Here is a 56,742-nt window from a genome sequence, read left to right as displayed (position 1 = left end):
CGCTGCCGGAACCGGTAGCTGCCACGCCGCTGTCGTCCACTGAAAAGAATTCCCTGCTGCGCTACGGCGTCGACGAGCCGTTGCTGTTCGTCGGTCACTACTGGCGCAGCGGCAAACCGGCGCCGATCCGCCCGAACCTGGCCTGCCTGGACTACAGCGCGGTGCTGTACGGCAAGTTGGTGGCTTACCGACTGGATCAGGAAACTCGCCTGGACCCGCGTAAATTTGTCTGGGTCGATGTCGAGCGCCCCGAGGTTATTACATGAGTACCGTGGCTGTATTACGCCTGCCGCTGGCAGTGGATTTGAGTGGTTTCGTCACGCTGCTGCAACGCATGCAAGTGCCCCATCGCGTCAGCGAAGAAGCCGGGGAGCAAGTGCTGTGGGTGCCCGACTCCATCAGCGAAGACGTGAAGGTCTTATACCAGCGCTTTCCGGCCGGTGACCCGGACCAGCAACTGGATATTCCGGCACAGGCGGCGACAGTCAAGCGTCCGGGGTTTGTCCAGCAGTTGCGCCACAGCCCGGTGACCGGACTTATCCTGCTGCTGAGCATCATCGTCGGCGCTGTCACGCTGCTGGGGGATAACCTGCAAGCCATGAGCTGGCTGACGTTCCTGCCGTTCAGTGTGTCGGGTGAGTACCTTCAATTCACGCCGCTGGCCGACAGCCTTGCATCGGGGCAGTGGTGGCGGTTGGTCACGCCGATGCTGATTCACTTTGGCATCCTGCACCTGGCCATGAACGGCATGTGGTACTGGGAACTGGGAAGGCGTATTGAGCTGCGCCAGGGCAGTATCAACCTGCTGGGCCTGACGCTGTTGTTCAGCCTGGTGTCGAACTACGCTCAATATTCTTTTGGTGGTCCTGGCCTGTTTGGCGGGTTGTCCGGGGTGCTGTACGGCTTGCTCGGGCATTGCTGGATCTATCAGTTGTTGTCGCCGAACCCGGCGTATCGCCTGCCTCGCGGGGTGTTGGTGATGATGCTGGTGTGGCTGGTGCTGTGCCTCTCGGGCCTGGTCTCGATGATCGGTTTCGGCGAAATCGCCAATGCGGCCCACGTGGGTGGCCTGGTGATGGGTTGCCTGACCGGTTTGTTGGGTGGCTTGTACAGCCGCCGCAAAATGTCTCCTATTTAGTTAAGGAAGAGTCTTATGTCCTCTTTTGTCGAAATGATCGAAAACATCACCCCGGACATCTACGAGAGCCTCAAGCTCGCCGTGGAAATCGGCAAGTGGTCCGATGGCCGCAAGCTCACCGCCGAGCAGCGTGAACTGTCGTTGCAGGCGGTGATCGCCTGGGAACTGCAGAACCTGCCGGAAGACCAGCGCACCGGCTACATGGGCCCGCAGGAATGCGCCTCGAAGTCGGCGCCGGTGCCGAACATCCTGTTCAAGTCGGATGCCATCCATTGATTGAGATTGGCCGTGGTGCAGTCAGCAAGATGTCGGCGCAGTTGGGTGAGCCGACCGTTCAATACGCGTTTCGCCTGGGCGACATCGAGGTGCCGGTCAACCCGTTGATCGGCACCACCGTGCGCCTGGAATTCCTCGGTGCGATTCATTGCACCCATTGCGGTCGCAAGACCAAGACCAGTTTCAGCCAGGGTTACTGCTACCCGTGCATGACCAAACTGGCCCAGTGCGACCTGTGCATCATGAGCCCCGAGCGCTGCCATTACGACGCAGGCACCTGCCGCGATCCGGCCTGGGGTGAAAAATTCTGCATGACCGACCACGTGGTCTACCTGGCGAATTCGTCGGGGATCAAGGTCGGCATTACCCGCGCCAGCCAGTTGCCTACCCGCTGGCTGGACCAGGGCGCCAGCCAGGCGCTGCCGATCATGCGGGTTGCCACGCGCCAGCAGTCGGGCTTCGTCGAAGACCTGTTCCGCAGCCAGGTGGCCGACAAGACCAACTGGCGCGCGCTGCTCAAGGGCGACGCCCAGACGGTAAACCTTGCGCAGGTCCGCGACGAACTGTTCGCCAGCTGCGCCGAGGGTTTGCTCGGTTTACAGGAACGCTTTGGCTTGCAGGCCATCCAACCGGTGACTGACATCGAACCGATCCAAATCCGCTACCCGATCGAGCAGTATCCGACCAAGATCGTCAGCTTCAACCTGGACAAGAACCCGATTGCCGAAGGCACGCTGATGGGGGTTAAGGGCCAATACCTGATCTTCGATACCGGCGTGATCAACATTCGTAAATACACGGCCTACCAGCTCGCCGTGCATCAGTAGAAGGACGACAGACATGCGCACCGAACAGCCGAAGATGATTTACCTGAAGGACTATCAGGCGCCGGACTACCTGATCGACGAGACGCACCTGACCTTCGAGTTGTTCGAGGACCATAGCCTGGTCCACGCGCAGCTGGTGATGCGCCGCAACCCCGAGCGCGGCGCCGGCCTGCCGCCGCTGGTGCTGGATGGACAGCAGCTGGAGCTGCTGTCGGTAAACCTGGCCGACCAGGAACTGACCGACGCCGACTACCAGTTGAGCGACAGCCACCTGACCGTGCACCCCACCAGCGCGACCTTCACCCTCGACACCACGGTGAAGATCCACCCGGAAACCAACACCGCCCTGGAAGGCCTGTACAAATCCGGCGGCATGTTCTGCACCCAGTGCGAGGCCGAAGGTTTCCGCAAGATCACTTATTACCTCGACCGCCCGGACGTGATGAGCGTGTTCACCACCACGGTGATCGCCGAGCAGCACAGCTATCCGGTGCTGCTGTCCAATGGCAACCCGATTGCTTCCGGCCCTGGCGAAGACGGCCGGCACTGGGCGACCTGGGAAGATCCGTTCAAGAAACCGGCTTACCTGTTCGCACTGGTGGCCGGTGATTTGTGGTGCGTCGAAGACACCTTCACCACCATGACCGAGCGCACCGTGGCGCTGCGCATCTATGTCGAGCCGGAAAACATCGACAAGTGCCAGCACGCCATGAACAGCCTGAAGAAGTCCATGCGCTGGGACGAAGAAGCCTATGGCCGCGAGTACGACCTCGACATCTTCATGATCGTCGCGGTCAACGACTTCAACATGGGCGCCATGGAGAACAAGGGCCTCAACATCTTCAACTCCAGCGCCGTGCTGGCCCGCGCCGAAACCGCCACCGACGCCGCGCACCAGCGTGTCGAGGCGATCGTCGCCCACGAATACTTCCACAACTGGTCGGGCAACCGCGTGACCTGCCGCGACTGGTTCCAGCTGTCGCTGAAGGAAGGCTTCACGGTGTTCCGTGATTCGCAGTTCTCTGCCGACATGAACTCGGCCACCGTCAAGCGTATCCAGGACGTAGCCTACCTGCGCACGCACCAGTTCGCCGAAGATGCTGGCCCGATGGCCCACGCGGTACGCCCGGACGGCTTTATCGAGATCTCCAACTTCTACACCCTGACCGTGTACGAAAAGGGCTCGGAAGTGGTTCGCATGATCCAGACCTTGCTCGGCGCCGAAGGCTTCCGCAAGGGCAGCGACCTGTACTTCGAACGCCACGACGGCCAGGCTGTGACCTGCGACGACTTTATCAAGGCCATGGAAGACGCCAATGGCGCCGACCTGACCCAGTTCAAGCGCTGGTACAGCCAAGCCGGTACACCACGCCTGGCGGTGAGCGAGTCCTACGACGCGGCGGCTAAAACCTACAGCCTGACCTTCCGTCAAAGCTGCCCGGAAACCCCGGACAAAGTCGAGAAACTGCCATTCGTGATTCCGGTTGAACTGGGCCTGCTGGACAGCACGGGCGCGGGTATCGCCTTGCGCCTGGCCGGTGAAGCCGCGGCGGGCGCCACGTCCCGGGTGATCTCGGTGACCGAAGCCGAGCAGACCTTTACCTTTGTCGACATTGCCGAACATCCGCTGCCGTCGCTGCTGCGTGGCTTCTCGGCGCCGGTGAAACTGAGCTTCCCGTACAACCGCGACCAATTGATGTTCCTGATGCAGCACGACAGCGATGGATTCAATCGCTGGGACGCCGGCCAGCAACTGTCGGTGCAGGTGTTGCAGGAGCTGATCGCCCAGCATCAGCAGGGCAAGGCACTGGTGCTGGATCAACGCCTGGTCACCGCACTGCGCAGCGTGTTGAGCGATGAAAGCCTGGACCAGGCGATGGTTGCGGAAATGCTGTCGCTGCCGAGCGAAGCCTACCTGACTGAAATCAGCGAAGTGGCGGATGTCGACGCCATCCACGCGGCCCGCGAGTTCGCCCGCAAGCAATTGGCCGATCACCTGTTCGAAGGTTTGTGGCTGCGCTACCAGGCCAACCGCGACCTGTCGAAGAAAACCCCGTACGTGGCCGAGGCGGAACACTTCGCCCGTCGCGCGTTGCAGAACATCGCGCTGTCTTACCTGATGCTCAGCGGCAAGCCGGAAGTGCTGGCGGCAACCCTTGAGCAGTTCGACGCGTGCGACAACATGACCGAGCGCCTGACGGCCTTGGCGGTGCTGGTCAACTCGCCGTTCGAAGAAGAGAAGGCCAAGGCCCTCGCGGTGTTCGCCGAGAACTTCAAGGACAACCCGCTGGTCATGGACCAGTGGTTCAGCGTGCAGGCGGGCAGTGGTTTGCCGGGCGCGCTGGAGCGGGTCAAGGCATTGATGCAGCACCCGGCGTTCAATATCAAGAACCCGAACAAGGTGCGGGCACTGGTGGGCGCGTTTGCCGGGCAGAACCTGATCAACTTCCACGCGGCGGACGGTTCGGGTTATCGGTTCCTGGCCGACCTGGTGATCCAGTTGAACGGCTTCAACCCGCAGATTGCTTCGCGGCAGTTGGCGCCGTTGACCCGCTGGCGCAAGTACGACAGCGCGCGACAGGCGCTGATGAAAGGCGAACTGGAGCGGATTCGCGCTTCGGGCGAGCTCTCCAGCGATGTGTTTGAGGTGGTGAGCAAGAGCCTCGCTTAACTGAGGCTGAGTACTGCATCTGTGGCGAGGGCGCTTGCTCCCGCTGGAGTGCGCAGCGCTCCCAAGATTTTGGGGCCGCTACGCAGCCCAGCGGGAGCAAGCTCCCTCGCCACAATGGGTCTTAGATAACCGGCGGCCAGCGCAGGTCTTGTGCATCATCGTCGGTATAACGTGGGAAGCGCTCCGCGATCATCTCGTGGGGCACGCCCAGCGGTATCGCGCTGGCAGCATCCAGACGGTCCACTTGCTCAGCCGAGAGTTGCACACTCAAAGCGCCCAGGGTGCCATCCAGCTGTTCGCGGGTACGCGGGCCCAGGATCGGAATCAGTGCGGTGGTGGAGCGACGGGCCTTTTCCCGCAGCCAGGCGATGGCGATGTGAGTCGGCGTGGCGTCCAGTTCACCGGCGACGGCCAGCAGGGTGTCGAGCACTGCCGTTTCCCGGGCACTTTTTTCCGCGTGAACCAGAATCCCCAGCTTGCTGGCGCGAGTATCCTCCTGGCTGTTGCGGTACTTTCCGGTAAGAAAACCACCCCCCAACGGTGACCACAACGTGGCGGCCAGACCCAGGGCTTCAGCCATGGGCAGCAGCTCACGGTCGGCTGTGCGTTCGGCCAGGCTATATTCGGTCTGGATCGCTACCAGCGGCGCAAAGCCGCGCACTTCGGCGAGCAGGTCGGCGCGGGCAATGCGCCAGGCAGGGAAGTTGGACAGCCCGGCGTAGTGGATCTTGCCGGCCCGCACCAGGTCATCAAACCCCCGCAGGATCTCTTCCATCGGCGTGACGTTGTCGCTGATATGCGCCCAGAACAGGTCGATGTGATCGGTGTTCAGGCGTTTCAGGCTTTCTTCGACGGCGCGCACCATGTTCTTGCGGTTATTGCCGAGCTTGAGGGTGCCTTCGTCCTGAGGCTGGGTGCGCAAGGTGTACTTGCTGGCGATCACCAGGCGGTCGCGTTCCGACGCAATAAACTCGCCGAGCAGCACTTCCGATTGGCCGAACTGGTAGCCGTTGGCGGTATCGAGGAAATTACCGCCGGCCTCAAGGTAGCCGTCGTAAATCCGCTTGGATTCTTCGCGCTCGGCGCCGTGGCCCCAGCCTGTACCGAAGTTGGCGGTGCCCAGGGCCAACTCCGAAACCCGCAGGCCGCTGCGACGGCCAAAGACTTTATTGCGCATACGAGAACTCCTGACGCTGTGGTTTGGTTTAAATGTTTTGCAACATCTATTTAATATGATGTGAGTCATATTTTTCGTCAAGCGGCTTTTTTTGCCGTTGAAGGGCAGGGCGCCTGCTCCTGACACTTTCTGACAGTGGCCTCTGCTAAGCTTCGCCACCTTCCTTTTTTCGAGCGTGATCAACGTGTCGCGTACCAGCCGTCTGCTGACCTTGTTGCAAGTCCTGCGGGGCAAGAAACGCCCGGTGACGGCCGCCGTGCTGGCGGCGGAACTGGAGATATCCGAACGCACGCTGTACCGCGACATCGCCGAGCTGACGGCGTTGGGCGCGCCGATCTATGGCGAGGCGGGCGTGGGTTATGTACTGCGTGCAGGCCTGTTCCTGCCGCCGCTGATGCTCAATGCCGACGAGACCGAAGCCATCGTGCTGGGCTTGCGGTATGTCGACCAGCGCGGTGATGACGTACTGAGCCAGGCGGCGGCGAATGCCCTGGCGAAGATTGCTGACGTGCTTGATCCTGCGGCCCAGGAAGCGTTGCGCAATCCCACTTTGTTGCCGGGCCCGCCAGGGTTCGGCTACCCGGAAAATCGCGTGCCGCTGAACGTGTTTCGCGAGGCCATTCGCGGCCAGGCCAAGCTGCACATCGATTACGCCGACGCCAGCCAGACCGCCAGCCAGCGCCTGATCTGGCCGCTGGCCCTGGGCTTTCTCAACGAAGTGCGGGTGATCGTTGCGTGGTGCGAATTGCGCGGGGCCTATCGCACCTTCCGCACCGACCGGGTGGCCGCTGCCAGCCTTCACGGCGAGCGTTATCCGGGGCGGCGCAGCGACTGGTTGCGGGCCTGGCGCAAGCTGATGGAACAGAACGAATCCGGGCCATTCACTCCTGACAAGAACTGACACAACGCTGCTTTAGCATGGCTCCATAAATCACTAACAAGGAGCTGTCACCATGTCCCAACCCACCCCCGAACTGGCCCCGGCGATTGCAACCTACATTGCCGCTGCGAATGCTGGCGACACATCCTTGGTCGCCGACTGTTTTGCCGAAGATGCCAACGTGTTCGACGAAGGCGAGCACCAGGTCGGTACCGCGGCCATTGCTCGCTGGATGGAAGACACCGGGCGCCGTTACCAGCCCAAGGTCCAGGTGCTGAATGTGCAGCATCGCACCGGCAAGGTGCTGGTCAGCAACCTGATCACCGGCAGTTTTCCCGGCAGCCCACTGGAGTTGCGTTACACCTTCCGCCTCAATGAGCAGGGCAAGATTTCCCGATTGGATATTTCCCTGTAGCCGTCATGGCATACTGCCGGGCATGACTTTCGACTCGCCACTCGCCGCCTACCAGCACGCTATCACCGAACAGGGTTTCGTCCCCGACGACGCCCAGCGTGAGGCGGTGCAAGCCCTGCAAGATTGCCATCAAGCCCTGCACCATGGGCATGGGCCTATCACCGGGGTGTACCTGTGGGGGCCGGTCGGCCGGGGCAAGACCTGGCTGATGGACCAGTTCTACCAAAGCCTGCGAGTGCCTGCCCGGCGCCAGCATTTCCATCACTTCATGGGCTGGGTGCACCAGCGCTCGTTCCAACTGACGGGCACCCACGACCCCTTGCAGGCCTTGGCCCGTGAACTGAGCCGGGAAGTGCGGGTGCTGTGTTTTGATGAGCTGTTCGTCAATGACATTGGTGACGCGATCATTCTTGGCCGGCTGTTCCAGGTGATGTTCGAGGAAGGCGTGGTGATGGTCTGCACCTCCAACCAGCCACCGGACCAGCTGTACGCCGATGGCTTCAATCGCGATCGTTTCCTGCCGGGAATCGAGGCCATCAAACAGCATATGCGGGTGGTGGCAGTGGATGGCGGGGAAGATCATCGCCTGCATCCGGGGACTGCGCTGCAACGTTATTGGATTGATCAGCCTGGGGCGTTGGCCGAGGTGTTTCGCCAGTTGAGCCCTGGGCAGGCGGTAAGCAGCGCGCCGGTTGCGGTCGGCAACCGCTCCATCGTGGCAGTACAGTCCAGTGAAACGGTGCTGTGGTGTCGTTATGCCGACCTGTGCGAACAGCCGTTGGCCGCCATGGATTTCATGCTGCTGTGTGATCGGTTCAAGGCGATTTTGCTCGGCGAGGTGCCGAATCTAAGCGCACAAAAGCGTCCGGGACGAATCGCTCGTGGCACCGAAGATGCTGCCGAACGGGTGGATGCCGGTGACCGGGAGCTGCCGGAACTGTCGGTGCATGACGACAGCGTCCGGCGTTTCATCGCCCTGGTGGACGAGTGCTACGACCGCAAAGTGCCGCTGTATATCGAGGCCAAAGTACCCCTGGAAAGCCTCTATACCGAGGGTTACCTGGAGTTTCCTTTTCGCCGCACCCTGAGCCGCTTGCAGGAGATGCAACTGGCTCGGTTTGGCGAGCCTGGCGCGCTTTCACGCGGGCAAATGTAGTTAATCTCCTTCATCTAATGCCTGCTCCATGCTTACAATCGATCCCTTTTACGGGGACCGAGTCCCTGTTGCACCGTTAACGAGGAAGGAAATGGACACCCCAGACATCCTGGTGCTGCAAGCCAGCTACACCAATCCGGTACACGCCGAGGCCATTGGCCTGGTGCTCAATCATTACGCCGAAGACCCCATGGGCGGTGGCCAAAGCCTGCCGGCCGACCGTTTGCAGCAACTGCCGGCGGAGTTGGCCAAGCGTGCCCATGCGTTCAGCGTGCTGGCATTTGTCGGCGGCACGCCGGCGGGTCTGGTGAACTGCTTTGAAGGGTTTTCCACCTTTGCTTGCCGTCCGCTGGTCAACGTGCACGACGTGGTGGTCATGGACAAATTCCGCGGCCTGGGTTTGAGCCAGAAGATGCTGCAAAAGGTCGAGGAAATTGCTCGACAGCGCGGCTGCTGCAAGATCACCCTCGAAGTGCTTGAAGGCAATGACGTGGCGCAGTCGGCGTATCGCAAGTTTGGTTTCGAAGACGCTGTATTTGATGCGGAGCATGGCCGCATGTTGTTTTGGAACAAGCCGCTTTAATTAATGTTTATTTAATTAAAGGCAAAAAAAGGCGCCAGCAAGTGGCGCCAAATAAACCTTGGCTATCAGAGCGGAATAGCACAGGGTATTACGGGTAAATCAGGTATTAGGTGTCGTGGTAGTTTGGTCGGCAGTGGCAGGTTTTGCAGTCTTGCCGTCAGCCATCGCTGTTTGCTGGGCGGCACCGTGAGTCTGTTCCTGAACGAAGGTGAAGTTGTTGTAGAACTCCTTCGAGCGCTCTGAACCGCCTTCTGCGAAGGCGGCTACGGAGGTCATGGTCATCAGGCCGGCAAGGATAACAGTCGAAATTTTCATGGCAGTGTCTCATTAAGTGTGTTGGGTTCCGCGCAGTGTGATCAGCGGCGGGATGGGGAGACTGTGGACCCATGATATTAAGTAAGGGTTAACCTCGCGCTGACCGGAAGTTAACGATTTCGTTAACTTCCACTCTTTCGCCGCGATGAATTCAGAGCTTCCAATCCAGTGCAAGGCTGATGGAGCGCGGGTCTCCCCAATACACGCCGTTATAAAAGCCGACACGTTCGTAATATTTTTTATCAAATAGGTTGTTGATATTAAGTGACGCCGACAAGTGGCTATCGAACTCATAGCGGGACATCAGATTGACCACGGTATAGGCCTGCTGAGTAATTCGGGTCTGCTCCCTGATCAACGTTCCACTGGAATCCCTACCCACGGGGCGATAGGCAACGTCGTAGAAATCACTCTGCCAATTCACCGCGCCGCCCACTGTCAGTGCGTGCCATTCGCCGGGCAGGCGATAGGCTGTGGACACGCGCAGCAGGTTCAGCGGCAGGTGGGTGTTATTGCGTTGCTTGTCGCCGTTCAATGAGTGGGTGTAGGTGTAGCCGGCGGTCAGGTTCCAGTCGGGGCGCACCTCTCCGGACACCTCCACTTCGAAGCCCTGCACGGTGTTGCCTTTGCCGCCGGACCCGTAGAACAGCTCGCCGGTGTCCGGATCCGGTGGCGTCGAACTGTCCAGTTCCGCGACGTTGTCCTGCTTGCTCCAGAAATACGCGGCCGCCAGGTTCAGGCGTTCTTCCAGCAGGCTGCCCTTGATGCCCACTTCGTAGTTGCTGCCCACCACCGGCTCCAGGTATTGCTTGCCGGCGTCACGCTGCTCTTGGGGGTTGAAGATATCGGTGTAGCTGGCGTAGACGGTGTACTCCGGGGTCAAGTCGTAGAGCAGGCCGGCGTAGGGCGTCCACATGTCGTTGTGGGTCTGGCTGGATTTTGTTGCACCGAGGTACTGGTCGGTGTCCTCGTGGTAGTTGTACGTGGTGCTCTCGATCTCCCAACTGCCATAACGACTGCCCAACACGGCATGCAGGCGGTCAGTCAGGCTCAGGCGGGTGGCCAGGTAGCCGGCCTTTTGGCGAGTGCTGCCTTGTTCGCCCTTGAGGCCGGTGTTGGCGTCGGGGAACTTGCCGATCCCGCCCATGTGTTTCCAGTCGTCGATGCTGGTGTAATTCTTCGGCACCGGACCGTCGCGCAGGTGTGGCGAAGAATCGCGCTGCTCGGACTCGCCATAACCCACCATCAATTCGTGCTCACGACCCAGCAGGGAATAGGACCCGGCCAGGTTCAAGTCCAGCACGTCCATTTTCGACGTGCCGAGCATGTGACTGGTCCAGGCCGTCATGCCGCTGCGGTCGGCATTGGGGAAGCCTGAGCCGCCGTAGTACACCTTGCCGTCCGTGGCGCTTTCGCGGTGGGTATAGGCAGCCTTCAAATGCCAGTCACCGGCCAGCCGATGGTCGAGGGTGGCAAAGGTGATTTCGTCTTTCAGCGGCCAGGAGCTCCACTTGGCCGCGATGTTGGCGGAGCGGGGCAGCTTGGCTTTGCTGCCGTCACTGTTCCAGTAGGGCAAGGTGCCCCACGCGGTGCCTTGCACGTGCTTGTTCTGATAGTCAAAGCCCACCGCCAGCACCGTGTCGTCGGTCAGGTCGCCTTCGAGGATGCCGTAGCCGACTTCCCGTTGCAGCGCGTAGTTGTCGCGGTAGGACTGGGTGTCACGGTAGGCGAGCATCGTGCGGCCCCGCAGGCGCCCATCAAACGCCAAGGGGCCGCCGACATCCAGGTAGCTGTAGTAATTGTCATCGGAGCCGCCACTGATGCCCGTCTTTGCCTGCCATTGGGCCGTCGGACGTTTGCGCACCATATTGACCGTGGCCGAAGGGTCGCCTGCACCAGTGGTCAAGCCGGTGGCGCCGCGTACCACTTCGATCCGGTCGTAGATGATGGTGTCGGCATCGGACTTCATGCGGCCGAAGGTGTTGAGCATGCCGTCAATCTGGAAGTTGGTGATGCCGTAACCGCGTGAGGAGTAGCCGACCCGGTCGGAGTCCAGATGTTGCACCACCACGCCGGTGGTCTGGCGCATCACCTCGGTCAGGGTGTTGAGGTTGAAGTCGTCCATCTGTTGGCGGGTGATCACCGAGACCGACTGCGGGGTTTCCTTGATGGACAGGTTCAACCGGGTGGCGGTGCTCATGGAGCCTGTGGTGTAGGCACCGGTGTGTTCGGTGTTGGCGCCAAGGCTGTCGGCGGTGATGCGGGTGCTGCCCAGTTCCAGGGCATTGCCCGGCGTGTGCGATTCCTTTTCAGGGTCGTTTTCAGCCAACAGGTCCGGGCTCAGCGCCACGCTGAAAAGGCCCAGGGTCAAGGTCATGGAACGGGTAATAGGCGCGAACATCGCGGCGAACTCCTTGTCGTCTATGAAAAATGCCATTGGCTCAAAGACGAAAGGAGGTGGGGAACTTTAGCGCTAAACGAGAATAATTATTATCTTTGTGCTGGAGGCCACGTCGGGTTTCACCGCATTGCGCAGGTGAAACCCAGACTGTTGGGCCTACTTGATAACCACTTCAGTCGAGTCGATTTTCTTCGGCTTGATCAGGCTGAAGTCAATCAAGGGCTTTTGCTGGCGTTCATAAGGATTACCAATCAGCAGCGGTCGCGGCTTGAAGCTGTCACTGACCAGGCTCTTGCTGTGGTCCAGTTCATCAAAACTCAACCCCGCCATGTCGGCCCAGGTATGGATCAACTGTGAGCTGCTGTAGGGCCGCTGCAAGTCGCCGCCAAAGCTCCAGTCGTGGCTTTCACGCCACTTGGGCGACGCATAGGCCATGAACGGAATGGTGTACATCGGCGCAGTCGGTTTGCCTTCGTTACGGCCCAGGGTGCTGTGGCCGGCCGAATCGAATACGTCTTCACCGTGGTCGGAGAGGTACAGCAGGAAGCCGTTCGGGTCAGTCTTGGCGTAGTCCTTGATCAGGCTCGACACCACGAAATCGTTGTACAGCACCGCGTTGTCGTAGCTGTTGTAGGTCGGCAATTGCGCGTCGCTGACCCCGGCAGGCACACCCTGGCGATCGGTGAACTTGTCAAAAGTCGGCGGGTAGCGGTACTGGTAACTCATGTGGGTGCCCAGCAGGTGCACCACGATGAATTTGCGCTCGGCGGTGTCGGACATCGCCTTGGCAAACGGTTCGAGTACGTCGCCGTCGTACTGGCGCGCGTTCTGGTTGCGGTTGTTGTTCAGGTACACCTGCTCGTCGGCCTGTTCGGAAAAGGTCGTGAGCATGGTGTTGCGCTTGGTCATGGTCTGCTGGTTGGTGATCCAGAAGGTCTTGTAGCCGGCCTGTTTCATCACGCTGACGATGGACGGGGTCTTGAGGTACAAGTCCGGGTTTTCTTCGTCGGCAAAGGTCAGCACCTGTTGCAGCGCTTCGATGGTGTACGGGCGCGGGGTGATGACATTGTCGAACACCGCCAGTTGATCCCGCAGCTTGTCCAGTTCCGGCGTGGTGTTACGCGGGTAGCCATACAGGCTCATGCGCTGGCGGTTGGTGGACTCGCCGATCACCAGCACCAGGGTCGACGGCTGGCCGGCCATGCTGTCCTTGAGGTTGGTCAGGGGCGGGATCTTGCTGGCGCTGGTCAGCATGCCTTGCATGTTGTCCAGTTGTTCGGTGTAGCGGCGGTAGGCGACGATCATCTGCCACGGCACGGCCGGTTCGATGCGGGTCTCGAAACGGTCGATGGCCAGTTCCATGGTCTCGCTCTTGGCGATCTGCTTGACCAGTGGGTAGCCGACGATGGCAATCACGATGGCGGCGGCCGCCAGCATGGCCTGGCCACGTGGCAGGTAAACCGGGCGTACACGGGTCCACAGGAAAACCGCCATGGCCGTGTGGGCAATGAACGCCAGCACGATCCACCAGGCAAAGTATTGGGTGGCGTACTCGCCGGCTTCAGAGATGTTCGACTCGAACATGATGAAGATGACGCTTTGGGAGAATTCCTGCTGGTAGATGAAGAAATAACCCAGGCTGGCCATGGAACAGGCCCACAGCACCACGCCAATCAACCCTGCCACCAGGCGCGCGCGACGCGGGAACAACAGCATCGGCGCCAGCCACAGGGCGCTCATGAAAAATGCCTGGCGGAAACCGCTGAAGCCGGAGGTGCCGGTCAGTTGGATCAGCAGTTGGGTAATGCCCGAGAAATACCAGAAGAACAGGAACATCCAGCCGAGGCCGGCCCAATCAAAACCTTTCGCAGACGTAGTGCTGCGTTTGAACATCGCCATCCAGCGCTCCAACCCGATAATTTTTCAGTGTTGACGCGCAGGGATGCACGCCAACAGAGGGCCTGCGCACGTGGCGCGGCCCGATTCGGCGGGAGTATCGGGATGAGGATGTGAAAACTTCGTGAGTTATTCCTGAACGGTTCGTTCAGCTCACGTTCAGCAAAGTGCGGGCTGGGTGCCGGACGGCTGATGGAGCTGACCCTGCAAGTGCGAACGCAGGCGCATGACTTCCTGTTGCAGTTGGTCGCGTTCGTCTTTCAACTGGCGCAATTCATCACGGCGAATGGTGACGTAGAGGGTCTGTGGCGGACGGGTCATGTGTGCAGTGCTCATTGCTTACCTCGCAAATAGCCGGTGTATCGCGGTGCCAGAGCGCTTGATTCGAGGCTCTCGGCAACAGTCGGCGCAATTCTGAATTCTTTTTTAAGCGAAGGGAACTTTTTTATTTTTGGCGGTCACTGTGACTTTTTTCCCACTGAAGGCTAAAGGATGGCCACTTTTTGTCATGAAACTATGCCAATCCGCTCTGGACTAACCCTCATTAGCCTCATTGCGCTATAAACTGTGTCACACATTTATTCGTAGTAAGGAGCATCAGCACATGCAACTGGGGATTATTGGACTAGGCCGCATGGGTGGCAACATTGCGCGGCGCCTGATGCTCAATGGGCATACCACCGTGGTTTACGACCGCAATGAAGCATTCGTAAAAGGTCTGGCAGGCGAGGGCGCCACGGGCGTTGCCGACCTGGCGGGCTTGGTGGCCGGGCTGCAAAAGCCTCGGGCGATCTGGGTGATGCTGCCGGCAGGCGACCCGACCGAAAACACCATTGAAGAATTGAGCCATCTGCTGGAAGACGGTGATGTGATCATCGACGGCGGCAACACCTTCTATAAGGATGACATCCGCCGGGCCAAGGCCCTGTCGGAAAAAGGCCTGCACTACGTCGACGTCGGCACCTCCGGCGGCGTCTGGGGCCTGGAGCGCGGCTACTGCATGATGATCGGCGGCGACGCCGAGACCGTTAAACTGCTGGACCCGATTTTCGAAAGCCTGGCGCCGGGCCTGGGGACCATTCCGCGCACCAAGGACCGTTCTGCTGCAGCTGACAGCCGTGCCGAGCGCGGCTATATCCACGCGGGGCCTGCCGGTTCCGGGCACTTCGTCAAGATGATCCACAACGGCATCGAGTACGGGATGATGCAGGCCTTCGCTGAAGGTTTCGACATCCTCAAGACCAAGAACTCGGAAAACCTGCCGGAAGACCAGCGCTTCGACCTTAATGTTGCCGACATCGCCGAAGTCTGGCGTCGTGGCAGTGTGGTGTCGTCCTGGCTGCTGGACCTGACCGCCGATGCCCTGGCCACCGATCCGAAGCTCGACGGTTATTCCGGCTCGGTTGCCGACAGTGGCGAAGGCCGCTGGACCATCGAAGCCGCCATGGAGCAATCGGTACCGGTACCGGTGCTGTCCAATTCGCTGTTCGCGCGCTTCCGCTCCCGCCAGCAAAGTACTTACGGCGACAAAATGCTTTCTGCCATGCGCTTCGGCTTTGGCGGCCATGTGGAGACGCCCAAAAAATGACCGCCAACGGCAAGAAACCCAAGGCCGAACCCGCTCCGCCCACCACCCTGTTTCTGTTTGGTGCCCACGGTGATCTGGTCAAGCGCCTGCTGATGCCGGCGCTGTACAACCTCAGTCGTGATGGACTGCTGGGTAACGGTTTGCGCATCGTGGGCGTTGATCACAACGCCATCAGCGACGCCGATTTTGCCAAGAAACTCGAGGATTTCATTCGCACCGAGGCCGCCAGCAAGGTCAAGGGCAAGGGTGATGACGCCCTGGACCCGCAATTGTGGGCTCAGTTGGCCAAGGGCATCAGCTACGTCGAGGGTGACTTTCTCGACGACGGCACCTACGCGGATATCGGCAAGAAGATCGCTGACAGTGGGACCGGCAATGCGGTGTTCTACCTGGCGACTGCGCCGCGTTTCTTCGCCGAAGTGGTGCAGCGCCTCGGCGCTGCCGGCCTGCTGGAAGAAACCCCGGAGGCGTTCCGCCGGGTGGTGATCGAAAAGCCTTTCGGCTCCGACCTGGCCACCGCCGAAGCGCTGAACGCCTGCCTGCTCAAAGTGATGAGCGAAAAGCAGATCTATCGCATCGACCATTACCTGGGCAAGGAAACCGTCCAGAACATCCTGATCAGCCGTTTTTCCAACGTGCTGTTCGAGGCGTTCTGGAACAACCACTACATTGACCACGTGCAAATCACCGCCGCCGAGACCGTCGGCGTGGAAACCCGTGGCAGCTTCTTCGAACACACCGGCACGTTGCGGGACATGGTGCCCAATCACCTGTTCCAACTGCTGGCGATGGTCGCCATGGAACCGCCAGCCGCCTTTGGCGCCGATGCGGTGCGGGGCGAGAAGGCCAAGGTGATCGGGGCCATACGGCCCTGGTCGCTGGAAGACGCACGGGCCAACTCGGTGCGCGGCCAGTACACCGCCGGTGAAGTCGCCGGCAAGCAACTGCCGGGTTACCGCGAAGAGGCCAACGTTGCGCCCGACAGCAGCACCGAGACGTTCGTCGCCCTCAAGGTGATGATCGACAACTGGCGCTGGGTGGGTGTGCCGTTTTACCTGCGCACCGGCAAGCGCATGAGCATCCGCGACACCGAGATCATCATCTGCTTCAAGCCGGCGCCATACGCGCAGTTCCGTGATACCGAGGTCGATGAACTCAAGCCGACGTACCTGAAGATCCAGATCCAGCCGAACGAAGGCATGTGGTTCGACCTGCTGGCGAAAAAGCCCGGGCCGACCCTGGACATGGCCAATGTGGAACTGGGTTTTGCCTACAAGGACTTCTTCGAAATGCAGCCGTCGACGGGTTACGAAACCCTGATCTACGACTGTATGACCGGCGACCAGACCTTGTTCCAGCGCGCCGACAACATCGAAAACGGCTGGCGTGCGGTGCAGCCTTTCCTCGATGCGTGGAAGCAGGACGACGGCATCCAGGCCTACAAGGCGGGTGAGGATGGTCCGGCGGCAGCCGATGCACTCTTGGCCCGCGATGGCCGTACCTGGCACAGCCTCGGATGAGTGACTTGCCGAGTCAACCCATCCGCTTTGTGTTGAGTGATATGGACGGCACGTTGCTGCATCCGGATCACAGCCTCAGCCAGCGCACCATTGATACGGTTCGCGCCTTGCGCGCGGCCGGGGTGTTTTTCAGCCTGGCCAGTGGGCGACCACCCAAGGCCATGCGTCAGCAGGTCGAAGCACTGGGCATCGATGTGCCCATTGCCGGCTTTAATGGCGGCACGCTGGTCAATCCCGACGGCAGTATTCTGGTGGCGCATCACTTGCCGGCAGAAGCGGCGCTGGTGGCGTTGGCCTTGTTTACGCCGCAGCCGGACGTGGAAGTCTGGCTGTTTGCCGACGGTGACTGGCTGCGCCGAGATCCTGGCGGGCCCATGGCGGTTCGCGAGGAACATGGCCTGGGTTATGGGGCAATCGTCGTGGAGAGTTTCGAGCCGTTCCTGGATCGGGTCGACAAGATTGTGGCGGCCAGTACCAATACCCAGTTGCTGATCGAGCTTGAGGCGCAGTTGCAGCCGAGAGTCGAGGGTTTGGCTCAGGTGTCCCGCTCGCAGCCGGTGTTCCTGGATGTGACCGCCATGAAAGCCAACAAGGGTGAAGCCTTGAAGACCCTGGCTGCGCACCTGGGTGTGCCACTGGAACAGACCGCCGCCATCGGCGATGGCGGCAATGACCCGGCGATGTTTCACGTGGCAGGGTGGTCGATTGCCATGGGCCAGGCCGAAGAAGTGGTCAAGCGCCAGGCCAGTGTCGTGACCGGCAGTAATGTCGACGATGGCGCGGCGGAAGCCATAGAGCGGTTTATTCTCTCGGCCGATTGATTGGCAACCCCACTAATAAGTAGTCGGCTATGCAAAGTTGCAACTTGCATAGCTGACTATCTACTCGTGTTAGTGCGGGTCAATATACCGCGCTGTCAAACGGCACACTTTCTGGTGCCGTCCCACGGGAGTTTCAGTTACTTGGGCATTGCCCAGGATCGCAACTGATAGCCATCTTTATCGAGTTCAGCGCGGGCCTGCAACAGCAAGTCTTCGAGCTGTGCCGGGTCGGAATAAGTGCTGGAAGACAGCTGCTTGCTACCGATACGGGTATTGGTGCGGTCGATGACGCTCAGGCTCAGGGCGCCGTTGCCGTCGTGCCAGGCCACACATTGAAAGGGCTGGAAAGCACGGCCTGCGATCAAAAGAGCTTCGTTGATGCGGAGCGGGGCGTTCATGGGGTCTTCTCTCTAAATGCCCATTCAAGTGAAGCCGTTGGTTGGGCGTGCCTAACGACTGGTTACTTGTACTGATGCACGATCACCGGGTACGGGTCACATGTTAGAAGAAGATTTTTTAACTTTCCCTGATTAAAGTCATGTAAGGGGCTATGTTGAAAGCCTCGTGAAAGTTACGCCGCGACATTTGACCGCACCCGACTGTTAGAAAAGGGCAGGTTTGTGCGCGCCTTATAACGAATGGGTACAAAGGTCGCGTCAAAATCTTGCTAGTGTTGCCATCAGGCTTTCCAAATAACTGTTTTTGAATAACTTTAACGATTTTGACGCCAAGGAATAGTCATGATTGTTGCACCTGCGCCGCGCCGTCTGCTTGTGGTCGATCCCTGTGATGACTGCCACGGGCTATTACCGGGTTTGCGCACCGCCGGGTGGGACGTGGACAGCTGTGCCCTAGAGTCGGTGGGTGAACGCTCTTGCGACGTGGGATTGTTGCGCCTGCAGCCGTTTCATCTGGAGCGGCCCGAAGCGGTCAAGGAACTGATCAGCCGTAGCGGCACCGAGTGGATCGCCGTGCTTAACCAGGAAGTGCTGCGCCTGCAAAATGTCGGCGATTTTGTCTGCGAATGGTTCTTCGACTTCCATACCTTGCCGTTCGATGTGTCCCGGGTGCAAGTCACCCTGGGCCGCGCCTTTGGCATGGCGCGCCTGCGAGGCAAGGGCAACAACGCGCCTGCCGGCCAGCCGGAGCATGAGTTGCTGGGCGACAGCCGCCCCATTCGTGAACTGCGCAAACTGCTGGCCAAACTGGCGCCGACGGAGTCCCCGGTATTGATTCGCGGCGACAGCGGCACCGGCAAGGAACTGGTGGCGCGCACCCTGCATCGCCAATCCCAGCGCCACGCCAAGCCGTTTGTGGCGATCAATTGCGGGGCGATCCCCGAGCACTTGATCCAGTCCGAACTGTTTGGCCATGAGAAGGGTGCCTTTACCGGTGCCCATCAGCGCAAGATCGGGCGGATCGAGGCGGCGCATGGCGGTACCCTGTTTCTCGATGAGATCGGCGACTTGCCCATGGAGCTGCAAGCCAACCTGCTGCGTTTTCTCCAGGAAAAACAGATCGAACGCGTCGGCGGCAGCCAACCGATTCCGGTGGACGTGCGCGTATTGGCGGCCACCCACGTCGACCTGGAAGCCGCCGTTGCAAAAGGCGCCTTCCGGGAAGACTTGTACTACCGGCTCAACGTCCTGCAAGTGGTGACCGCGCCGTTGCGCGAACGCCATGGTGACGTGGCGATGCTGGCCAACCATTTTTCACACTTCTACAGCCAGGAAACCGGCCGGCGTCCCCGCAGCTTCAGTGAAGACGCGCTGGTGGCCATGGGCGAGCACGGCTGGCCGGGCAATGTGCGGGAGTTGGCCAACCGCGTGCGGCGTGGCCTGGTACTGGCTGAGGGGCGGCAAATCGAAGCCGTTGATCTGGGACTGCAAAGCCAGCAGGCAATCGCGCTGCCGATGGCTACACTGGAGGATTACAAGCACCGTGCCGAACGCCAGGCGCTGTGCGATGTGCTCAACCGGCACAGCGACAACCTGAGTGTCGCGGCCCGTGTGCTGGGGGTTTCCCGGCCGACGTTCTACCGGTTGCTGCACAAACACCAGATCCGCTAGGGCGGGTAAACCGAAAAGCCCCGCAACGACCCTTATCGTTGCGGGGCTTTTCCTTGTCTGTAGGCGTGAGCTTGTTCGCGAAATTCGTTAACGATAACGCGGGGTTTAGGGTGCCCCGCGTCGCTCTCAGAGTTTTCGCGAGCAAGCTCGCTCCTACAGTGTTCTGTTTAGAAGTAGTACGGAAATTTCAGGCTGAAGGTAAAGTCCGGCGCATCATCCGTCATACCGATGGCCAGGTTCGGTACGATCGTCAGGTTGTTGGTTGCCGCAATCGTCATGCCGACGTTGAAGTAGCCGGCGTTGGCGTCGCTGGACACCACCGACTGCCAGTCGCCGCCGTCCGGCTTCAGCTTGCTCTTGCGCTGGATCAGGTCGGAGACCGAAAACGACATACTCATCTTCTCGTTGAGCGCAAAGGCCACGCCGACGCCGACCTGGAAACTGTCTCCCAGGCGTACTTTGCCGCCGACTTTTTCATTGACCGTGGAACTGATGTCGTCAAATGAGTCTTCGAAGTTGTGGGTGTAGGACAGCGACCCAAACAGCACCGCCGGGTCGAAAGTCTTGACCAGGGAAATCCCCGGCGTAATCGACCAGACGCCGTTGCCGGTCGGCAGGTTTTCCGGCACGTAAAGGTTGGTGTTGTTGGGTGAACGTACCAACTTGATACCAAACGGTTCCTTACCGGTAGGCGCCTTGACGCGCAGCGATACCACGGCATCCGGAAGGCTGGCCGTCTCGTCGAGGAATTTATAGGCCACGCCGAAGTTGACGTCGCCAATCGTCGGGTCACGACTGACCGACTCCTCTGACGTCGCCGTACCGGCACCGCCATTGGCGCCACCGGATTGATAAGTCGATTCACGATAAACCACCGGCACGTTCACATCGAATTGCCAGCGGTTGTCGAGGTTGTAGCGCCCCGTCAAGTCCAGCGTCCAGTTGTCGGCCTTGATCCGGTCCAGGTTGATATTGCCCAGGAAGATCGAGTCCAGCGCCAAAAAGCCGTTGAGGGTTAACTGACGGGCATCGTAACGAGCATAGGTAATACCGGTTTCAAAACTGAATTTTCCATCGCCGAAGAAACCGCTCGCCTCGTTATACAGGTTGCTCACACTCTGTGCCGGGGCCGAGTCGTCCTTGAGCGACTGCCCGTAGGATGCGCCACCACCTGCACCGCCCGATGCGGCAGCCGCACCGACGCCGGGGGTGTTTCCGGCCACCGTGGTGCCGCCTTTCTGGAAGTCTGCCGGGGATTTGGCCAGGCGTTTGGGAGGCGGGGCCGCCGGCTGTTCTTCAACCTGGCGTACTCGTTGTTCCAGCACCGCCAGTGCTTTTTGCTGCACTTCGTAGCGTTGCTTGAGTTCCAGCAGTTCCTTTTTCAATGTGTCGATGTCGGTGTCCGGCGCGGCATACAACATGGATGCGGGCAGGAGCGTACTCAAGCAAATTACGGCACGTAACGATAGCGATCGATGCATGAAATAAGCCGTCCCTTTCTAATGCGCAAGTGTCGAGGCACAGCGTAGTTCAATAACCAAGGGTGCGTAGGCCTTTGAGTTGGTCCAGGTTGCAGTTCAATGCACCATTGCTCAGGCCGTTGCTGCCCATGACCACGTTCAGTTGGGTCATGTTGTTAACAAAATTGCTGTTGCCCTGCAAAACCGTGCCCTGTAGCACATTGCCGCCGCCGATTTGCTGCACGCTATTACCTTGGTTGTGATTGGCTTGGATAGCCATTTGCAGGCCGCCATTGGCGGCTGAGACGCTGACGTTGCCAGCTCCACTGGTACCCGTGACTGTACCGCCGGCCACCAGCACTTGCCCTGACTGCACAAGGTTGGCCGGTGCCAGCCCATTTTCGTTGATGTTGATGCCGACGTTGTTGGTCGCCGTGTTGCCGTCGCCCGCAGCGCGCACGCTTTGCACCACACCCTGGCCGGTGCCCAGTCCGGCGCCGCCCGTCACGATGCCTGTGCCGGTAGTCTGACCGGTCCCGGTGCCCGTCCCGCCAGTGGTTTGTACATAGAATTGAGGGGTGATAGTGGACGAGTCGATCTGCATGGTGGCCTTGCCGGTGATGGAGTCGCCAACAGCGTTGGTCCAGGTGCTGCTCATCACGATGCCAAAGCTGATAATCCGCCCAGGCATCACATAGCGCCCACGCAGTTCCGCCAGTTCCGAATCCTTGACTTCAATCGGTTTAAATCCGGAGGAGGCATAAACAGGCATTGAGGCTACCAGGCACATGACCGTAAGCCAGCGGTAGGTGTTCATCTTTGGCTCCTGGAGCGTCCTGCTCCTTATTGCGCTTCTAGAAGAAGTCGCTCTGGATAAAACCGAAGTCCATCAGCTCTGCATCACCCACGGGCCTGAACTCATTCATTTTGTTTTTCGCCGTCAGGGGTGTGGGTGGGTCGAGCAGAATGTTGGTCTTGTCGTAGCCTTCACCGAGTACGGCGAAAACGATGCCGTTCCAGCCCTTGACGAAGTCGTCACGCGAGTAGCGTTTATGCCCCAGCACCGGGTCGCCGATATAGACCCAGTCCTTGTCGGCGCGCTGCATGACCACGAAGTGCTTGTAGCCGCGAATTTCCAGCAGTACCACGACGGGGATTTTCACGGTGACCAGGGTATCCGGCCCGATCTTGTAGCCCCGGGCACGCATGCCGATACTTTCGAGGTAGCGCTTCATGTCCAGCATGGAGAAGCCTTGGGTACGTACCAGGTCCTGGTCCGCGTTCACCAGCATGCCTTTGATGATGTGTGCTTCGTCGACGTCCAGCCAATAGGCCTGACGCAGGATGGTGGCGAGTGCCGCGGCACCGCAGCTGAAATCGGTCTTCTGTTCCACCAGGTTGGCGAAGCGCCGCTCACGAATGCTCTCGACCTTCTTGAATATCACGGCACCGCCGGGCATGGCGGAAATTGCCATTTGCCCTGCCCAGGTCGGGCCGGCGAGCATTAACAAGAGGGTGAGCGTCACGAGGCGCATGATCGTCTGACCTGTTGGACACTGGAAATAGAAAAGGGCCTTGTCGCCAAGGCCCCATTGCATCAGAAGCGTACGCCGTTGCCTGCTGCACATTGGGTGCAACCGCTGCCCAGTGTGAGGGTGTTGCTTTGTTGGTTGCCGGAACCTGCGGACACGTTGAGCCCGATGTTGCCGGAACCATAGTTGCCAGAGTTGTTCAGGCTGGCGTTGTTGCTGACATAGGTAGACTGGCCACCATAGCCATGGGTAGTCGCGGCTGCGTTGAGGAAGTGGTTGTCCAACGATTGTTGCTCGGTGTTGGACGCAGCGGCTACGTTGTTGCCGTCGGCAGTCACGATAGCCAGGTTGTTTTTCTGTTGGTTGCCTTGACCGGCTGCAACGTTGACACCGGTGTTACCCGAGCTGTTGTTGGCCGAGTTGTTCAGAGACGCGTTGTTTTGCGTGCCTTTGTTGTCGAACTTGTTGTTGCTGCTTTCTTGATAAATGTCGGCGACGGCAAATACCGAAGCAGCATCATCGGCACTGCTGGTGATCGCAGCAGCATTGTCCTGCTGGTTGCCCGAGCCCGAAGCGGCGTTGGCGCCCAGGTTGCCGGAATGGCCGTTAAGCGAGCCAGTGGCTGAGGCGTTGTTAGTGGTTTTGGTGTCGTCGAATTTGTTGTCTTTGCTGACTTGGGTATCAGTCACGACGGCAGCCACGGTGCCGGTAGCCACTGGGGTTGGGTGCCAGCCGCCACCGCTACCACCTGCTTGTGCAGCAACAGCCATGAGCGCAGTCAGAGCGAAAACCAGTGGTTTAAGAGCCATTGTAGGTTTCATGGTGTATCTCCTTGCTTCTAATTAGTTGGTTAAGTGTTGGTACGGTCTAACGAACAAACACTGATCAAGCTGTTACTTGATAGTGATAGCCAGGGTGTTAGCCACTCGGTTTCCCACCCCCGCACTCTGGTTCACCTGTACCACTCCTCGGCTGCCGGTGAAGGCCTGGTCGCTGGTAACGACCTGGCGGCTGCCAGTGGTGGGGGTGAGCCCGGAGTCTGTTAACAGCGTCGTGTTCTGCTGCGACAAAACGCTGTCATCGATGCTTTGCGGACCCGGATTGATACTGATCCGCACGGCATTGATCATCTGTGTATTGGCCCCGGCCGACTGGTTGACGCCCAGCACACCGTTGCCATTGCTGAAAGAGGAGCCCTGGATCGCCGCGTTGGCGTTCAGGGACGCATCGACCTTGCCATCGAGTTTCTGCACGAGTGAATCGTGGGCTTGCCCGCCGACGACGATGGCGCGACTGTTGATCTGCTGTTGCTGATTGCCGGCAGACTGGTTGACCGAGGCGACACCGCTGTATTGCTGGCCGCTGTTATTGATCGTTGCGTTGTTGTCGGCCATGGCCGATGCGCAACTCAGTGCGGCGATGATCAGCCAGGAGCGATTCATCACTGGCCCCCCATCATGCTGCCGATGTTGTTCAGCGGCGCCATGCCCCGCTGGATCGAACCATTGATCTGCCCAGCCATGCTGCTGCCACCACCGCCATGGCCAGCGGATGCGCCGGCCCCCAGGGTTGAGGTGCTCGCGCCCAGGCTGTTACTCAGGCCGGGCAGGTTGCCGCCGGGCATCATGGCGCGGGTAATACTGGAACCGCTGCTGACCCCGGCGATGTCGAGATCGCTGAGTTCGCCGGTCGTGGCGCTCAACACTTGTTTGGAGGGGTTGGCATTGACTGTGCTGGGGTTGCGATCCGGGGCAAAGGAGGAGCGGCCAGCCATGTGGCCCTGTACGGTGCGACCCACCACGATGGTGCCGTCACCCGCGAGCGCCGGAAGACTCACGCTGGTACTCAGTACACAGCTGATCAGCAGAAGGCTCAATGAGCCTGTATGAAGTGTCTTCACGACGGCGTTCCTTATTCTTGGCGCTGACCCTAAACAGCGCTGTCAGGAATAGAGCAGGAGCTGTGCCGCTTTTGATTTTATGAAGAGATTCAATGAGTTGGGGGCGATGAAATAGAAAGGTCGGCGGGATGTGTTTCAAGGGTGAGACAACAGGCCTGAATTCAACTCGCCTGGCAGCTGTCTCAGGAATGAAACACTGGCTGCCATAAACCTGGCAGCCCGCAGCCGGCTGTCAGCTCAGCCGGTGCAAGTGTTTCAAAAGTGGACAGTTCCAGGCAAAGATCAGCCGTGGAGGAGGGCAGGCGCCCTGTCTCCAGGGTCAGCCCTTGGGTGTTTTACGCGGGATCGAATTGAGTACGGGGTTGCCGTCCTGGTTCTGGGTCAGGTAGACCGGCAGGACCTTGGGCAGGGAGGGCACGAGGTTGGATACCTCGTTGATGTTGTAGATGCCACCAATGCGGATCGCGCCGGTGTCGGCGTCGGCCAGCATCACCGGTTTGCTCAGGTAGCGGTTGATCAGCGGCAACGCGTCGGCCAGGGCCAGGTTGTCGAGGATCAGCTTGCCGTCACGCCAGGCCAGGGCCGTGTCGCCCGGGGCAATCGGCTGGGCCAGGGGGCTGGCATCGCCATGGTTGTAGCTCGCCTGCATTCCGGGCGACAGGCGCAGGCCGCTGTGGGCGTCATCGCTGCTTACCAGCACCGAGCCTTGCAGCAGCATGACCCGCACATGGTCTTCGTATTTCCAGACGTTGAACTGAGTGCCGGTCACCCGAACCTGCCCGTCTCCGGCGTGAACAATGAAGGGGTGTTGCGGGTCATGGCTGACATTGAAAAACGCCTCGCCCTTTTTCAGGGTGACCCGGCGCTGGTCTTTGTAATGGCTGTAGACCAGCTCGGTGCCCAGGTTCAGTTCAACCTGGCTGCCGTCATCGAGGGTGACCTGGCGCAGGCTGTTTTCGGTTTCGTAATGCTTATAGGAACTGGGCAACCATCCGGCTTCCCAGCCGGTAAAGGCCGCGAGTGGCAAGGCCAACAGGCCTATCACCGCCGCTACTGCGTAGTTGCTTGAACGGCGGCGGGGCTGGAGTCGCACCCTGGCAGGGGCCGGTTCGCTGCGGGGCAGGTGATCGGCAACGTCCCAGATTTCCAGCATGGCCGCGTATTCGAAGGCATGCAGTGGATGCGCATCGTGCCACTGCTCGAAGGCCCGACGCTCGGCCGTCGTGCAATCGCTGGCATGCAGACGCATGCACCAGTGCGCAGCGGCATCGGTGATGGCGTCATATTCGGCTTCTGATAGGGACTTATCTGTCATTAACTCATCCTGATTTCCAACATTCTAACCTCCACAGCAGGACGGCGAGAACAACCATCATGGCGATTGCACATCAATTGGAACTAATTCTCGTCTGCAAGGCCCTAAAAATCAGGACAGCTAACATTCAATCCCTGTATGGAGTACGAAAATGCTTAAGAAAACCTTAGCCGCCATCGTTGCAACCTCGGCCCTGCTCAGTGCCGGTGCCGCCCTCGCGGACAAACCGGGTGCAGGCTGGATCACCATTGAAAAAGCCATCGAAACCGCCAAGACCAAGGCCGGCTACATCGAGATCTACAAGATCGAAGCCGATAACGATGGCTATTGGGAAGGTGAGGGGCGCAAGTCGGATGGCATCGTCTATGAGTTCCGTATCGATGGCGCATCCGGCAACGTGCTGCGTGACCAGAAAGACTGAATGAGCTGACTGGGTGCAGGCCTGTAGCCTGCACCCGTCGCTTACGGCGTGCCTTCGGCAATCGAGGGCACGGCGTCCAGTTGTCGTCCCAACGTTGTGATCAGCAAGGTCAATGAGTCAGCGTTATCCATCTGTGTGTTGAACCGCCGAGTCAGGTTGGTTTTGAAAATTCCCCGTGCATTGCTCAAGTCCACGCCACCGGTCGTGGCAAGAATCTGCTGCTTGATGTAGTCATCTTCCGGGTCGGTTCCCAGATCAGACCCGGTAGCCCCCCACGCGTCCGATGATTTGAACAATTGCCCGATTGGCGTACTGATCGAGTACGCATTCTCCTGCACGTTGCGCAGCCAGTCCCGAAGATTGCGACCAGCTTGGGTTTGTACTTCGATCAGGTCGGAAAAAGGCGATGTGGAGTTGAGGTAGGCGACGTCGGCGGTGTTGCTCACGATATGGGTCAATTCATGAATCAACGTAGTCGCGCGGGCATGGGCTCTTTGATCGAAGTGATTGATCAGGTGCCCTTCGAAATCGGCTGTGGGCGGGTTGAAGAAGTTTTCGGTGAGATAGATGCGACGATCCGGGTCACCGTCGATGGTAAACGCCCAATGCCGTTCGGGTTCGGCGATATGCGCGCCGGAGACGAAACGCCGGGAATTGAGCGAGTAGAGTGCCGGTTCCAGTGCCTCATCGAGGATGGCGGTCACCGTGTCCATGAGCTTTTGCGCGAGGACTGCCGGAAATTTGGCCGGGCCGGTGTCGGCGTCTATCGGGATGCCAAAGAAGCGGTTGATGAAGCGATGCACCCGGGTCACGGGCGGGTACTGATGGTCGAGCAGTTTCAGGTTCTGCTGGCAGTTGTGCAGGTAGAAGGTTGCCAGGTCCAGTGCCTCGACGATCGCCTGAGCCCTGAGGGGCGAAACACGCCGAATTTCGCTCAGGCCTCGAGCTTCGACATTCATCACCCGGTCCACCTCTGTTCTCACCTCCCGGCGCTCCATCATGGCACTCCAGCCAGGGCCATGGCGGCGAACCGATGCGCCCAGGTCCAGAGTCCATTTGCGCTCGGCATCCAGGCGCACATAGGGCCCTTTGGACCGTGCACTGAAAAGCCGCCAATGGCCATCAACCTGCTTGGCTCGATAGACCTTGCCTGTGCAAGGCAGGTAATGCCGATTGTCTGTCGTTGTGTAGACCCCCGAATTGCCAGCCGTCAGGCCCTCCAGGCTGATGTCGTTGGCTTCGTACGCTTGCAGGCGGGTTCGGGCCTGGGCGGTGATATCGATGTCTTGCCAGGCGCTGGCTGTTTGCATCGGCGCGGGCTGCGGCGCGGCGGTGCCTGGTGCCGGTGATTCATCCATCAATGTACGTATTGAGGCCATTTGCGCGACACCGCGGATGAAGCGTTGCAGCGCGTCGCGCCATCGATGTTGCTGCAAGTCTTCGGCAGAGGCCTTGAACAGTGTGTAGCTTTGCCAGATCACCAACGGCACCATCAGCTTGCCCGGTAGCAACCCCTGCGCCTGTTGCAGGCCATGGGTAAACAATGCCTTGAGGGTGTCCCAGGCTGACCGGCCATTGGCCTGGTTTTGCTGTTCAAACAGGCTCGAGATCAACTGAATGTTGTCGCGGTACAACTGCTTGAGCGCATGGCCCTTGATCGGATTGTCCGCCAGGATGATTTCCGAGGTTCCCCCAACCGTGCTGGCCCAAAGGTTTTTATACGTGGCTCGCTCAGCCTCTGGCAGGCGGCCGATCACCCAGTCCTGCAACGGGCCGGGCAGGTTGAGCCGGCGGATTAGAGCCGCCTCGTTTTCGAATTCCTGGAACGCCTGCTGCGTACCGTAAGGTGCATACATCACCAGGGGCGCCTTTTCGGCGGCGTTAATCAGGTAGACCCCAAGGGCCTTGATGGCGCGAGCGCCCGTCGTGGCGATCAACTCCAGGGGACGGACCGTCGAGGTTGCGCCGTTGACTGCTGCACGGACGATTGCATCCGGCATGTCGAGGACTTGTTCGACCAGGCTCAAGCCCGCGGGTGACAGCAGTTCCTGCAGGCTCAGCGCATGGGCGTTTTGCAGCAACTGCCAGGGCAGTTGCCGGATAAATCGCTGTTCCCGTGCTTCGGCACCTGGCTTGCCAGGCGTAAGCTTTTCGGCCAGGTAAGCCTGGTTGTCCTGCTTGAGGGGCAGGCGTGTGAGTATCTGGCGCACCACGGTGGGCGTCAGGCCGGCGGCCGTGGACTCGACATCGAACGCAGCGGCTTGCTGGCTGATGTGATTGAGGGCGTAGTCCACCAGGTTTTGCCGTTGGCCGGCCAACACCAACTTCGGGAGGATGTAGACGTCTTGCGCGCGCACGCCATAGGCCTGCAACAGCTCGCCGAGCTTGCTGCCAATGTACTGTGGCAACGACAGAAAATCGTCCAGGTAGTCTCTGTCGTCCGTGAGGCTGTGGCGGTATTGCTCAAGGATTTCGATGTGGCGACGCTGTTGGCTGACCGACGCCATCCCCAACCAGGCGGGCAGTGATTGTTGTGCCATGAAGGTCTGGGCGATTTGCGAGGCGTGGCTCAGGTCGTTGGCCGGCAAGGCCTTTTCCAGTTCCCCGAGACGCTTCAGCAAGGCGTCCCCCGATAGCGACAGGGTGAGGCAGTGGGCCCGTTGTGCCCTGTAATGATCAATCCAGGACTGCTGGCGGTGCTGGGCGACTGCGTCGTTGATCAGCATGAATTGACCGAGCGGGCAGGCCTGGTGCGGCTTGCAATAGCGCGGGTCGAGATTGGCCAGTAGCTGCGTACGAAGGTCCGGGGCGGCCAGGCGTCGTTTCAGCTCCGTCTGCAATTGGCTGACGTTGGCGAAACTCTCCAGGCCGCGCGCCGGCGTCCACAGCACGGCCCGGCCTGAGTGGGACGGGTCGAGGCCGCCGCGTTCGGTGAGCATCAGGCAATGAGCCAGGGGCACCCGTCGCGTGAGGCCCTCGGGTTCGACGGTCAACGCATAGGCATCCGGGATGAACCCACCCAGCCCCTGGCGCCGTCGGCGATCCGGGTGTTGAAGGTCAAACACCGTTTGCACGATCGACTCATCAAGGGCGTCCAGGCTGTTGTCCAGGCGCCTGAGTCTGGCTTCGCCCTGGATCGCCACCGCCATGGCATGGGCCATCGGCGCCTTGAGCTGTTCCAGGTATTCGCGGGGAATATCAGCAATGTTGTAGTTATGAAACTTGATCAGGGCGGCATCGAGAACCGCGTTGGCTTGGGATATGTCCAGGCCGGTCAGTGGTGTGGCGCGCCCGCTGCCCTGATTGGCGTAAAGGCCGTAGTGCAGCGTTTGCGGAATTGGCCCGCGCCCCTGTATCAGGCGCGCAAGAAAGTAACTGCGCAGGCTTTGGCTTTCCAGGGGCGCAGTGGCGTGGGGCGCATTTGCGCCGGCGGCGTATCGATTGACGTAGATCTTCCCGGGGTCCTGGCCCGTCAGGCCTCGGCGGTTGAACTCTAAGGTGAGTGCCTGATTGACGGTGTTGGCCAGTGTAGGCTGGGCGCGTACCTGGGCTGCCAGTGTGTCCCGGATGTTGGCCAACTGCTTGTGCAGCAGGGCGGCCCGGTCGCCGGCCAGTGACACGGGACGGGTCGGGTCGGCCAGCACCGAATGAGGCGTCCAGCGTCCGGCTGTATCCAGGCCCGGGAGATGGCTGTCGATCATGTACCGCACATCCAGTGCGTAGTCGAGCAAGGCCGAGGGTTCAATGTCGGCCCGGGCACGCCGGTACAGATCGAGGGCATAGCGAAGGTTCTGTTGCTGCTTGCCGATGATGGCTTCGAGCACCTGCTCAAACAGAGGGCCTGGGATGGGAGTGCCGGAAAACTGCGGCGTCTTGAACCCGACGAACAACCCCCGCTCCTCGAGAGACATCAGGTTGTAGAGGTCGTCTTCATACCCTGGCGCTTTGACCATGGCCTTGAGGGTGTCCATCAGGTCGTCGTAGGTTCCGAGCACTTGCAAACCCTTGTCGGGGGTGTAGAGAAAGGTCTGCGAGTTGCCGATCATCAAGGTGCTGGCCAGCTCGACAGCATTGGCCGGCTGCTCCCAGATCTTCACGTTCTCCACGTGCAGTGTCTGGCCGCCCAGAGGGGCCTGGGAAGAGTACAGCGCTGCCAATACCTGGCTTTGCTCCGGACTGATGATGGATTGCTGGCGCTTGAACAGCAGATCCAGGCGCGCATTGGCGGCCATGGCCCGGGCGAACCAGGCCCGACGCGAGACGCCCGGCGCGATCTCGGTGTTCCAGAACGTCTCCACTGCACTGTGCAGGAACGGGATCAGTTGGCCGGCCGCTTGCTTGATCGCGCTTTCCCAGCGCTGCGTGTCGCGGGCCTTGCGTTCAGGGTCCTTGGCGTCGTCAGACCGCGCGGGATGAAAAAACACCCGGGTTTGCCCGGCTGGCCAGGCTTGCTCACGGTAATACAACAGCACAGCGTCATTGAGTGGCAGCGAGTCGAGCCAGCGCGGCACCGTGTGCCCAGGGGGTTGTCTGGCGAAAAAACTGACATGGGCTTCGCTGGGGACAAGCCTGGGGAAGAGTGGGCGGCAGATGCTTTCAAGCAGGTTTGAAAGCAGGGCGCCCAATGGCGGCAATTGTTTCAACTCTGCCAGCAGCGCCTGGCGATTGACCTCCTGATAGCGCCTGAGGGTTTTTTCCTGTTCACCAAACACGTCATCGAGCATTGCCTCCGGTGTCAGCACCAGGCGGTCGTCGAGCATCTGCGATGCCTGTTGCTGCAAGGGCAGGAAGCACAGCAGTCGCGTGGCGTCGGCCGGGATTTTCAAGCGCTGGGTCAGCGCCGTGAGCACGTGGGCGGGGCTGTCGAATTTTTCCAGGCCGCCGTAGGGGGTGTAGAGCCAGGCGTGCGGGTAGGCGTTGGTGGAACTCATCATGAAACTGCCCGCCAGTTCGACGGTGTTGGCGGTACTTTTATTCAGCCAGATGCGCTGTGCAATCATTGGCGGCGACTGTTGGCGACGGCCTGCATCGCTGGCAAAAAACACCTTGCCGAGAAACTCGATATCCCTGCTGTCGATGTTCAACTGGCGCTCACGGTCCAGCGCCCTCCAGCCAATGCGCATGGCTTCGGGAAAAAAATAGGGAGCCTGGCTCATCATTGCGGTCCTTGGGAAAGTACGGCACTCGACGCTATCCAGTCCCGGTGGCCCCGGGGGCTAGATATGTCTGGCACTCCCTGTCGACAGCCATGGGGCAAACCCTGTCTAATCGACGAACCGATTCTTGTACGCTGTTGCCCATTCCAATAATTAAACGGGAGCTTCAGATGTCTGCATCGCCTTTGGATGTCGAGTCTTCATCAGAGCGACTCAGTTTTGCGCAATTGACCGACCTGCTGCGCCAGGTATTCGTGCGCCATGGCACCTCGGCCGACGTGGCCCAAGTGCTGGCCGAGAACTGCGCCAGCGCCGAGCGCGACGGCGCCCACAGCCACGGTGTATTCCGTATTCCAGGTTACGTCTCGACCTTGGCCAGCGGCTGGGTCAACGGCAAGGCGGTACCGGTGGTCGAGGATGTGGCCAGCGGGTTTGTACGGGTGGATGCCGGTAATGGTTTTGCCCAACCCGCGCTGCAAGCCGCCCGCCCGCTGCTGGTGGAAAAGGCCCGCAGTGCCGGGATTGCCCTGCTGGCGATCCATAACTCCCACCACTTCGCGGCACTTTGGCCGGATGTCGAGCCCTTCGCCGAAGAAGGCCTGGTGGCCCTGAGCGTGGTCAACAGCATGACCTGCGTGGTGCCCCACGGCGCCGACCGCCCACTGTTCGGCACCAACCCCATTGCCTTCGCCGCGCCTCGCGCCGATGGCCTGCCCATCGTGTTTGACCTGGCTACCAGCGCCATCGCCCATGGCGACGTGCAGATTGCTGCGCGCAAGGGCGAGCGCCTGCAACCCGGCATGGGCGTGGACAGCCTCGGCCAGCCGACCCAGGACCCCAAGGCGATCCTCGAAGGCGGCGCGCTGTTACCGTTTGGCGGGCACAAGGGTTCGGCCCTGTCGATGATGGTCGAGTTGCTGGCGGCAGCCCTCACGGGCGGTAACTTCTCGTTTGAGTTCAACTGGTCCGATCACCCCGGCGCCCGCACCCCATGGACCGGCCAGTTGCTGATCGTGATCGACCCGAGCAAGACCGCCGGGCAGAGCTTCGCCGAGCGCAGCCAGGAACTGGTGCGACAGATGCATGCGGCAGGGTTACGGCGTTTGCCGGGAGACCGACGCCATCGCACACGGGCGAAGTCGCAGGCAGGCGGAATTGAGATCGAAGCGGCAGAATTGAGCCGGTTGCGGGTGTTGGCACAGGCGTGAAGCGAGCTGCGCCCGGGGAGGGCGCAGCCGTTACATCAGATCAGTTGCGGCGGCCCAGCAACAGGCCGACCACCAGGCCAAACCCGGCGGAAATCGCCACGGTCTGCCATGGATGGCCACCGATATAGGTCTCGGTGGCATCCACTACCGGCTTGCTGCGCTCGCGCACATTGGACACCGAGTCCAGTGCCTGCTTGAGCTTGATAGCCACCTGTTCACGCAGGGTTTCACCTTCTTCCCCCACCAGTGACGCGCTGCTTTTGAGCAGCTTGTCCGATTCTTCGATCAGCGAGGTCAGTTCACTGAAGGCTTGATCCTTGATTTGGTCTTCGACGGCTTGGGCGGCAGATTTGCGGGCCATTGGGTTAACTCCTTGCGGGTGAATGTGGCAATGAATGCGCTTGATGAAGAATGGAGTGTTTGAAGCAGGCAAAAGTTGCAGTTTTTTTCCTACGGTCAGCTTAGGTGAAATCCAGGCCAGGAAATTTCGACCTACAGTGTAAGATGTCACCTATTTGTGCAGCAGGTAATTCAACATGAGCTTCAATCTGGCCAACAAGCCCCTTGCCGAGCGCGCCGCGCTGGAAGATGAAAAGTCCCGTCTCTACGACCTGTGGCAAAGCAACCTGGGCAAAGCCAAGGGCGAGGCCGCCCGACTGTTTGGCGAGCGCGCCAAGCGCAAGGGCAAATGGGCCGAATGGGTGCGTGCGGAGCTGGACGGCATGTCACCGCCGGAGTTCTCGAACATGGTGCGCAGTGAAGTCAATCGCCTGATGGCGGCGAAGTAAGCGCAAAGCAGGCGACGATCGCCTCGCGCACTTTCAGCAGCAACGGATCGAGTTGCACTTGGGTGCGCCAGCCCAGCTCCACCGGGTAACGCGGCAATGCCAGCGGGCAGGGCAGAACCTTCAGCCCGGTCATCTGCGCGATGGCCTGGGCCGCATGCCCGGGAATCGTGGCCACTGCCTGGCTGCCCTTGAGCAGAAACGGCAGCGCCGCGAAGTGTGTGGTTGAGGCGCCTACATGCCGGCTCAGCCCCTGCGCGGCCAGGCCCTCGTCGGTTATCCCGATAAACCCGCCGGATGACACCAACAGATGCTCACGCCTGACGAACTCGTCGAGGTCGATTACCTGTTGCCCCGGCTCCAGGCTGGCGGGGTCCACCAGGCACGCATAATGGCCTTCTCCCAACACCTGGCGGCTCAGCCGACGCTGGGCAAACCCGCCGGCAGTGATCGCCAGGTCCAGGCTGCGATCGAGCAGGGCGCCGGCAACAATCTGGCTGTGGGTCTGGCGGAAAATCAGCCGCAGCTTCGGCGCACGCTTGGCGATCTCTTCAATCAGCCGGCGACCGTAGGCGATCTCGAAATCATCCGACAACCCCAGCACCACCGAACGGCCCTGATACTGGCTGCCCTGGGGGTCGACCATCGCCAGGCTTTGGCGGCAACGATCCAGGGCTTCGCTGATCACTGGTTTCAACTGGTTGGCGCGCAAGGTCGGCGCCAGGCCTCGACCGGTGCGCACGAACAATTGGTCGCCATACACATCCCGCAGACGGCGCAATGCCGCACTGATCGCCGACTGCGTGACGCCAAGGCGCAGGGCGGCGCGGCTGGCGCTGGATTCGTCGTGCAGGGCCTCGAAGGTTTTCAGCAGGTTGAGATCGACGTTAGCGATATTCATCTGGCTCATATCAGTTAGCAGCGAAGTGGGCTTTATTCATGATTGCTGCTGGCCGGAGAATGGGCAACCCCCATTGATTCGGAGTGATCGTGATGCCTGTTTCTACCGTGGCTGCGCTGCAAATCGGTTCCTTGCCGGGTGGCAAGGCAGAGACCCTGGAACAGATCCTGTCCTATGAGGACGAAATCCTGCGCAGCGGTGCGCAACTGGTGGTGATGCCCGAAGCCTTGCTCGGGGGCTATCCCAAGGGTGAAGGCTTTGGTACCCAGTTGGGTTATCGCCTGCCTGAAGGGCGCGAGGCCTTTGCCCGTTATTTTGCCAATGCGATTGATGTGCCGGGTGTGGAGACCGAAGCGCTGGCGGGTTTGTCGGCGCGCACTGGGGCCAGCCTGGTGTTGGGCGTGATTGAGCGCAGTGGCAGCACGCTGTATTGCACGGTGCTGTATTTCGAGCCGGCGGGCGGGTTGGTCGCCAAGCATCGCAAATTGATGCCTACCGGCACTGAGCGGCTGATCTGGGGCAAGGGTGATGGCTCGACGTTGCCGGTGATTGATGCGGCGGTAGGGCGCATCGGTGGCGCCGTGTGCTGGGAGAACATGATGCCGTTGTTGCGCACGGCGATGTACGCCAAGGGCGTGGACGTGTGGTGTGCGCCGACGGTGGATGAGCGGGAAATGTGGCAGGTGAGCATGCGGCATATTGCGCACGAGGGGCGGTGTTTTGTGGTGAGTGCGTGTCAGGTGCAGGCGTCACCTCAGGCGTTGGGTGTGGAGGTTGCGAATTGGCCGGTGGATCGGCCTTTGATTGCGGGTGGCAGTGTGATTGTTGGGCCCATGGGGGACATTCTGGCCGGGCCATTGCTCGGTGGGGCGGGGTTGCTGGTGGCGCGGATTGATACGGATGATTTGGTGCGGGCGCGGTATGACTATGATGTGGTTGGGCATTATGCCCGGCCGGATATTTTCGAATTGACCGTGGATGAGCGTGCTAAACCCGGTGTGCGGTTTTTGGGTTGAGTACATATCCGTTATTTAGGTAACGGCGGCTTATGGTTCCGCTCTTACAGCGGCTCACTTTGGAAAAGCCCCAAAGTAAGCAAAGGGCTCTGCCCCGCCTGTCGGCGCCTCGCTGTGGCTCGGCGTTCCCTCACTTCGGCATTGCTCCGCGGGCCGCCGCGACGGGCCATCCATGGCCCGGCGCGGCTAAACCGGCGTCCTGCCGGTTTACCCGCTCCGCAATACCTGCGTTCGGCCTCGGGCTGAATGGGGCAGTCAGATCAAAATCAAGATCAAAAGCAAAAGCAAAAGCACAGCGGCCTCCCGGCCGGCTTGAGTGTTGAAAAGCAAATCAAAAGCTAAAGCGGGCACGGTCAAAAATGTGGGAGCGGGCTTGCTCGCGAAGGTCGTTAACGATGACGCTGGCATCCTGATTCAACGCGGCGCTCTCAGGTTTTTCGCGAGCAAGCCCGCTCCCACAGAAAAGCAGATCTGTTTTCGCTCTGGTTTTTGCTTTTGCTTTTAACACTCAAGCCGGCCGGGAGGCCGCTGTGCTTTTGATCTTGATCTTAGGCGCCCCGTTAAACCACGCTGGCCGAACGCAGGCTTTGGAGCGTGGGTAACCTGGCAGGACGCCAGGTTAGCCGTCCTGGGCCAGGGATGGCCCATGACGGCGGCCCACGCTCCAAAGCCGGAGTGAGGGCACACCGAGCATTAGCGAGGTGCCGAGTGGTGGGGCAAGAGCGTTTTGCTTACTTTTGCGCTCTTCAAAAGTGAGCCGCTGTAAGAGCGGAACCAATCTCAGCCATCACCCAAATAACGGATATACACCCAAAACCCACCTCAGCCCCGCCGACTCCCCAGCCATTCCTCCCGGGTAATCTCCCAGATATCCTTGGGCAAACGCCCAGCCACAAACTGCCCCTCATCCGTCCTGACCAACCGCATCCCCGTCCGCTCGGAAATCCTGCGAGACGCCACATTCGGCGCCGCCTTGGGCACGCGCATCACGGGCCGCTCCAGCACCTCAAACCAATACTCAGTCACCGCCGCACTGGCCTCGGCCATCAACCCCTGACCCTGCCACTGCGGCGCCAGCCAAAAGCCCCGGTTGTTATCCACCTCATCCATCAGGCTGACATTACCAATCAACACCCCAGGCGCGCTCTTCAGGCGGATCGACCAATGCCATTCCTCTCCCCGCGCCATGGCCGGCAACGCGACATGCTCCAGATAGCTGCGCGCACCATCCGCCGGGTACGGCCAAGGCACCTGAGCATTCAGATAACGCACCACTTCCCAGTGCGCAAACTGCTGCTGGACACCCTCGGCATCCTCCAGCGTCAGCGGCCTCAGGATCAGGCGTTCGGTATACAGCGTAGGTTGCGCATCCATGTCGTTACCACGTGGCAGTGTTGGGAAAGTCCAGGGTCCCGCGATCCACAAAGCGCATGGTGCCGAACAGGCCACCCGCGAGTTTCCCGCGCAACACGTAGGGCAGGTTATTCAAACTCTGGGTCTGGCTCAAGCCAAGGGTCTGACGCAACACGGAAAACGCCGAAACACTCACCGGCACCGTCAGCACCGTCTCCGAAAAGCGTGGGATGGACCCACTCAGGTCACTCACCCCGGACGCCAGCGGCCGGCCATTGACCTCAAGGTCCAGGGCCACGCCGCTGTAGTCGATCGCGGTTTCATTCGGGTTCTGTACCCGCAGCTTCACCGCGAAACGCACCTCCAGGTCCTGGCTTTGCAGCGGCTCGATACCCACCACGTTGATGTTCACCGGGTCGCGATTGGGGAACAGCGCGCACGCGCTCAGGGTGAGGAGCAGCAGTGACAAAACCATGAGCTTGCGCATAAAACGGGTTCTCCTATTGCGTGACGTCCGGGTCCTGCATCACCTTGAGGGTGGAGGCTTCCGGATCAAATTCATCTTCTTCCAGTTCTATGAACTCCTCAGGCAGGAAGATGTTCAGCACGATAGCGCAGAACGCCCCCACGGTGATTGGCGACTCGAAGATGTTGTGCAGCGCCTTGGGCAGTTCGCGCAACACTTCCGGGACTGCCGCCACACCCAGGCCCATCCCCAGGGAGATCGCCACGATCAGCACGTTGCGCCGGTGCAGGCCGGCTTCGGCAAGGATCTTGATCCCGGCCACGGCCACGGTGCCGAACATGATCAGCGTGGCGCCGCCGAGTACCGGCTTGGGCATCAGTTGCAGCACCGCGCCGATCATCGGGAACAGGCCCAGCAGCACCAGCAGCCCGGCAATGAAGTACGCCACGTAACGGCTGGCCACGCCGGTCAACTGGATCACCCCGTTGTTCTGGGCGAAGGTCACCATGGGCAGGCTGTTGAAGGTGGCCGCCATCACTGAGTTGAGGCCGTCGGCCAGCAGGCCGGACTTGATGCGCTTGATGTACAGCGGGCCCTTGACCGGCTGTTGGGAAATCATCGAGTTGGCCGTCAGGTCACCGGCGGCTTCCAGGGGCGAAATCAGGAAGATCACCGCCACGGGGATAAACGCTACCCAGTCGAACGAGAACCCGTATTTGAATGGCACCGGCACGCTGATCAGCGGCAGCTGGGGCAGGGCGGCCAGGTCGACGCGGCCCATCCACCAGGCCACCACAAAGCCGAGGGTCAGGCCGATCACGATCGAACCCAGGCGCAGGAACGGGTTATTGAAGCGGTTGAGCACCACGATGGTCAGCAATACCACGGCCGCCAGGCCCATGTTGCCGGCGGCGCCCAGGTCGCTGGCGCCATAGCCGCCGGCCATGTCGGTGACGGCCACCTTGATCAGCGACAAGCCCATCAAGGTAATGATGGTGCCGGTGACCACCGGAGTGATCAGCTTGCGCAGCTTGCCGATGAACTGGCTGAGCACCACTTCGATAAACGCCGCGAAGAAGCAGATGCCGAAGATCGTCGACAGGATCTCATCGGTGCCGCCGCCCCGGGCCTTGACCATAAAGCCGGCGCTCAGGATCACGCTGATAAACGAAAAGCTGGTGCCTTGCAGGCACAGCAGGCCGGAACCTACCGGGCCGAACTTGCGGGCCTGCACAAAGGTGCCGAGCCCCGACACAAACAGCGCCATGCTCACCAGGTAGGGCACTTCGCTTTCCAGGCCCAGCACGCCGCCAACGATCAGCGTGGGGGTGATGATCCCGACAAAGCTGGCCAGTACGTGCTGCAGGGCGGCAAATATCGCCGCGCTGAAGTGCGGGCGGTCGTCGAGGCCGTAGATCAGGTCGGATTTATAACGGGGGCGAGGGGTTTGAGTGTCAGACAAAATACGGGCCCGGGCAGGAAAAAGGAGGCGCAGGATGCCAGAAACTGCCAGTTGTCAGAAGTGTGAAAAAATATTTCGAAACCTCCCCCATTAAATCCTCAAGCCGGCCGATACCGTTTATAGGCCCACATACCCATTACAACAGTGGTGCCACCGGTCAGAGCGGCGCGTTGACGCCCATTGGCCGTGTCGCGGCAGGGATGCTCGCAGCCACTCCTTCTAAGAGCGCCCCCCCTATGTCCCTTCGTCACCTGAATATCGCACCTCGAGCTTTTCTCGGTTTTGCCTTCATCGCATTGCTTGTCGTTATTCTGGGGGTGTTTGCGGTGAACCGCATGACCCTGATTCGTCAGGCATCGGTCGACATGGGCGCCAACCAGCTGCCCAGCGTTGGGTATTTGGCCACCATGACCGAGAACGTCCTGCGCCTGCGGATTCTGTCGTTTCGCGTGTTGGTGAACCGTGAACCGGCGGCCTTGCAGGAAGCCCAGACCCGCATGGGCGTGCTGGAAGGCAAGGTCAAGACCGCCCAGGCGGCGTATGCCACCCTGCCGGCGGGGGATGAAGAGGCGGCGCTGTACAAGAAGTTTGCCCTCACGCTGGACAATTACCTCAAGGCTCAGGCCGAGATGGTGAGCTTTTCGCAGCAGAACAAAGTGGAAGAAATGCGCGCCCTGATCAACGGCCGCATCAAGGATGGCACCGACCAGATGGGCGAACAGTTGAATAAACTGATCGCCATCAACGCGGCGGATGCCACTCAGGCCGCCAACGACGCCGGGCAGAGTTACCAGCACGCCATCACGGGCATTATCGCCGTTTCGGTGATTGCGGCCCTGATGACCGTGTTGCTCGCCTGGCTGTTGACCCGCAGCATCGTCACGCCACTGCGCAAAGCGCTGGAGGCGGCTGAAGTGATCGCTGGCGGTAACCTCAGCAAAGTGATTGAGGACGACGGCAAAGACGAACCAGCCCGGCTGATCGGGGCCTTGGCTGCGATGCAAGCCAACCTGCGCCAGACCATCCAGCACATCGCCGGCTCGGCCACGCAGTTGGCCTCTGCCGCTGAAGAGCTCAGCGCTGTGACTGAAGAGGCCTCCAAAGGCCTGCAGCAGCAGAACAACGAAATCGACCAGGCCGCCACAGCGGTCAACGAAATGACCGCCGCGGTGGAAGAAGTGGCGCGCAATGCGGTGTCTACCTCAGAAGCTTCCAGCCAGTCCAACCAGGCCGCGCGGGAAGGGCGCGACCGCGTCGTGGAAACCGTGGGCGCGATCCAGACCATGACCCAGGATGTACAAAACACCTCGGTGTTGATCGAAGGCCTGGCGGCTCAGGGCCGTGACATTGGCAAGGTACTGGACGTGATTCGCGCGATTGCCGAGCAGACCAACCTGCTGGCCCTCAACGCAGCGATTGAAGCGGCACGTGCCGGTGAAGCCGGGCGTGGTTTCGCGGTGGTGGCGGATGAAGTGCGGGCCCTGGCCCATCGCACCGCGCAGTCGACCCAGGAAATCGAAAAAATGGTCGCTGGCATTCAGAGCGGTACGGGCGAGGCGGTGAACTCGATGCAGCAGAGCAACCAACGCACCCAAAGCACCCTGGAAATGGCACGGGCTGCCGGGGTGGCCCTGGAGCAGATCACCCAGTCCATCAGCCTGATCAACGAGCGCAACCTGGTGATCGCCAGTGCGTCGGAAGAACAGGCGCAGGTGTCCCGCGAAGTGGACCGCAACCTGGTGAACATCCGCGACCTGGCGACCCAGTCGGCGGCGGGTGCCAACCAGACTTCAGCCGCCAGTCACGAACTGTCGCGCCTGGCGGTGGATTTGAACGGGATGGTGGCCAGATTCGTCATCTGATCTGAAATGCGATCAAAAAAATGTGGGAGCGGGCTTGCTCGCGAAGGCGGTGTGTCAGTTGATGCATTCGGTGGCTGACACACCGCCTTCGCGAGCAAGCCCGCTCCCACATTGGCTTCTGTGGTGTTCCAGGAATCAGTGTTTCCAGGCCGCCGGATTCACCAGGTTCTTCGGCTTCTCACCCGCCAGCGCGGTCAGCAGATTGTCCACCGCGCATTTGGCCATCGCCTCCCGCGTCTCATGAGTCGCTGAACCGATATGCGGCGTCGCCACCACGTTGCTCAAGCGCAACAACGGCGAATCATGCTGCAGCGGCTCGCGCACAAACACATCCAGTCCCGCCGCGCGTATCGTGCGCTGTTGCAACGCCTCAATCAGCGCCGGCTCGTCCACCACCTTGCCCCGGGAGATGTTGATAAAGATCGTCTCCGGGCCCATCAGCGCGAACTCTTCAGCGCCAATCAAACCTTCGGTTTCAGCCGTCAGCGGCAAGGTCAGGCACACAAAGTCGGCTTCCCGGAGCAGGTCCGGCAGGCTGCGATACTCAGCGCCGAAGCGCTGTTCTACCGCCGGTTTCGGCGAATGGCTGTGGTAGATCACCGGCATGCCAAACCCGAAGTGCCCACGCTGGGCCAAGGCTTCACCAATACGCCCCATGCCGATAATGCCCAGGGTCTTGCCGTGCACGTCGCTGCCAAAATGCAACGGGCCGATGTTCTGGTTCCAGTTGCCGGCGCGCACCATATTGGCCAGTTCCACCACGCGCCGGGCAGTGGCGAGGATCAGCGCGAAGCCGGTGTCGGCAGTGGTTTCAGTCAGCACGTCGGGCGTATTGCTGAGGAGGATGCCGCGCGCGGTCAGGTAGTCGATGTCGTAGTTATCGACGCCGACGGACACGCTGGCCACGGCCTCAAGGTTTGGCGCCAGGTCCAGCAATTTTGCGTCCAGGCGCAGGCTTGCGCCAAGCATGCCTTGGGCCGTTGGCAATGCCGCGCGCAGCTTGGCCAGGCCGCTTTCATCCAGTGCCTCGATCAGCGTGACCTCGGCTTGTTCATGCAGGCGGGCCATCAGCGGCGCAGAGAGTTTCTTGTAGAGCACGACAGACTTTTTCATCGGGTCTTTACCTTCAATTCAAGGGATTGCAGCGGGGCGCGCTCGCGGTCACTGGCGCCGGGCTTGAGGAAGATCGTCAGCACCACCGACACCAGCAACGCACCGCTCATCAGCAGGTACGAAGCGCCGGGGGAACCGGTGCTGCTGTTGAGGTAGCCCACCAGGTAAGAACCGCCAAACGAACCGAGGGCGCCCATGCTGTTGATCAGCGCCATGGCACCGCCGGCGACGTTGGCCGGGAGGATCTCGGGGACGATTGCGAAAAACGGCCCGTACGGCGCGTACATGCACGCCCCGGCGATCACCAGCAGGGTGTACGACCACCAGAAGTGTTCGGCGCCCAGCACGTAGGATGCATAAAACGCGATGGAGGCGATTAACAGCGGCGGCCACACAAAGCGTTTACGTTTTTGCAGTTTGTCCGAGCCCCAGGACACCACCAGCATGCCGATCACCGCCGCCAGATACGGCAGCGCCGAGAGCCAGCCGGCCTCGACCATGTCCATTTTCAAACCGGCCTTGAGGATCGACGGCAGCCACAGCACGAAGCCATACACGCCAATGCTCCAGCAGAAAAACTGCAGCGCGAGGATGATCACCTTGGGTGAGCGAAAGGCTTCGGCGTAGTTCTTCACCGCCTTGATGCCTACCTGTTCTTCGGCGAGGGCGGTTTCCAGGTCTTTTTTATGCTGGGCGCTAAGCCATTTGGCGTCGGCCGGTTTTTCATCCGCCAACTTCCACCAGATAAACGCCCACAGCACCGCCGGCAAGCCTTCGATGATGAACATCCAGCGCCAGCTGAAATGCTGCACCAGGTAGCCCGAGACCACCGACATCCACATCATGGTGACGGGGTTGCCGAGGATCAGGAAGGTGTTGGCCCGGGAGCGTTCCGCGCGGGTGAACCAGTGGCACAGGTACACCAGCATCGCCGGCATCACGGCGGCTTCCACCACCCCGAGCATGAAGCGGATCACGATCAGCATGTAGGCGTTGGACACCATACCGGTCAGGGTGGCCAAGCCGCCCCAGAGGATCAGGCTGACGAAAATCAGTTTCTTGACGCTGCGCTTCTGCGCATAAATCGCGCCCGGTACCTGGAAGAAAAAGTAGCCGAGGAAAAACAGCGCGCCAAGCAATGACGACATGCCCGGGGTGATCATCAGGTCTTCGGCCATCCCGGAGGCGGCGGCGAAGCCGTAGTTGGCGCGATCCAGGTACGCCAGGCTGTAGGTGATAAACACAATGGGCATGATGTACCACCAACGACGGGTGGCGAGTTTCAACGGTTCCATAAGGTTGCTCCTGAGCTTGTTGTAGTTGTGGCAACAGGTAACTGGGTAGCAGCGAGCTTGCTCGCGAAAAACGTAAGAACTCCACCTCTATTCAGGTGGCGCGTGTCATCGTTAACGACCTTCGCGAGCAAGCTCGCTCCTACAATAAGCAGGCAGATCTTCACGCAACGGCAAGCCTTCCATGTCGCCACGGCTCTGCACCGCGCGGCTGCCGATCCAGTTGCCGCGCTGCACGGCCTCGGCAAAACTGAGGTTTTCCAGCAGCGCGCTGATCATGCCTACCGCAAAACCATCGCCGGCGCCGACCGTATCGACCACCTTGGCCACGGGTACGGCGGCGACGAAACCCTGGTCCAGTTGCGTGCGGTAATACGCGCCGTGGGGGCCGAGCTTGATGGCCACGGCTTCCACGCCCTGGTCGAGGTAGAACGCGGCGATGTCGGCCGGGTCTTCAAAACCGGTGAGCAAACGGCCTTCGCTCAATCCCGGCAACACCCAATCCGCCAGGCAGGCGAGGGCGTTGATTTCGCTGATCATGCGTTGCTCGTTTGCCCACAGAGACGGGCGCAGGTTCGGGTCGAAGGACACGCTGCGGCCGGCCTCGCGCATTTGCGTCATCAACTGGCGCGACAGCTCGCGAGTGGCGTCCGACAGTGCCGGCGGGATGCCCGTAGCGTGCAGGTGGCGGGCTTGCAACAGCTCGGGTTTGATCGCCTCGACCGACAAATGGCTGGCGGCCGAGCCACGGCGGAAGTACTCCACCTGCGGATCGTCGCCAGCCTCTTCGCGGGACTTGAGTTGAAAACCCGTGGGGTGCAGCGGGTCGACCGCCACATGCCCGCAGTCCAGGCCTTCGTTCTGCAAGGTGTCCACCACAAAACGCCCGAGGGAATCGGCGCCCACGCGGCTTAGCCACGCCACGTTGAACCCCAGGCGCGACAGGCCGATGGCGACGTTGCTGTCGGCGCCGGCAATGCGTTTGTGAAACTGTGCGACCTGGGCCAGGTCGCCGGTCTGCTCGGCGACAAACATCGCCATGGTTTCACCAAACGACAGGATATCGATCTCAGACATGGGCATTCTCCACGCGGGGCTGGCCAAGGACGGTGAGGGCGGCGACCTGCTGTGCGGTGACCTGCACCAGGTCATCACCTTGCAGCGGAAACTCCACAGCCCGGGTAATACCTTGAGTCATGTGCTTGAGCAGTTGTTCCCACAGATGCAGGTCGGCGGCGCCCGGCGGCAGGGCCACCAGCTTGCCGTCGGCGCGCCGGGCCACGGCCTTGCAGTGCAGGTAATCCACATACCGGCCCAGCAGGCGTGCAGCGGTGGTCGCCGATTGGTCCTGCCATTGCCAGTTGCCGATATCGAAGGTCATTTTTACCGGCACGGCCAGACGCTCGACTTCGTTGAAAAAACGCTGCATCGGCTCGATGCGCCCGCCGTGCAGGGTCTGGTCGTTCTCCACCAGCAGCTTGACCGGATGCCGGTTGAGCAGGGCGCTCAAGCTGTCCAGGTCGTTGGTGTCGGTGAAATAGCCGAGGGAGACTTTCAGCCATCGGGCGCCAAACGCCTGGGCGCGGTCGAGAGTGGTGGCCAGTTCGGCGTTGGGTTGCGAGCGGCCGGCCACCCAGAGTTCCAGGGGCGAGGAGAACACGCATTCCAGGCCTTGATCGGCGGCGGCTTGCGCCAGTTCAAGCGGTTGTTCGGTGGTCAGCAATTCTTCGCGCCATTCGATACGTTGCGCGCCAGCGGCGGCCAGCACCGAGACGAAGCTCAACTGGCCCTGCTGGCGGACCAGGTCGGCGCCGTAGCTGGAAAGGCTGATGGAGACGGGGTATTTATGCATTGTTGTGGACCTCTGAAACCGGTTTCATTTTTATTCGCAAAATGTTGAATTGAACCAGCCGTAGCAGCTGTCGAGCCTGGGCGAGGCTGCGTCGGCGGTCTACCTGACACATCGCAAACGCAGCCTCGCCCGGGCTCGACAGCTGCTACGGGCGCCTGGTGGAGCCTCGAATGATCAGTTGCGGCAAGAAGTCCAGGGTACGTGTCGGCTCGGTATCGCCGCGCAAGCGCTTGAGCAAGCAGTCGAAAGCCTTGGCGCCGATGGCCTCGGTGGGCTGGGCGAGGGCGGTGATGCCGTTGCCCACCAGCGGGTACCAGTCGAGGTCATCCAGCGCGATCAGGCCTACGTCATCAAACAGGTCGCAGCCTAAATTTTTCAATGCGCGGGTACACGCCAGTGCTGCGATTCCGTTGGCGCAGAACAACGCCTTGGGGCTGGGTTTGGCCAGAAACTTTTGCAGACGCTGTTCCAGTTTGCCGTCCAACTCCACTACAGCGCCGGTCAACGTCGGACGATTGGCAATCTCCGCCTTGAAACTGTCCAGGCGCTCAAGCCGCGAGCTGGTGCCGTCGGTGGCTTCAGTCACTAACAGCAGGTCGCGGTAGCCTTGCTGTTCAAGGTGCTCAACCGCCATGCGTACCGCCACCGGGTTATCCAGCCCCACCAGGTCGCTGTGCAGCGGCTCGACCTTACGGTCCACCAGCACCAGCGGCATTTCCCGTTGCAGCTCCAGCAATTGGTCGAGGTGATGGCCAAGGGTATTCACGATCAACCCTTCGATGTTGTAGGCGCGCAGGGCCGCGAGGTGCTGGCGCTCCTGCTCGTCATCGCGGTCGGTGTTGCACACCACCAGGCTGTAGCCGTGCTGGCGGCAGGCGGTTTCCACGCCATGCATCACGGCAATCGAATAGGGGTTGCGGATGTCGGCCACCAGCATGCCGATCAGGCGGGTGCGCCCGCGCTTCAAACCACGGGCCATCTGGTTGGGGCGGTAGCCGAGTTCACCGATGGCCTGCTCGATGCGCAGGGCGATGGCATCGGAGAGCAGGGCGCGGTCGTCGCCGATAAAACGCGAAACGCTGGCCTTGGACACACCGGCACGCTCGGCTACGTCAAGCATGGTCACGCGGCTGCGTTGGGCGGCGGAAAAAGAGGTCACGGTGCAGGGCCTTTCTTATTGGAGTTGGAGGTCATCAAGCACCGGCAAGGATGCCTGAAACCGGTTTCAGGAAACACCAACTCAGAAGATCCGTCAAGCCAATGCGCCGCTGATGGAGGGGTTTAAACCGACGAGCGGCTATGCCTACCTGTTAGTTTTGACAGTACCCAAGCGTGGTATTTGGGCGCTTAATCCTTGCCAAGCGCATCTTCCTTTGCATCGTCGGCAGGACATTTATATGAACACTTCCAATGCTCGTCGCAGAAGCAATATTTTGTCTTTTTCCGAGATCAAGGTGCCCATCCTTGATGATGCCGTGCCCCCCATTCTCGATGGGTATATCCCGCGCGAGTACCTTGATTCGGATATTGAGGTGGTCATCGAGGAGCTTTGGCCAGAGTCCGCGCCGGCGGGGAACTTCGACGTCCTGATCGTTCATTGGCGGCAAAGTGGTAGTGAGGGGGAGCCGCTCCTAAACAGGCGGTTCAATGGCCCGATTGATCCAGATCTCTTTCCACTGCGTATTCCAGTCGAGCGACGGTATCTGGAGAACGACGGCACCGTGTTGCTGAGTTATGAGGTGCTTGAACAGGGCAACTTGCCCACCTTTTCACCAACGCGCGTGTTAGTGCTGGACCGTACCCCACCCAACAATAATACCTCCCCCCAGGGGCCTGAATTTCCCGTTGAATTCATCGATGAGGATTACCTGGCTGAGAACCCGATTGTGAACATGCGAGTACCCTTTTACACCGGCCGTCGCGCGTGGGACCGGGTCGAGTATTACCTTTCGAATGTGACACCACCACACGACCGGAATACGCCTGATGGGTTTTTTGACTTTCCTACTGAAACTGAACCGTTGGTTTTTCCCGTCCCAGGGGATTTGTTTCGCCTTTATCCAAACGGTCTTCAATACATGCATATTGTGTTGCGCGATCGTTCCGGTAACCCGGGGCCGCGATCAAACCAGATAACGGTCGTTGTGAACCTGGACGCGTCGCCCTCCGACCTCCAGCCACTGGTCATTCCGGCGATGGTTAACGGCTCGATTAATCGCCAGGATGCGCGCCTTGGGGTTGTGGGGAAGGTGCTGTACGACAATTGGCAGGAGGATGACCATGTCACGGTTACATGGGGTTCTACAACGTTATCGCCACTGCAGGTCACAGAGTTGCCCTTTGATGTCCGAATTCCTTGGGAAACGTTGATTGCCCAGGGGGCGGGGCCAGCTTCCGGGGTTGCCACGTACACCATTACTCGCGCCGGTGGAACGCTCCCCACACTTCCCAGCCCACCGACGGTGATCACATGGAACTTCACGGTGGCGGGGCAAGACCACAGCGGTGCACCGCAACTGCTGAATCTCGACCTGCCTGCCGTGATGATCTGGGGCGAGGGTTCCACGACAAAGAACCATATTGATATACGTGATCGGGATCAGCGTATTTACGCCAGTGTTCCGTTGTACCACCGGCCCCAGGATGGGGAAGAGTTGACGTTGTACTGGGGTAACTTTCCCAGTACCGCTGTACCGGTTGCACACTATACGGTGGATGTAAGTAAGGGCGATGTGGAAGGCAGTATTGTCGAGTTCAGTGATATTCCGTGGAGTGTGATTATTGGTTCAGGCAATGACGACAGAATGCCTGTTTATTACACAACCTCTAATGGTGTTAATGAACAATTGGCCAACTTCACCAGCGTGACAGTGGCCGTGGTTCCTATATTGAGTCTTACACAAGTTCGGTTTCCCAGTGCCACTACACAGATGTGGATAAATTGTGACACTGTGCCCCCCATGTGGGACCACATCCCCGTGGAAATTGCGGCCAATACACAGTTCAGAGAGGGCGATGCGGTCACGTTGAGTTGGCAGGGTTATGAGGGATTTTACACCGGCCCCATTGACGGGACCGAAGACTCTTTAACGCATTTCCTTTCGGCGGAAGAAGCGGAAAACGGTTATATATTCAAGCAAGATAACTATGAAGACAAGATAAAGCCCATACGGTCGGACGATCCGACAAGCCGCGGGAGCTCGGCACTGGTGTCCTACGTCGTGCTCCGTGGTGCCAGAGTCATAGGCAAGGCCCGAGAGCGGCAAGTCAAGATTGACCAACGCCACTCCAGTGGACGTTATTGCGGTCCCGACGAAGACGGTGAGCAGGATTCGCCTGTGAACGAGTGAGTCAGCCCAAATAATAAAATTGAGCTTCGATAGTGGTCTCAAGTGTTTTAGGGACGGGGCCAACTATTCGGTTCTGGGCGAGCGATTTTCCGTTTCGCCTGTGACATTGAAGTGGTAACCGGCGTTAATAATTCGCTTATGGAGAACGTAGATGACTATCTTTAGTAAGAAACAACAGGCCGCACTTGCCTCTCGAAAACTCAATCGAGAGTATGTTTCCAGGCACGGTGGGGGGACTTTTGCGTTTGAAGCGCCAGCGTTCGATTCGTTGAACGACGATGGGCTGATTCCCGTAAGCGCCTCAAAAGAAAACTTAACTATTTCATTTGAGGCGCCGACACCTGGCGTAGACCTTAAGGAGGCCAAGCTGCACTTGGTAATGCGCGCTAAAGGTCTGACAAACTGGGGAGAACCGTTGGAAGACTGGGTTTATGAGGGCCGTGGCAATCTGATTCGTCCGGACGATATTGTAACCTTCGATATTCCTTCCTCCCTCCTGCATGAAGGGCAACACGAAATTGCTTATATCCTGTATGAAAGCTCTCTCCCTACGACCTCACGCGTCGCGCCGTTAGCGATTGATGAGACAGCGCCTTACAAGTTTAGATTACCCACATCCAATCCGCGTGCGCCGTCATTTCCAGCCGACCTGGGGGAAGAAATTGACGAAGATTATATAAGTGATCACGACCGAGGGTTGGTTTGCACTTTTCCGGATTATCCGGATTACGGTAGAGCAGAGGGAGACACCATCACATATTACTTTTCGAGGTATACGTCAGTGCAATTTGCTACACCTATCGACACGACGCCAGTGACAGATAACCTTGAGTTTGTTATCCCCTGGGACCAGATCCGAGTGCTGAAAGCGGGCGAGTACTTTTTGTTCTATATCCTGACCGACCTGGCCGGTAACAAGAGCAGTGAATCTTTCCCCACTGACATCCGGGTGAATGTGGTGGGAGTGCCTGATCCGTTGCAGGCGAGGGTACCCTTGGCACTGCCTGGCGATGGCTTGATTGATTTGCAGGATGCTTACGAGCCCGGAGGCGTTATTGTCGAAATTCGTGAGTACAACAACGTGCGAGAGGACATCGATATCATCGACCTCACATGGGGCGGTGAGTCCGCGGGGCGCTTTAACGTCAGGGATTACACGCCGTTTCCTTTGAGGCTGCCTGTCGACTCCGACATCATTTTTAAGGTTTATGATGAAGGTACTGGGGAAACGGACACGGATATCGAGTATCGGGTGGATCGCAATGGCGCCGACTACGACGCGCCTCCTTTGACCATTAAAGTGGACCTTTCCAGCCCCGGCCCCAGCCCGACGCCCGACCCGGAAAACTCTCAGCTCAACCGGGTGCTCGTGTACGGGAGCGATCCCGACCTGGAAAACGAGTTGCCGTCGGAAGACTTCGGCAAGGAGGCGACCGTCGAGATTGTGCTGTGGGACAACCCGCCACCCATGCCGGGCATCATTATTACCGGTTATTGGGGCAGTTTTGCGGACTCCTTCGGTCCAATGGCGCTGACTGATGAAGGCCCTGGCGATACCGTCACCCTTACAGTGCCTTGGGCAACAATCAAGAAGGTTAGAAACGGCACGGTCCCTGTGTTCTACACCTTGAGTTGGCCGGTCAACGACAACTTCCAACGATCGCGTTCCCAGGATGTTGTCGTTAATGCCGACAGGATAGTCATGGAGCAACCGACGTTCGTCAAGGCGGGCGCGAACTTGACCTGCACGGATTTGAATCGGGCCGACTTATCGGCAAGTGTCAGAGTGCCAGGTAATAGGGTTTATTTTGAGGAGGGTGCGATTGTCCGCCTGGAATGGCAGGTGTGCAGCGATCAGGCCGGCCAAATGCCGGTGGGAGATCCTGTACCGTTCGAGTCAGAGCCTTTGACGTCGGATATGGTTGTCAGTGGCTTCCCCGTCACGATCAAACCTTACGACACCGTCATCAGGCCTGCCGGGCGAAATTCGGTCCGAATTCAATACTTTGTGACGATTGACGGAGCTGAGCAGCCCTCCAATATTGGCATTACAAGGACGGTGTTCGCTAACCAGAATACGCCGCCGCTCTACTGCGAAGATCTGGTGCTTTTTGGAGAGGATGAAGAGTAGTCATGCACGTTGTCCAAAGGGCGCTTCGGCGCCCTTTTTTTCGGCGGTCATACGTTCCTTGTGTCGTTACGTAACGCCATCCTTGTCACTCCTGATGCGCCTTTTTCTTTTTGCGTTCAGATAAATCCTACATTCATCGTTAACAGTCATCTGTAGTTTTGCGGGCCTTAACTGGCCAGTTTCACTGCATTCGAAACAGGCCGAACTTTATGTTGCGGAACGCCTGTTGAACGAGTGAGTGATCATGAATACCCAGTCTGTTTTTAAGTTAAGCCCTTTGGCCATCGTTGTTAAAGTCACGTCGATTGCATCATTGTTGGTGCTCGCCCCGCATACCCAGGCGAGGTTGATCGAAAATAGAACCGAGACCATTGGCTTTCACGACGCGCTCGACAGCTATACGTTGGAAAATGCCACGCTCAACGTGATAGACGGACGAACGCTGAACATCTATGCCTCAGGCTCCAACCTGAACCTGAGCGAGTCGAGCAGGGTCCAGGGTAAGGTCGTCGCACAGGCCGGCTCGAACGTCAACGTGGACAGCAGCCGCGTTACCGCGCACGGCCGTTCCAATGCGGGCATCACGTTGTACAGCAGCAATGCGCTGATTAACGACAGCGTGATTTCCAGTGCTGACTACCATGGGTTGGTGGTCAATCGTTTCTCAGACTCCGTTGTGGGTTCCAACGCGGCCGTCAATGACAGCGTGGTTTCCGGGGCTACCGGCGGTGCAGTGGTCGGAGGCCACAGCGTGTTGAACCTGGACCGCAGCATCGTGCAGGGTATAGACGCTGGCAGTTTCGGTTTGAAATTGCAGGGCGCAGAGGCCCATGCTCGTCAAAGTGTCATCACTGGCGGCCTCAACGGCGTCGTCCTGACGAATGAACCCCGTAGTGCGCTTGGCAATAGCTTGGTACTGGACAATACCCGCGTGACCGGCGAAACCGGTGCCGCGATTGTGGTGGAAGGCCTGCTGGGCAGAGGGGCCAATGCATCGATTGAGGTGCTCAATGGCTCGACACTGTCCGGTGGCAACGGCAACCTCCTTGAGGTTAAGGATGGGTCTTCGGCCACGGTACGGGTCGACAACAGCCAACTGATGGGCAACGTGATTGTTGAGTCGGGCAGTACCACACACCTGGACTTGCAGAACCGGGCTGCGTTGACCGGTCGCCTGGAAAATGTTTCGTCGTTGAGTGTCGGTAGCCAGTCACTGTGGGACATGACCGGCAACAGCCAGGTCGGCGCATTGAACCTGTCGGACGGGATGATCAGGTTTGGTGCGAGTGACGCCTTTTACCAGTTGGACTTGGCCAGCCTGTCCGGTAACGGCACGTTTGTGATGGGCACCGATTTTGCTCGGGGCTTGACCGACTTCCTCAACATCACGGGTTCCGCCAGCGGCAACCACCAATTGCTGCTATCCAGCAGCGGCGTTGAGCCGGTCAGTGCGAGTGAGGTGCGTATTGTGCATACCGGTGGCGGTGATGCGCAGTTTTCGCTGGTAGGCGGTGCGGTCGATGTGGGGGCGTGGTCCTATGGGCTCAAGCAAGACGGCAATGACTGGTTCCTCGACCCGTCGTCGCGGGTCATCAGCCCTGGCACCCGCTCGGTGCTGGCGCTGTTCAATGCCGCGCCTACCGTGTGGTATGGCGAGTTGTCCTCTCTGCGTACCCGTATGGGTGAACTGCGTCACAACGGTGCCGAGTCCGGCGGATGGATCCGCAGTTATGGCAACAAGTACGAGGCGAAAGGCGCTGCCGGCAATGGCTACACGCAATCGCAGCGTGGTTTTTCCCTCGGCGCGGATATGCCGGTGATGGACAGTCCATGGCTGTTGGGGGTCATGGCGGGTCACAGTGAATCAGACCTGGATGTTGGCCGTGGAACGTCGGGCACTATCAAAAGTTACTACATCGGTGCCTATGCCACCTGGATGGATGAAGACAGCGGCTACTACTTTGACGGTGTGGCCAAGGTGAACCACCTGCGCAATGACTCCAAGGTGGGGTTGAGCGATGGCACAGAGGCCAAGGGTAACTACGCCACTAATGCCCTGGGTGTTTCGGCAGAGGTGGGGCGTAATATCAAATTGGATGATGCGTTCTTCGTCGAGCCGTTTGCCCAAGCGTCGGTGATGACTGCCAAGGGCAAGAGCTACCAACTGGATAACGGGATGCAGGCCAAGGGCGATCACACCCACTCGGTCCTGGGTAAATTGGGGGTGACTGTCGGCCGTGATTTTGTGCTCGATAGCGGTAGCGTTGTACAGCCTTACTTGCGCGGTGCGGTCGCTCATGAGTTTGCCAAGAACAATAAGGTGTCGGTGAATAACCAGGCGTTCAATAACGATCTCTCGGGCAGCCGTGCGGAATTCGGTGCGGGGGTTGCGGTGTCCTTGTCTCAGAACCTGCAGTTGCATGCCGACTTCGAACATGCGAAAGGCAAGCGTGTTGATCAGCCCTGGGGTGCCAACGTGGGCGTGCGTTACAGCTGGTAATCAACAATGCCCTGGATCAAGTGATAAAAAAACGCCCCGGTTTCCGGGGCGTTTTTTTTGGGGTCAGACATTGAACAGGATTTGCAGACGCTGCTCCTGCCCATTGACGTCAACGTAGTAAACGTCCAGGGCACCACTGACATGGTTGGTTTCTCTGCTATGCATAAACTCGATAAGGCCTCGCTGAGCGGTATACGCGGGAGGTGAGTTCTCATTGAGTTCCATGTAAACCACTGAAAAACGATCATCAGGCTCGTCGAGCCTCAAGGTGTACCGTCCAGAGGGCAATAGATTTCGATCCGCCAGGTACTTGAAAATAACCACTCGCCGACGGTTGCCAATGCCTATGTCTCGCTGAGTGGCCTCAACCCACCAATGCCCGGAATGAAGGGTATGTTGGGGGGCGTCGTCGTTGAAATCCTGAGGGCCAATCTTTCCCTTGAAATAAACTTGTGTAGTGGCCCGGCTTTTTTCACTTACCGCAGATGCAGTTGCAGTACTCATGGTTATAGTCTCCCGCTTTCGTCAATAAATGTCCTGGGAAGGCATCATTGCCCACATGGGACAGGCCTGTTAAATACGACAGTTTACGGTTGCCTCGTTTGCACGCGCTTTCATTCCATTGCCTTTATTGAAATATTGTCGACGACCAGAAAAGTAATGCCCAGTATTTGCAGCGTGAAATCATGAACCCCGAGGGGGATGGTGAATGAGTAGGTGTATGTATCCCAGCCTCCCTCTCCGCGTAACTCGAGCTCAGGTACGTGATCGGGGGCTATATGAAACTTTACAAGCCCATGGCCGCCGGTTGGCGTTTGCGCATCGATAGAGAAGACAAGCGCCTGCCCGGGAACGACCCTGATGTCCTGCTCGATATAAGCGCCCAGATTCAGCTGACACCGTTGATCGTGGAAGGTCGCGAAATTGGGCGGCGGTGACGGAGTCCATTCATCGCTGTTGCGTGAAAAGTCCCCGTTACGGATCAACTCAATCGGTATGGTCGTTCCTTCTTCCTCCACCAGCCTGACGTTATCGAACCAAACGTCCCCCGACGTTCCTGTCAATTGCACGGTTGCGCTGACAGTGCCTGTGGGAGGCGTGAACGTTAATGACTGACGCAACCAGCCTTGATTGCCGGACATCGATATCGATTCATTGACCCCCGAAGGCTGAAAAACCACGGTTATCGAACCGGCACCTCTGTAAGTGATCAGCGTAAACAGGCTGAGGGTATAGGCCGTTGCGTCAACCACCCGCACCGTTTGCTCGGCCATTCCTTGAGTTCTGACGATGCAACTGTGCTGGGAAAAATCCACCCTGCCGGGAAGTGTCGCGGTGGCCGTCCAATGGGTTCCATGGTCGATAAATTTTCCATTCAGGATCAGGTTCTTATTTAACGGAACGGGTGGTGACATGGCGTGCTCCCGCAGGCCCTGATATCCGGCCAGGCCCGTGCTTTTTGACAAGTGGTTTTATTCAGCGCCATTAACACCTTGTCCACAACTGTCAGAATTCACAGGTTTGCTCGCCATTCGTCGCCTTTTCTATGCCCCCGCTAAAACGCTCAGCCAGGCGGAGCCGAACAACAACAACGCCATGCCTTGGTTAAAGCGCCGCATGGCCTTGGCCGAGTGAAACACCCGGCTCGACCCCACCCCCAGCAGCGCCCACACTCCCAGGCACGGCAACGAAATCATAAAAAACGCCAACGACAGGTACAGCACATGGCTCTGGCGTTCGTCGCCATTGCCGGCAAACACACTGACCACCGCCAGGGCCATCATCCAGGTCTTGGGGTTGACCCATTGCAGGCTGGCGGCACCCACCAGGCCCAGGCGTTTTTGCGGGGTGTTCGGGTCGATGGCGTCGGCCGGGGCGCGGTAGATCTGCCAGGCCAGATAGCTGAGCCAGGCCACGCCCACCCATTGCATCGTGGCCTGCACCCAGGGCAATTGCGCCAGCGACTGGCCCACGCCCGAGCCCACCAGCAACACAATCCCCGCCGCTCCCATGCAGGCACCCAACACAATAGGCAGTGCAGCCTTGAGCCCATAACGCGCGCTGTTGCTCAGTACCAGGATATTGGTCGGACCGGGGGTGATGGAGGCGACGAAGGCGAATAACAGAAAGGGCAGCAGGGTAGGGAACATGGTGGTGTGACTCCAATCAGCAAGGCAATGGAGTCGATCTTCACAAGCAGCCCGCTAGCTGTCTGGAAGATTTGAGCAGCGCTTGCGGTACGCGGCCGGTGTCATGCCATAGGCCCGCACAAACCAGCGGCCCAAATGGCTTTGGTCGGCAAAGCCCAGGCTGCTGGCAACCTCGGCAGGTTGCTCGCCCTTGGCCAGCAAATGGCGAGCTCGGGCCAGGCGCAGTTGCACCAGATAGGCATGGGGCGGCAGGCCGAAGGCGCTCTTGAAGGCACGGGTCAGGCGGAAGCGGTCTACGCCGCTCGCCAAGGCCAGCTCATCCATGCCGACGTCCTGATGCAGATGGGCATGCAAATATTCGCGGGCCTTGTGGGCCACCAGAGGCAGGCGCGGGTCCTGGTGATAGCGCTGGCGCCAGTGCAATTGGCCGGTCAGGCGTTCCAGCAAGTGGTCGAGGGCGTGTTGGCGCACGATGCGCAGTTCGCCTCTGTGCAGGCTTTGAAACGCCTGGCTGGTGGCAAGCGCCAGGCGTGGATCGCTGGCAAGGGTGGTGGCAAACCCCAGCTGACTGTTGGCCGGGGCTTCCTCGAACACCGCCGCCACTTCCCGCTGCAACCACTGCGGGTCGAGGTACAGCATGCGGTAGGTAAACCCGGCTTCGGTGGGGGCGTGGCCGTCATGGATTTCCCCTGGCTCCAGCAGAAACACCTTGCCGGGGGTGCTTTGGTGCCGGGTGCTGCGGCAATTGAATTGCTGCACGCCTTGCTCCGTGACGCCCACCAGGTAGCTGTCGTGCCAGTGCGGATCGTAGGCATGGCCCTCGAAATGCGCACGCAGGGTTTCGATGCCGGTGTCGGCGTCCTGGGACAGGTCGATCCAGTTGTGGGCGGTCATAAAGCACCGATGGCAGGTAAACGTTGTCGCCAGTTAGCGCGCCCGGGCGGACGCTCGTCTAGAAGTTTTGTGCAGCTCAACCAAACAGCCCGGCGGCAATGTTGATCGAGAACCCCAGTATCGCCGTATTGAACAGAAACCCGATCAGCGATTGCCCCAGCACCACCTTGCGCAGGGTGCGCGTGGCAACCCCGACGTCCGCGGTTTGCACCGCCACGCCGATGGTGAACGAGAAGTACAGGAAGTCCCAGTAATTGGGGGTGCGCAAATCCTCGGCAAAACGCAACGCCGGCTCGGGGCCGTCCCAGGTGTAATACAGCCGCGCGTAGTGCACGCTGAAAATCACCCCGATCAGCAGCCACGAACCGATCACCGTCAGCCCGGTAAACCCGTAGTGCAACAGGCGCGTCGTGGCGTCCAGGTCCTTGCTGCCCACCAGTTCAAAGGTGATGGTCGCCAGGCTGGCGATGGCCGCGATGCACACCATGAACAGCACCAGACCGGCGTTCTCGTCCTCGATCTCGGCGATGCGTTTTACATCGTCGGCGCGGGAATGGCTGGTCAGCCAGAGCATCAGCACCAGGTAGGTCCAGACGCCCGCGTTCCAGCCGATGAGGATTTTGCTGATGATGGTATCGGCCGGAGCCAGGAGGCCCACCGCCAGGCCCAACACGGCGGCGGAGGACAGGCGAGGGTGGGTGCGGGCGAGGAAGGGCATGGGAACTCGATGGGCCAGGGTTTGCGTTACCTTAGCCCACCTGAGTCCTTTGTTCAGCTGTCTTTGTGGCGCTTTTTCACCAGCTTCATCACCACCACGAAGAACACCGGCACAAACACCACTGCCAGCGTCGCGGTGATCATCCCGCCGATCACCCCGGTGCCGATCGCCT

The 56,742-nt window shown here is 59.7% G+C and carries 52 protein-coding genes (2 of these 52 cut by a window edge); 21 read left to right on the top strand and 31 right to left on the bottom strand.

The genetic code is table 11. The features are described from left to right. The 5 genes in view from ACUN0G_RS31110 to pepN are tightly spaced (at most 15 nt apart) and all read left to right on the top strand, a layout consistent with a single transcriptional unit that may run on beyond the window. A protein-coding gene (locus ACUN0G_RS31110; RefSeq protein WP_318303149.1) for a metallophosphoesterase crosses the window boundary here: on the top strand, window positions 1–266 show its end. It extends 709 nt beyond the left edge of the window; only the last 266 of its 975 coding nucleotides appear in the window; its start codon lies off the left edge, out of view; the stop codon is at window positions 264–266. Next, window positions 263–1,138 carry a rhomboid family intramembrane serine protease gene (locus tag ACUN0G_RS31105; protein ID WP_445575268.1) on the top strand — a complete coding sequence of 292 codons (876 nt, stop codon included), beginning with the start codon at window positions 263–265 and terminating at the stop codon, window positions 1,136–1,138. The genes ACUN0G_RS31110 and ACUN0G_RS31105 overlap by 4 nt, the downstream gene beginning before the upstream one ends. Before the next feature lie 15 nt (window positions 1,139–1,153). Continuing rightward, the gene (locus tag ACUN0G_RS31100; protein ID WP_003217900.1) at window positions 1,154–1,414 is read left to right on the top strand and encodes a YeaC family protein; all 261 of its coding nucleotides are present in this window, start codon (window positions 1,154–1,156) and stop codon (window positions 1,412–1,414) included. Then, window positions 1,411–2,241: a DUF2797 domain-containing protein gene (locus ACUN0G_RS31095; RefSeq protein WP_445575617.1), complete on the top strand. Its 831-nt coding sequence runs from the start codon at window positions 1,411–1,413 to the stop codon at window positions 2,239–2,241. Before ACUN0G_RS31100 ends, ACUN0G_RS31095 begins: the two co-directional genes overlap by 4 nt. 13 nt (window positions 2,242–2,254) lie before the next feature. Further along, window positions 2,255–4,912: an aminopeptidase N gene (pepN, locus tag ACUN0G_RS31090; RefSeq protein ID WP_445575267.1), complete on the top strand. Its 2,658-nt coding sequence runs from the start codon at window positions 2,255–2,257 to the stop codon at window positions 4,910–4,912. Window positions 4,913–5,033: 121 nt separating this feature from the next. On the opposite strand, the gene ACUN0G_RS31085 is transcribed toward pepN, so the two are convergent. Next, window positions 5,034–6,089 carry an aldo/keto reductase gene (locus ACUN0G_RS31085; protein ID WP_177071353.1) on the bottom strand — a complete coding sequence of 352 codons (1,056 nt, stop codon included), beginning with the start codon at window positions 6,087–6,089 and terminating at the stop codon, window positions 5,034–5,036. A 184-nt stretch (window positions 6,090–6,273) separates the two neighbouring features. On the opposite strand from ACUN0G_RS31085, the gene ACUN0G_RS31080 reads away from it, so the two are divergent. From ACUN0G_RS31080 to ACUN0G_RS31065, 4 genes are all read left to right on the top strand, one after another. After that, on the top strand, window positions 6,274–6,990 hold the full coding sequence (locus tag ACUN0G_RS31080; RefSeq protein WP_258345278.1) for a helix-turn-helix transcriptional regulator: 717 nt from the start codon (window positions 6,274–6,276) through the stop codon (window positions 6,988–6,990). 52 nt (window positions 6,991–7,042) lie between these two features. Next, window positions 7,043–7,384: a nuclear transport factor 2 family protein gene (locus tag ACUN0G_RS31075; RefSeq protein ID WP_063029487.1), complete on the top strand. Its 342-nt coding sequence runs from the start codon at window positions 7,043–7,045 to the stop codon at window positions 7,382–7,384. 22 nt (window positions 7,385–7,406) lie between these two features. Continuing rightward, entirely contained in the window at window positions 7,407–8,540 is a 1,134-nt protein-coding gene (zapE, locus tag ACUN0G_RS31070) for a cell division protein ZapE (protein WP_445575266.1), read from the top strand. Window positions 8,541–8,631: 91 nt separating this feature from the next. Further along, a complete protein-coding gene (locus ACUN0G_RS31065; RefSeq protein WP_421523692.1) occupies window positions 8,632–9,123 on the top strand; it encodes a GNAT family N-acetyltransferase in 492 nt (163 codons plus the stop codon). A 99-nt stretch (window positions 9,124–9,222) separates the two neighbouring features. On the opposite strand, the gene ACUN0G_RS31060 is transcribed toward ACUN0G_RS31065, so the two are convergent. The 4 genes from ACUN0G_RS31060 to ACUN0G_RS31045 form a co-directional block, all read right to left on the bottom strand. Beyond that, complete coding sequence (locus ACUN0G_RS31060; protein ID WP_076014847.1) at window positions 9,223–9,438, bottom strand: hypothetical protein; 216 nt, start codon at window positions 9,436–9,438, stop codon at window positions 9,223–9,225. 151 nt (window positions 9,439–9,589) lie between these two features. Further along, window positions 9,590–11,839 (bottom strand): TonB-dependent siderophore receptor, encoded by a 2,250-nt coding sequence (locus ACUN0G_RS31055; RefSeq protein ID WP_445575265.1) that lies wholly within the window; start codon window positions 11,837–11,839, stop codon window positions 9,590–9,592. A gap of 156 nt (window positions 11,840–11,995) precedes the next feature. Next, the gene (locus ACUN0G_RS31050; RefSeq protein ID WP_258345284.1) at window positions 11,996–13,738 is read right to left on the bottom strand and encodes a phosphoethanolamine transferase CptA; all 1,743 of its coding nucleotides are present in this window, start codon (window positions 13,736–13,738) and stop codon (window positions 11,996–11,998) included. Between the two features lie 156 nt (window positions 13,739–13,894). Beyond that, window positions 13,895–14,071, bottom strand: a complete 177-nt coding sequence (locus ACUN0G_RS31045) for a DUF6026 family protein (protein WP_445575264.1) — start codon at window positions 14,069–14,071, stop codon at window positions 13,895–13,897. Window positions 14,072–14,315: 244 nt separating this feature from the next. Between ACUN0G_RS31045 and gnd the strand changes: the two genes are divergently transcribed. The 3 genes from gnd to ACUN0G_RS31030 are packed head-to-tail and all read left to right on the top strand — an operon-like array spanning window position 14,316 to window position 17,664. Continuing rightward, on the top strand, window positions 14,316–15,323 hold the full coding sequence (gene gnd / locus ACUN0G_RS31040; RefSeq protein ID WP_269458737.1) for a phosphogluconate dehydrogenase (NAD(+)-dependent, decarboxylating): 1,008 nt from the start codon (window positions 14,316–14,318) through the stop codon (window positions 15,321–15,323). Continuing rightward, window positions 15,320–16,843, top strand: a complete 1,524-nt coding sequence (zwf, locus tag ACUN0G_RS31035) for a glucose-6-phosphate dehydrogenase (RefSeq protein WP_258345289.1) — start codon at window positions 15,320–15,322, stop codon at window positions 16,841–16,843. The genes gnd and zwf overlap by 4 nt, the downstream gene beginning before the upstream one ends. Further along, entirely contained in the window at window positions 16,840–17,664 is an 825-nt protein-coding gene (locus tag ACUN0G_RS31030) for an HAD family hydrolase (RefSeq protein WP_258345290.1), read from the top strand. Before zwf ends, ACUN0G_RS31030 begins: the two co-directional genes overlap by 4 nt. A gap of 137 nt (window positions 17,665–17,801) precedes the next feature. Here the strand turns inward: ACUN0G_RS31030 and ACUN0G_RS31025 are convergent, their stop codons facing one another. After that, window positions 17,802–18,062, bottom strand: coding sequence for a hypothetical protein (locus ACUN0G_RS31025; protein ID WP_445575263.1), 261 nt, complete (start codon window positions 18,060–18,062; stop codon window positions 17,802–17,804). A 342-nt stretch (window positions 18,063–18,404) separates the two neighbouring features. Between ACUN0G_RS31025 and ACUN0G_RS31020 the strand changes: the two genes are divergently transcribed. Then, a complete protein-coding gene (locus ACUN0G_RS31020) occupies window positions 18,405–19,733 on the top strand; it encodes a sigma-54 dependent transcriptional regulator (RefSeq protein WP_063029507.1) in 1,329 nt (442 codons plus the stop codon). A 167-nt stretch (window positions 19,734–19,900) separates the two neighbouring features. Here ACUN0G_RS31020 and ACUN0G_RS31015 read toward each other — a convergent pair whose 3' ends face one another. The 7 genes from ACUN0G_RS31015 to ACUN0G_RS30985 form a co-directional block, all read right to left on the bottom strand. Further along, entirely contained in the window at window positions 19,901–21,214 is a 1,314-nt protein-coding gene (locus tag ACUN0G_RS31015) for a hypothetical protein (RefSeq protein WP_258345292.1), read from the bottom strand. 49 nt (window positions 21,215–21,263) lie between these two features. Then, window positions 21,264–22,010, bottom strand: a complete 747-nt coding sequence (locus tag ACUN0G_RS31010; RefSeq protein ID WP_421523695.1) for a hypothetical protein — start codon at window positions 22,008–22,010, stop codon at window positions 21,264–21,266. Window positions 22,011–22,047: 37 nt separating this feature from the next. Next, window positions 22,048–22,728, bottom strand: a complete 681-nt coding sequence (locus ACUN0G_RS31005) for a C39 family peptidase (protein ID WP_445575262.1) — start codon at window positions 22,726–22,728, stop codon at window positions 22,048–22,050. 62 nt (window positions 22,729–22,790) lie between these two features. Next, a complete protein-coding gene (locus ACUN0G_RS31000) occupies window positions 22,791–23,546 on the bottom strand; it encodes a hypothetical protein (protein ID WP_421523696.1) in 756 nt (251 codons plus the stop codon). 72 nt (window positions 23,547–23,618) lie between these two features. Then, a complete protein-coding gene (locus ACUN0G_RS30995) occupies window positions 23,619–24,167 on the bottom strand; it encodes an adhesin (protein ID WP_445575261.1) in 549 nt (182 codons plus the stop codon). Continuing rightward, the gene (locus tag ACUN0G_RS30990) at window positions 24,167–24,625 is read right to left on the bottom strand and encodes a hypothetical protein (RefSeq protein ID WP_258345298.1); all 459 of its coding nucleotides are present in this window, start codon (window positions 24,623–24,625) and stop codon (window positions 24,167–24,169) included. Before ACUN0G_RS30990 ends, ACUN0G_RS30995 begins: the two co-directional genes overlap by 1 nt. A gap of 319 nt (window positions 24,626–24,944) precedes the next feature. Next, on the bottom strand, window positions 24,945–25,940 hold the full coding sequence (locus tag ACUN0G_RS30985; protein ID WP_445575260.1) for a FecR family protein: 996 nt from the start codon (window positions 25,938–25,940) through the stop codon (window positions 24,945–24,947). A 151-nt stretch (window positions 25,941–26,091) separates the two neighbouring features. Here ACUN0G_RS30985 and ACUN0G_RS30980 point away from each other — a divergent pair, with 151 nt between their 5' ends. Continuing rightward, on the top strand, window positions 26,092–26,361 hold the full coding sequence (locus ACUN0G_RS30980) for a PepSY domain-containing protein (RefSeq protein ID WP_421523698.1): 270 nt from the start codon (window positions 26,092–26,094) through the stop codon (window positions 26,359–26,361). Window positions 26,362–26,402: 41 nt separating this feature from the next. Here ACUN0G_RS30980 and ACUN0G_RS30975 read toward each other — a convergent pair whose 3' ends face one another. After that, entirely contained in the window at window positions 26,403–31,517 is a 5,115-nt protein-coding gene (locus ACUN0G_RS30975) for a dermonecrotic toxin domain-containing protein (protein WP_445575259.1), read from the bottom strand. Between the two features lie 170 nt (window positions 31,518–31,687). On the opposite strand from ACUN0G_RS30975, the gene ACUN0G_RS30970 reads away from it, so the two are divergent. After that, window positions 31,688–32,725, top strand: a complete 1,038-nt coding sequence (locus ACUN0G_RS30970; RefSeq protein WP_445575258.1) for an Ldh family oxidoreductase — start codon at window positions 31,688–31,690, stop codon at window positions 32,723–32,725. 40 nt (window positions 32,726–32,765) lie between these two features. On the opposite strand, the gene ACUN0G_RS30965 is transcribed toward ACUN0G_RS30970, so the two are convergent. Next, complete coding sequence (locus tag ACUN0G_RS30965) at window positions 32,766–33,086, bottom strand: DUF883 family protein (RefSeq protein WP_445575257.1); 321 nt, start codon at window positions 33,084–33,086, stop codon at window positions 32,766–32,768. Between the two features lie 175 nt (window positions 33,087–33,261). Here ACUN0G_RS30965 and ACUN0G_RS30960 point away from each other — a divergent pair, with 175 nt between their 5' ends. After that, window positions 33,262–33,513, top strand: coding sequence for a hypothetical protein (locus ACUN0G_RS30960; protein WP_003217960.1), 252 nt, complete (start codon window positions 33,262–33,264; stop codon window positions 33,511–33,513). On the opposite strand, the gene ACUN0G_RS30955 is transcribed toward ACUN0G_RS30960, so the two are convergent. Next, window positions 33,488–34,420, bottom strand: coding sequence for a LysR substrate-binding domain-containing protein (locus ACUN0G_RS30955; protein ID WP_445575256.1), 933 nt, complete (start codon window positions 34,418–34,420; stop codon window positions 33,488–33,490). The genes ACUN0G_RS30960 and ACUN0G_RS30955 overlap by 26 nt on opposite strands. An 83-nt stretch (window positions 34,421–34,503) precedes the next feature. Between ACUN0G_RS30955 and ACUN0G_RS30950 the strand changes: the two genes are divergently transcribed. After that, complete coding sequence (locus ACUN0G_RS30950; protein ID WP_445575255.1) at window positions 34,504–35,427, top strand: carbon-nitrogen hydrolase family protein; 924 nt, start codon at window positions 34,504–34,506, stop codon at window positions 35,425–35,427. Window positions 35,428–35,758: 331 nt separating this feature from the next. On the opposite strand, the gene ACUN0G_RS30945 is transcribed toward ACUN0G_RS30950, so the two are convergent. From ACUN0G_RS30945 to ACUN0G_RS30930, 4 genes are all read right to left on the bottom strand, one after another. Then, window positions 35,759–35,935, bottom strand: coding sequence for a hypothetical protein (locus tag ACUN0G_RS30945; RefSeq protein WP_445575254.1), 177 nt, complete (start codon window positions 35,933–35,935; stop codon window positions 35,759–35,761). Between the two features lie 314 nt (window positions 35,936–36,249). Beyond that, on the bottom strand, window positions 36,250–36,801 hold the full coding sequence (locus ACUN0G_RS30940; RefSeq protein WP_445575253.1) for a GNAT family N-acetyltransferase: 552 nt from the start codon (window positions 36,799–36,801) through the stop codon (window positions 36,250–36,252). A gap of 4 nt (window positions 36,802–36,805) precedes the next feature. Beyond that, the gene (locus tag ACUN0G_RS30935; protein WP_258345311.1) at window positions 36,806–37,267 is read right to left on the bottom strand and encodes an LEA type 2 family protein; all 462 of its coding nucleotides are present in this window, start codon (window positions 37,265–37,267) and stop codon (window positions 36,806–36,808) included. Between the two features lie 13 nt (window positions 37,268–37,280). Then, window positions 37,281–38,708 (bottom strand): nucleobase:cation symporter-2 family protein, encoded by a 1,428-nt coding sequence (locus ACUN0G_RS30930; protein WP_445575252.1) that lies wholly within the window; start codon window positions 38,706–38,708, stop codon window positions 37,281–37,283. Between the two features lie 200 nt (window positions 38,709–38,908). Between ACUN0G_RS30930 and ACUN0G_RS30925 the strand changes: the two genes are divergently transcribed. Further along, a complete protein-coding gene (locus ACUN0G_RS30925; protein WP_445575251.1) occupies window positions 38,909–40,570 on the top strand; it encodes a methyl-accepting chemotaxis protein in 1,662 nt (553 codons plus the stop codon). 135 nt (window positions 40,571–40,705) lie between these two features. Here the strand turns inward: ACUN0G_RS30925 and ACUN0G_RS30920 are convergent, their stop codons facing one another. From ACUN0G_RS30920 to ACUN0G_RS30900, 5 genes are all read right to left on the bottom strand, one after another. Further along, entirely contained in the window at window positions 40,706–41,683 is a 978-nt protein-coding gene (locus tag ACUN0G_RS30920; RefSeq protein WP_445575250.1) for an NAD(P)-dependent oxidoreductase, read from the bottom strand. Then, window positions 41,680–42,978, bottom strand: coding sequence for an MFS transporter (locus ACUN0G_RS30915; protein ID WP_445575249.1), 1,299 nt, complete (start codon window positions 42,976–42,978; stop codon window positions 41,680–41,682). Before ACUN0G_RS30915 ends, ACUN0G_RS30920 begins: the two co-directional genes overlap by 4 nt. Window positions 42,979–43,089: 111 nt before the next feature. Then, complete coding sequence (locus tag ACUN0G_RS30910; RefSeq protein ID WP_445575248.1) at window positions 43,090–44,052, bottom strand: sugar kinase; 963 nt, start codon at window positions 44,050–44,052, stop codon at window positions 43,090–43,092. Continuing rightward, window positions 44,045–44,827 (bottom strand): sugar phosphate isomerase/epimerase family protein, encoded by a 783-nt coding sequence (locus ACUN0G_RS30905; RefSeq protein ID WP_445575247.1) that lies wholly within the window; start codon window positions 44,825–44,827, stop codon window positions 44,045–44,047. The genes ACUN0G_RS30910 and ACUN0G_RS30905 overlap by 8 nt, the downstream gene beginning before the upstream one ends. 145 nt (window positions 44,828–44,972) lie before the next feature. Further along, window positions 44,973–45,986 (bottom strand): LacI family DNA-binding transcriptional regulator, encoded by a 1,014-nt coding sequence (locus ACUN0G_RS30900; RefSeq protein WP_445575246.1) that lies wholly within the window; start codon window positions 45,984–45,986, stop codon window positions 44,973–44,975. A gap of 238 nt (window positions 45,987–46,224) precedes the next feature. On the opposite strand from ACUN0G_RS30900, the gene ACUN0G_RS30895 reads away from it, so the two are divergent. The 3 genes from ACUN0G_RS30895 (at window position 46,225) to ACUN0G_RS30885 (ending at window position 52,808) form a co-directional block, all read left to right on the top strand. Continuing rightward, window positions 46,225–48,177, top strand: coding sequence for a hypothetical protein (locus ACUN0G_RS30895; RefSeq protein ID WP_445575245.1), 1,953 nt, complete (start codon window positions 46,225–46,227; stop codon window positions 48,175–48,177). A 151-nt stretch (window positions 48,178–48,328) separates the two neighbouring features. Further along, window positions 48,329–50,308, top strand: coding sequence for a hypothetical protein (locus ACUN0G_RS30890; RefSeq protein ID WP_445575244.1), 1,980 nt, complete (start codon window positions 48,329–48,331; stop codon window positions 50,306–50,308). A 244-nt stretch (window positions 50,309–50,552) separates the two neighbouring features. Continuing rightward, window positions 50,553–52,808 (top strand): autotransporter outer membrane beta-barrel domain-containing protein, encoded by a 2,256-nt coding sequence (locus tag ACUN0G_RS30885; protein WP_445575243.1) that lies wholly within the window; start codon window positions 50,553–50,555, stop codon window positions 52,806–52,808. 63 nt (window positions 52,809–52,871) lie between these two features. Here ACUN0G_RS30885 and ACUN0G_RS30880 read toward each other — a convergent pair whose 3' ends face one another. The 6 genes from ACUN0G_RS30880 to ACUN0G_RS30855 all read right to left on the bottom strand — a co-directional run. Next, complete coding sequence (locus ACUN0G_RS30880) at window positions 52,872–53,312, bottom strand: hypothetical protein (RefSeq protein ID WP_445575242.1); 441 nt, start codon at window positions 53,310–53,312, stop codon at window positions 52,872–52,874. Between the two features lie 110 nt (window positions 53,313–53,422). After that, entirely contained in the window at window positions 53,423–54,223 is an 801-nt protein-coding gene (locus tag ACUN0G_RS30875) for a hypothetical protein (RefSeq protein WP_445575241.1), read from the bottom strand. Window positions 54,224–54,352: 129 nt separating this feature from the next. Then, entirely contained in the window at window positions 54,353–54,958 is a 606-nt protein-coding gene (locus tag ACUN0G_RS30870; RefSeq protein WP_445575240.1) for a LysE family translocator, read from the bottom strand. A 54-nt stretch (window positions 54,959–55,012) separates the two neighbouring features. Continuing rightward, window positions 55,013–55,852 carry an AraC family ligand binding domain-containing protein gene (locus tag ACUN0G_RS30865; protein WP_445575239.1) on the bottom strand — a complete coding sequence of 280 codons (840 nt, stop codon included), beginning with the start codon at window positions 55,850–55,852 and terminating at the stop codon, window positions 55,013–55,015. A gap of 76 nt (window positions 55,853–55,928) precedes the next feature. After that, window positions 55,929–56,570, bottom strand: a complete 642-nt coding sequence (locus ACUN0G_RS30860; RefSeq protein WP_445575238.1) for a DUF1345 domain-containing protein — start codon at window positions 56,568–56,570, stop codon at window positions 55,929–55,931. Window positions 56,571–56,623: 53 nt separating this feature from the next. Next, window positions 56,624–56,742, bottom strand: partial view of an efflux RND transporter permease subunit gene (locus ACUN0G_RS30855; RefSeq protein ID WP_445575237.1) — the end only. 2,980 nt of this gene lie beyond the right edge of the window; the window shows 119 of its 3,099 coding nt (coding positions 2,981–3,099); its start codon lies beyond the right edge, outside the window — the gene reads right to left on this strand; the stop codon is at window positions 56,624–56,626.

Source organism: Pseudomonas sp. 32A (assembly GCF_052682255.1).
Note: the sequence above shows the minus strand (reverse complement) of the source record. Positions and strands in the feature narration are given on the sequence as shown.

Excerpts from the sequence above, each read along its gene's own strand:
- ACUN0G_RS30925 (WP_445575251.1), top strand. The coding sequence starts at position 38,909 with ATGCTCGCAGCCACTCCTTCTAAGAGCGCCCCCCCTATGTCCCTTCGT.
- ACUN0G_RS30870 (WP_445575240.1), bottom strand. The coding sequence starts at position 54,958 with ATGTTCCCTACCCTGCTGCCCTTTCTGTTATTCGCCTTCGTCGCCTCC.
- ACUN0G_RS30885 (WP_445575243.1), top strand. The coding sequence starts at position 50,553 with ATGAATACCCAGTCTGTTTTTAAGTTAAGCCCTTTGGCCATCGTTGTT.
- ACUN0G_RS31020 (WP_063029507.1), top strand. The coding sequence starts at position 18,405 with ATGATTGTTGCACCTGCGCCGCGCCGTCTGCTTGTGGTCGATCCCTGT.
- ACUN0G_RS30895 (WP_445575245.1), top strand. The coding sequence starts at position 46,225 with ATGAACACTTCCAATGCTCGTCGCAGAAGCAATATTTTGTCTTTTTCC.
- ACUN0G_RS30985 (WP_445575260.1), bottom strand. The coding sequence starts at position 25,940 with ATGACAGATAAGTCCCTATCAGAAGCCGAATATGACGCCATCACCGAT.
- ACUN0G_RS31075 (WP_063029487.1), top strand. The coding sequence starts at position 7,043 with ATGTCCCAACCCACCCCCGAACTGGCCCCGGCGATTGCAACCTACATT.
- ACUN0G_RS30875 (WP_445575241.1), bottom strand. The coding sequence starts at position 54,223 with ATGTCACCACCCGTTCCGTTAAATAAGAACCTGATCCTGAATGGAAAA.
- ACUN0G_RS31025 (WP_445575263.1), bottom strand. The coding sequence starts at position 18,062 with ATGAACGCCCCGCTCCGCATCAACGAAGCTCTTTTGATCGCAGGCCGT.
- ACUN0G_RS30955 (WP_445575256.1), bottom strand. The coding sequence starts at position 34,420 with ATGAGCCAGATGAATATCGCTAACGTCGATCTCAACCTGCTGAAAACC.
- ACUN0G_RS31030 (WP_258345290.1), top strand. The coding sequence starts at position 16,840 with ATGAGTGACTTGCCGAGTCAACCCATCCGCTTTGTGTTGAGTGATATG.
- ACUN0G_RS30965 (WP_445575257.1), bottom strand. The coding sequence starts at position 33,086 with ATGGCCCGCAAATCTGCCGCCCAAGCCGTCGAAGACCAAATCAAGGAT.
- ACUN0G_RS30920 (WP_445575250.1), bottom strand. The coding sequence starts at position 41,683 with ATGAAAAAGTCTGTCGTGCTCTACAAGAAACTCTCTGCGCCGCTGATG.
- ACUN0G_RS30970 (WP_445575258.1), top strand. The coding sequence starts at position 31,688 with ATGTCTGCATCGCCTTTGGATGTCGAGTCTTCATCAGAGCGACTCAGT.
- zapE (WP_445575266.1), top strand. The coding sequence starts at position 7,407 with ATGACTTTCGACTCGCCACTCGCCGCCTACCAGCACGCTATCACCGAA.
- ACUN0G_RS31050 (WP_258345284.1), bottom strand. The coding sequence starts at position 13,738 with ATGGCGATGTTCAAACGCAGCACTACGTCTGCGAAAGGTTTTGATTGG.
- ACUN0G_RS31045 (WP_445575264.1), bottom strand. The coding sequence starts at position 14,071 with ATGAGCACTGCACACATGACCCGTCCGCCACAGACCCTCTACGTCACC.
- pepN (WP_445575267.1), top strand. The coding sequence starts at position 2,255 with ATGCGCACCGAACAGCCGAAGATGATTTACCTGAAGGACTATCAGGCG.
- zwf (WP_258345289.1), top strand. The coding sequence starts at position 15,320 with ATGACCGCCAACGGCAAGAAACCCAAGGCCGAACCCGCTCCGCCCACC.
- ACUN0G_RS31055 (WP_445575265.1), bottom strand. The coding sequence starts at position 11,839 with ATGTTCGCGCCTATTACCCGTTCCATGACCTTGACCCTGGGCCTTTTC.
- ACUN0G_RS31105 (WP_445575268.1), top strand. The coding sequence starts at position 263 with ATGAGTACCGTGGCTGTATTACGCCTGCCGCTGGCAGTGGATTTGAGT.
- ACUN0G_RS30915 (WP_445575249.1), bottom strand. The coding sequence starts at position 42,978 with ATGGAACCGTTGAAACTCGCCACCCGTCGTTGGTGGTACATCATGCCC.
- ACUN0G_RS31060 (WP_076014847.1), bottom strand. The coding sequence starts at position 9,438 with ATGAAAATTTCGACTGTTATCCTTGCCGGCCTGATGACCATGACCTCC.
- ACUN0G_RS30940 (WP_445575253.1), bottom strand. The coding sequence starts at position 36,801 with ATGGATGCGCAACCTACGCTGTATACCGAACGCCTGATCCTGAGGCCG.
- ACUN0G_RS30890 (WP_445575244.1), top strand. The coding sequence starts at position 48,329 with ATGACTATCTTTAGTAAGAAACAACAGGCCGCACTTGCCTCTCGAAAA.
- ACUN0G_RS30975 (WP_445575259.1), bottom strand. The coding sequence starts at position 31,517 with ATGAGCCAGGCTCCCTATTTTTTTCCCGAAGCCATGCGCATTGGCTGG.
- ACUN0G_RS30880 (WP_445575242.1), bottom strand. The coding sequence starts at position 53,312 with ATGAGTACTGCAACTGCATCTGCGGTAAGTGAAAAAAGCCGGGCCACT.
- ACUN0G_RS31015 (WP_258345292.1), bottom strand. The coding sequence starts at position 21,214 with ATGCATCGATCGCTATCGTTACGTGCCGTAATTTGCTTGAGTACGCTC.
- ACUN0G_RS31085 (WP_177071353.1), bottom strand. The coding sequence starts at position 6,089 with ATGCGCAATAAAGTCTTTGGCCGTCGCAGCGGCCTGCGGGTTTCGGAG.
- ACUN0G_RS30995 (WP_445575261.1), bottom strand. The coding sequence starts at position 24,167 with ATGAATCGCTCCTGGCTGATCATCGCCGCACTGAGTTGCGCATCGGCC.
- ACUN0G_RS30950 (WP_445575255.1), top strand. The coding sequence starts at position 34,504 with ATGCCTGTTTCTACCGTGGCTGCGCTGCAAATCGGTTCCTTGCCGGGT.
- ACUN0G_RS31100 (WP_003217900.1), top strand. The coding sequence starts at position 1,154 with ATGTCCTCTTTTGTCGAAATGATCGAAAACATCACCCCGGACATCTAC.
- ACUN0G_RS30865 (WP_445575239.1), bottom strand. The coding sequence starts at position 55,852 with ATGACCGCCCACAACTGGATCGACCTGTCCCAGGACGCCGACACCGGC.
- ACUN0G_RS30910 (WP_445575248.1), bottom strand. The coding sequence starts at position 44,052 with ATGTCTGAGATCGATATCCTGTCGTTTGGTGAAACCATGGCGATGTTT.
- ACUN0G_RS31005 (WP_445575262.1), bottom strand. The coding sequence starts at position 22,728 with ATGCGCCTCGTGACGCTCACCCTCTTGTTAATGCTCGCCGGCCCGACC.
- ACUN0G_RS30860 (WP_445575238.1), bottom strand. The coding sequence starts at position 56,570 with ATGCCCTTCCTCGCCCGCACCCACCCTCGCCTGTCCTCCGCCGCCGTG.
- ACUN0G_RS30960 (WP_003217960.1), top strand. The coding sequence starts at position 33,262 with ATGAGCTTCAATCTGGCCAACAAGCCCCTTGCCGAGCGCGCCGCGCTG.
- ACUN0G_RS30935 (WP_258345311.1), bottom strand. The coding sequence starts at position 37,267 with ATGCGCAAGCTCATGGTTTTGTCACTGCTGCTCCTCACCCTGAGCGCG.
- ACUN0G_RS31000 (WP_421523696.1), bottom strand. The coding sequence starts at position 23,546 with ATGAAACCTACAATGGCTCTTAAACCACTGGTTTTCGCTCTGACTGCG.
- ACUN0G_RS31010 (WP_421523695.1), bottom strand. The coding sequence starts at position 22,010 with ATGAACACCTACCGCTGGCTTACGGTCATGTGCCTGGTAGCCTCAATG.
- ACUN0G_RS30980 (WP_421523698.1), top strand. The coding sequence starts at position 26,092 with ATGCTTAAGAAAACCTTAGCCGCCATCGTTGCAACCTCGGCCCTGCTC.
- ACUN0G_RS30905 (WP_445575247.1), bottom strand. The coding sequence starts at position 44,827 with ATGCATAAATACCCCGTCTCCATCAGCCTTTCCAGCTACGGCGCCGAC.
- ACUN0G_RS31065 (WP_421523692.1), top strand. The coding sequence starts at position 8,632 with ATGGACACCCCAGACATCCTGGTGCTGCAAGCCAGCTACACCAATCCG.